This window comes from Sphingomonas sp. 1F27F7B (assembly GCF_005503355.1).
Classification (GTDB): domain Bacteria; phylum Pseudomonadota; class Alphaproteobacteria; order Sphingomonadales; family Sphingomonadaceae; genus Sphingomonas.
The window spans coordinates 114,806-172,476 of record NZ_SCMK01000008.1; the positions used below are offsets into that span (position 1 = coordinate 114,806).

A 57,671-nucleotide genomic window follows, 5' to 3' on the forward strand; every position below is an offset into this window, starting at 1 on the left:
GGGTTCAACCATCCCGGCCCACACCGCCAATCACAGCCGGCTTCCACCAGGATCGACTACATCCTCCGCAGCAGGATCGCCGGGTCCCGGCCCCGGGGCCGAGGATCGCAGGATCACCCACTATTGGCGCCGCGCTCCGCACCTGCGAGAAGGCGCCGACTGGATCGAAAGGGCGCAGCGATGGAATGCCGGCACGTGATGACCGTCAACCAGGTCACCCCCAGCGCCCACGGCTGCGAGGAGTGTCTGAAGATCGGCAGCCCCTGGGTGCATCTGCGCCTGTGCCGCGCCTGCGGCCATGTCGGCTGCTGCGACCAGAGCCCGCACCGCCACGCCACCGCCCATTTCCACGCGACTCGCCACCCGATCATCGAAGGCTATGACCCGCCGGAAGGCTGGGGCTGGTGCTATGTCGACGAGACCATGGTTGAACTGCCGGACCGGACACCCCAGCTGGGGCCCATTCCGCGCTACATCTGATTCCCCCGGAGCTTCCATGACCACCCCCCTGCCCCAGGCCGCCGGCACGGCACCGGACCGGCTCGGCCGCCCGCTGATCTTCGCAATGGCCGCCGCCACCGGGATCGCAGTCGCCAACATCTATTATTGCCAGCCGATGCTGGGGGTGATGCAGCGCGACCTGCCCGGCGAGCTGACCGTGCTGGTGCCCACCGCCACCCAGATCGGCTATGCGCTGGGCCTGTTCCTGCTCGTGCCGCTGGGCGACCTGGTCGAGCGCAAGCGGCTGATCGCGATCCAGTTCGTCGTGCTCGCCGGGGCGCTGATGCTCGCCGCGATCGCACCCAGCGCCGCGCTGGTGATCGCCGCCTCGGTCGCGGTGGGCTTCGCCGCCACCGTGGCGCAGCAGATCGTGCCGCTCGCCGCGCACCTGGCCGCGCCGGAGCGGCGGGGCGCGGTGGTGGGAACGGTGATGGCGGGGCTGCTCTGCGGCATCCTGCTCAGCCGCACCCTGGCCGGCTTCGTCGCGGCGCATGCCGGCTGGCGCGAGATGTTCTGGCTGGGCGTGCCGCTGGCGCTCGCCGCGGGCGGGACGATGGCGCTGATCCTGCCGCACAGCGCGCCGGATTCGGACCTGCGCTATCACCAGCTGCTCCGCTCGCTCGGCGGACTGTGGCGCGAATTTCCGGCGCTGCGCCGCGCCGCGATCACCCAGGGCCTGCTCTTCGCGGCGTTCAGCGGCTTCTGGACGATCCTGGCGCTGCGCCTGCAGCAGCCCGCCTTCGGACTGGGCGCCGAAGTGGCGGGCCTGTTCGGCGTGGTTGGGGCGGTAGGCGTGCTCGCCGCCCCGATCGCCGGGCGCATCGCCGACCGCAAGGGGCCGCGGCCGGTGATCCTGCTCGGCGCCGCCGCGGTGCTCGCCGGCTGGGCGTTTACCGGTCTGTGGCCGTCGATCGCCGGCATGGTGATCGGCGTGCTCCTGCTCGATTTCGGCGTGCAGGGCGCGCTCGTCTCGCACCAGCACATCGTCTATGCGCTGCGGCCCGAGGCGCGGGCGCGGCTCAACACCATCTTCATGGGATCGATGTTCGTCGGCGGCGCCACCGGATCGGGCCTGGCGACCTGGGCCTGGGCGCTGGGCGGCTGGGGCGCGGTGTCGCTGCTCGGCGCGGGGGTCGCGGCGATCGCGTTGGGGGTCCAGTTCATGGACAGGGGCCCGCGCGCCTAGGCCTCGCGCACCCGCAGCGTCGCCAGCGCCGCCAGCCCCATCACCGCGGCGGCGATCGCCATCGTCCAGATCGGCTCGCCCGGGAACAGGTGGCGCATCACCGTGCCGATCACCGTGGCGACGAGCAGCTGGGGGATGACGATGAAGACGTTGAACAGGCCCATGTACACGCCGAGCTTGGCCTGGGGCAGCGCCGAGGCGAGGATCGCATAGGGCATGGCGAGGATCGAGGCCCAGGCGATGCCGATCCCGATCTCGGCGGCGAGCAGCAGGTTCGCGTCGCGGATCACCAGGAAGCTCGCATAGCCGAGCCCGCCGAGCGCCAGCGCGATCGCATGGGTGCGCACCTTGCCGACCCGCGCGGCCAGCGGGCGGAGCAGGAATAGCGCTGCGACCGTGGCCACGGCATTGTAGGCGGCGAACAACATGCCCACCCAATTGCCTGCCGCATTATAGCCCGCGCTCGCCGGGTCGGGAGCGCGGAAGACATATTGCGCCACCACCGGCGTGGTATAGATCCACATGATGAACAGCGCCGACCAGCTGAAGAACTGGACGAGCGCCAGCCGCTTCATCACCGGCGGCATGCCCGAGAAATCGCCCATGAGATCGCCGAGGATGCCCGCCCTGGTCACCGCGGTAATCATCCGGGCGAGGCCATAGGCGGCGAGCAGCCCGGCCAGCAGATAGAGTTCCTTCTCCAGCTCCAGCGCAAAGACCAGCGCGCCGAGCGCCGCGCCGCCGACCAGCCAGGGCAGGCCCGCGCCGATCGTGGCGGGCGGGGCCGGATGCGCGGCGGGCGCCGCCTCGCCGTCGAACGCCGCGATCTCATCGGGCGAATATTCACGGGTGGTGAACACGGTCCACAGCACGGCGAGCAGCAGCGCCGCGCCGCCCAGATAGAAGCTCCAGCGCACTGTATCAGGCAGGCCGCCGCCCGCCGCGACATTGGACACGCCGAACCGGTCGAGCAGGAACGGCGTGGCCGATCCGATCACCGCGCCGGCGCCGATGAACGCCGTCTGGATCGCATAGCCGGCCGTGTGCTGGCTCTTGTCGAGCATGTCGCCCACGAATGCGCGGAACGGCTCCATCGAGACGTTGAGCGAGGCGTCGAGCACCCAGAGCAACAGCGCCGCGGCGAGCAGCACCGGCGCATTGGGCATGGCGAACAGCGCCAGCGTCGCCAGCACCGCGCCGGCCAGGAAATAGGGGCGGCGCCGGCCCAGACGGCCCCAGGTCCGGTCCGAATAATGGCCGATGACCGGCTGGACGAGCAGCCCGGTCAGCGGGGCGGCGATCCACAGCAGCGGGAGGTTGTCGATGCTCTCGCCCAGCGACTGGAAGACGCGACTCATGTTCGCGTTCTGCAGCGCGAAGCCGATCTGGATGCCGAGGAAGCCGAAGCTGATGTTCCACAGCCCGGCGAACCCCTGGCGCGGCCGCCCCCCGGCTGAAGTCACCGGCGGCGCGCCTTGGCGGCCGGCGCGACGAAGCGGATCGCCTCGCCGCCGCCCGGTGCCAGCGCGATCGTCAGCGTGTCGCCCTTCTGCACCGGCCTGCTCTCGATCGTGATCGAATGGCGGGCCGCGGTGCGATAGTCGGCGCCGGGGCCGTCGCGATAGATCTCGGCGACATAGGTCTTGCCCGCATCGAGGAAGTCGAGCGTCACCACCGAGCTGCGCGCCTGCTCGTCGCCCACCGCGCCGAGATACCAGTCGTCGCTGCCCCTCGCCTTGCGGGCGATCGTCGCATAATCGCCCACTTCGCCGTTCAGCACGCGAGTGTCGCTCCAGTCGGTCGGCACGTCGCGGATGAACTTCATCTCGCGCGGATATCTGGCATAGGTCTCGGGCGTGTCGGCGACCATCACCACCGGCGAATAGAGCACGACGTAGAGCGCCAGCTGCTTGGCGATGGTCGACTGGATGTCGGAATCGTTCGAACCCTTGAGGCTGAGCACGCCGGGGGTGAAGTCCATCGGCCCGCCCATCAGCTGGGTGAACACCAGATTGGCCTCATGCTCGGGCGGGTTCTTGCCGTCCCAGCTGTTATATTCCATCCCGCGTCCGCCCTCGCGCGCGACCCAGTTGGGCCAGGTGCGGCGCAGGCCGGTGTCCTTCACCGGCTCATGGCTGTCGATCGCGACATGATATTTGGCCGCGGTCTGCACGACGCGCAGATAGTGGTTCACCATCCACTGCCCCTCATGCCATTCGCGGTGCTGGGTGCCGTCGGCGTCGGTACGCTCGATCTCGCCGGCATCGGTCACATAGCCGGTCTTCACCACCGGGATGCCGTGATCGCGGGCATAGCCGAAGGCGCGGTCGAGCTGGCCGTCATAATGGCTGGCCGATCCGCCGGTCTCGTTATGGCCGATCAGATAGACGCCCTTCGACTTGGCGTAGCGCTGCAGCGCGACGGCGTCGAAATCCTCGGTCGGCTGGTCGAAGTTCATGTCCTTGCCGTTGCCGAACCAGTCGCCGTCCCAGCCGACGTTCCAGCCCTCGACCAGCACCCCGGGGATGCCGTTGGCCGAAGCGAAATCGATATAGCGCTTCACATTGGCGGTGGTGGCGCCGTGCCGGGGGCCGCGCGACCAGGTCCATTTGCCGGTGATCATGTTCCACCAGACGCCGGCGAACTTGCCCGGCTTGATCCAGGAAACGTCGCCCAGCTTGTTCGGCTCGTTGAGGTTGAGCGTCATCCGGCTGGCATAATAGAGACCGGCCGCATCGTCGGCGATCGCCAGGGTGCGCCAGGGCGTCGAGAAGCCCGCATCGCGCGACACCTTGGGCGCGGCCGAGCCAGGCGTGAGCGACGCAATGAAGACATTGCCCTGCTCGCGGCGCAGGTTCATCCCGGCATAGTCGATCAGCGCGGCCTCGTGCACCGCGACATGCGTGCCGCTGGCCAGCTTGATCGTCATCACCGTCTGCGCGGTGCCGACCGCGTCGAGCGGGGTCTTGTTGTAGAGATATTCCTCGCGGTTCCACAGATAGGCCGGCTTCCACCAGGCGGTGCCGGACTCGGCAAAGGCGAACTCGGTCAGCTCGTCGGCGATGTTGACGCGCTTCAGATTGGGCTGGGCGGGCAAGGTGTAGCGGAAGCCGACGCCGTCATCGAAGATGCGGAAGGTGACGTCCATCTCGCGCTGGAGATCCTTCTTTTCGCGCAACCGGACAGTCATCTCGTTATGGTTGTCGCGGATGGCGCTCCACTCGCCGAAGGGCTGGTTCCAGCTCGCGTCGGACGTGTCGCGCATCGTCTCCACCAGCGCCATGTTGCGGTCCATCTTGGGCGCGTCGGTGAAGAGGAAGCCGAGCCGGCTGTCGGTGAGCAGCGGCTTGCCGGCGCGCTGCACGGCATAGCTCGCCCGCCCCTCGCCATCGATGCTGACCGTCACGGTGATCCTGCCGTCGGGCGATGCGGCGCGGGCGACGACATTGCCCTCCAGCTTCTGCGACAGATCATCCTGCGCGAGCGCGGGCGGCGCGAAGGTGACGGCGGCGAGCGCGAGAGTGAGGGGGGCGAGCTTCATGGTTTCTCCTCAGGCTTCGTAGCGGGCGATCAGCCCGGAATGGGGTGCGAAAGTCCAGCCGCCGACGCTGCCGGTAGCGAGCAGGACGCGCCAGCGCCCCGCCTCCCCGGGCGTCCAATACTGCACGGCATCGCCCAGGTTGAACAGGCAGAGCAAGCGCTCGCCCTCCGCTTCGCGCTCGAAGGCGAGCAGTTCGCCCGGCGCATCGAGGAAGACGATGTCGCCGGTGCGCAGCGCGGGCGAGGCGCCGCGCAGCGCCAGCGCCCGGCGCGTCCAGGCGAGCAGCGACGCCGGATCGCCATCCTGCACGTCCACCGCCAGCGCGGCATGGTTGGGGCCGAGCGGCAGCCAGGGCTTGCCGCTGGTGAAGCCGAGCTCGGGTGCCGCCGCCGACCAGGGCATCGGCGTGCGGGCGCCGTCGCGCGACAGGGTGCGCGGCCAGTTGGCGATCGCCTCGGGATCCCGCAGCGCCTCGAACGGGATCTCGACCTGGTCGAGCCCCAGCTCCTCGCCATAATAGAGGAAGATGTTGCCGCGCAGCGCCGCGAGCAGCAGCATCTTCATCCGCGCGAATGCATCCGCGTCGCCGGGCCCGGCCCAGCGCGACACGGCGCGCGGCGCGTCGTGATTCTCGAACGCCCAGCTCGGCCAGCTGCCGCCGGCCGGCCAGTTACGCAACGCCTCGCGCACGCCCGCCGCCGTCAGGCGGGCGGCATAGAGGAAGTCGAAGCCATAGGCGGTGTTCAGCCGGTTGTTGCCCGCGGTGAACAGCTTCATCTCGCGATCCGCATCGGCGCCGCCCACTTCGGCGACAGTGAAGCGATCGGGATATTCGTCGAACACGCCGCGCAGCCGCTCGAGAAAGCCGGGGATATCGGCATGGCTCTGATTGTAGATGTGGCGCTGGAAATCGAACGGGCGCGTCCGCGGCGTGCCGTCGTCGGGCGCCGGCGGATTGTCGCGGAACCGGGGATCGTGCATCGAGAAGTTGATCGCATCGATGCGGAACCCGTCCACGCCGCGATCGAGCCAGAAGCGCGTGATCGCGAGCAGCTCCGCCTGCACCTCGGGATGGTGGCAGTTGAGCTGGGGCTGCTCCTTCAGGAAATTGTGCAGATAATATTGGCCGCGCCGCGCGTCCCAGGTCCAGGCCGGGCCGCCGAAGACCGATTGCCAGTTGGTGGGCGGCGAGCCCTCCGGCTTCGCATCGTGCCAGACATACCAGTCGGCCTTGGGATTGTCGCGGCTGGCGCGGCTCTCGACGAACCAGGCATGCTGATCCGACGTGTGCGCCCAGACCTGATCGATCAGCACGCGCAGCCCCAGCGCATGCGCGCGGGCGATCAGCGCGTCGAAATCGGCGAGCGTGCCGAAGATCGGATCGACGTCGCGGTAATCGGCCACGTCATAGCCGAAATCGGCCATCGGGCTCTTGAAGAAGGGCGAAAGCCAGATCGCATCTACGCCAAGGCTGGCGATGTGATCGAGCCGCGCAGTGATGCCCGGCAGGTCGCCGATACCGTCGCCGTTCGAATCGAAGAAGCTGCGGGGATAGATCTGATAGATGGCCGCGCCCCGCCACCAGGGCTGCGCATTCCGGGATTCCGCTTTCGCGGCAAGCTGGTTCACGGTTTCGTCTCCGCCGCGCACACCGCATATCCGAGCGGCGGCAGGGTGATGGTAAGGGAGCCAGGAGCACTGGCCGTGGCGGCGCAGCTTCCGGCAAGCGGATGGAAATGGGTGGAGCGCACCTCGACCTGGACCTGACGAGTCAGCGGCTCGGCCGCGGTATTGAAGGCGAGCAGCACTTCGGCCCCGGTAGCCGGATCGAAGCGCGAAAGGGCGAGCAGGCCTGGCTTGTCCTCGCGGGCGCGCAGCAGCTGGCGACCGCGGGTGAGCGCCGGGGTGGCGGTGCGGAGGCGCGCCAGCGCGGCGATCTCGCGGAAGATCGGATGGCTCTCGTCGAAGCGCGGCGTGGCGGTGGTGGCGTCGGTGCCCACCAGCTTGCGGGCGTTATAGGCCGCGACCTTGCTGCCGAACTGGTCCTCGCGCGCATCGACGTCGATCGCGCCGCCGGCGAAACCCTGTTCGTCGCCGGCATAGATGGTCGGCACCCCGCGCAGCATGAGCAGCAGCGCGTTGGAGAGCAGCACGCGCCGGAGCACTTCGTCCTCGCTCGCCTGGGGAAAGGCCTTGCGGACGAACCAGGCGAAGCGGCCATTGTCGTGGTTGCCGGTGAAGGTCGGCAGCATCGCGGCGGTCCCGGCGCCGCCCGCATAGAGCACATCCCCGTCGAACAGCTTCTCGAACACATCGGTGCCCTTGGTCCCGGCAACGCTGTCGAGCACTGCCTGGCGAAAGGCGAAATCGAGCACCGAGGGCAATCCGGCGGTGATCGAATAGCTCGCCTGGGTGGCCGGATCGGCGACTTCGCCGAAGATGTGGAAATTCGGGATGCCCTTCGCCCTGGCCCGCCCCAGCATCGCGGGAACGAAGCCCTGCCAGAATTCGGGGTTCACGTGGCGGGCGGTGTCGATGCGGAAACCGTCGACGCCGAACCGGTCGATCCAGCTGCCATAGATGTCGATCATGCCGGCGAGCACGCGCGGATTCTCGGTCATCAGGTCGTCGAGCCCGATGAAATCCCCCATGGTCGAATTCTCGCCGGCGAAGGTCGAGTCGCCGCGATTGTGATAGTAGATCGGATCGTTGAGCCAGGCGGGATGCTTGGCCGCCTTCTCCGCCTCGGGGACGAAAGGCGTATAGGCGTAGCCCGGATCGGTCAGCTTCGCGAAATTCTCAGCCGTCTGGACCGCATCGCCCGCGAAGCCCGGATTGATCGGCGCGCCGCTCACGCCGCCGCGGCGCTGATAGGGATAGTCCGCCCGGCCGCGATAGGGGCAGGCGCTCGCGCCCACGCACTCGCGATACTGGATCACATCGGCCGTGTGGTTGGCGACGATGTCCATATATACCTTCATGCCCCGGGCATGCGCGGCGTCGACCAGCGCCTTGAACGCCGCATCGGTGCCGAAATGCGGATCGACATGGGTGAAATCGGTGATCCAATAGCCGTGATAGCCCGCGCTCTGCTGGCCCGGCCCGCCCTGGACCGGCTTGTTCACGAAGATCGGCGCCACCCAGATCGCCGTGATGCCGAGCGCCTGGAGATAGGGCAGCTTCGCCGTCAGCCCCTGAAGGTCGCCGCCATGATAATAGCGCGCGTCGCCGGGATCGAAGCCGGTCCTGCCGCGATCGCCGGCCAGCCCGCCGCGATCGTTCGACGGATCGCCATTGGCGAAGCGATCGGGCAGGACGAAATAGATCACTTCGTCCTGCGGCAGGCGCGCGCGGAAATCCTGCGCGGCGGCGGGCGCCGCGGACAGGAGCGCAAGGGCGAGAGCGGTTCCCCGGCAAAGGCCGGGGCCCAGTTTCGGCGCAGCGGGAGAGGTAGCCTTCCCCATCGAACGACATGGCAACTGGGCCCCGGCCTTCGCCGGGGAGCAAATTTGCCGGATATTGCGCCAGCGGATTTTCATGCCGCCACCCCCGCGCAATGCTGCGCCACATAGGCGGCGTGATCGGACATCTGGCCGACTTCACGCGCGTTCAACAGTTCGATCAATTCGAGATACTCCGCGATCTGCTCGCGCGGCGGCGCATCGGCGAGCGGGTGGTGGCCGGCGGCTGCGATCCCCTGCCCGGCCAATAGCTGGAGCCAGGCGACTTCGCTGAACAGATCCGCTTCGCCGCGCACGATCCGCCCCGCGTCGCGCCACAGCGCGATCTTGTGGCTAAGCCCGTCCGGCAGCGCCGCGGCGCGCCGCGCGGCCCAGAAGGGCTCGTCCCGGTCGTTCGCCCAATAGTGCAGCACCAGGAAGTCGCGAATGCGATCATATTCCAGGTGCGTCTGGCGATCATATTCGTCGCGCTGCACCTGGGAGGCACGGCGCCCGGGAAGCAGCTTGAGGATCCGCTCGATCGCCGACTGGATCATGTGGATGCTGGTCGATTCGAGCGGCTCGAGGAAGCCGCTGGCGAGGCCCAGCGCGATCACGTTGCGCTTCCAGAAGCCACGGCGCTTGCCCGCGGTGAAACGGAGCGGCCGGGGATCGGCCAGCGCCGGCCCGTCCAGGCCGGCGAGCAGCCGTGCCGCCGCTTCGTCGTCCGAGAGACAGGCGCTGGCATAGACGATGCCGTTGCCGGTGCGGTGCTGGAGCGGGATACGCCACTGCCAGCCGGCGCCGTGCGCCGTGGCACGGGTATAGGGCGTGAACTCCCGGGCGCGCTCGGAAGGCACGGCCATGGCGCGGTCGCAGGGAAGCAGGTCGCTCCAGGCCGCGAAGCCGGTGCCCAGCGTCTCGCCGATCAGCAGCGCGCGAAAGCCGGTGCAGTCGAGGAACAGGTCGCCCGCCACTTCGCGCTCGCCGTCGAGCCGCAATGCCTTGACGTCCCCGCTTTCGCCGTCGCGCTCGACCGCGACGATCCTGCCTTCCACCCGGGTGACGCCGCCGCTCACCGCCAGGCCACGCAGGAAGCGGGCATAGAGGCCGGCGTCGAAGTGGAAGGCATAGGGCATTTCGGGCAGCAGCTTCGCTGTCCGCGCGGGGCCCCGCTGCATCCGGTTCGCCAGCGCCGCCGCATTGTTGAGCGAATAGGCGCCGAGCGGCCGGGCAACGCCTTCGGCCATCCCGCGCAGCCAGCTGTGCTGAAAGGCGAGCAGCCCGTTCTCGCGGCCGACATCGCCAAAGGCGTGCATGTAGCGCCCGCCCTTCGTCCAGCCGACGAACTCGATGGCGAGCTTGAAGCTCGCCTGGGTGGCGGCCATGAACGCGTCTTCGTCGATGCCGAGGCTGGCGTTGAACAGCCGGATCTGGGGGATGGTCGCCTCGCCCACCCCGACCGTGCCGATCTCTTCGGATTCGACCAGGGTGATCCGGAAGCGAGGGCCCAGGAAGCGGGCAAAGGCGGCCGCGGCCATCCAGCCCGCGGTGCCGCCGCCGGCGATCACGATCCGGATCGGCTGCTCACTCTGCACGTCTGCCCCTCGATAACCGGCGGCCCGGCGCCGGGGCCGGGCCGCATTTCCACGCGTCAGAACTTGTACGTGATGCCGATATAATAGTCGCGGCCGTAGCGCTGATATTCGCGCACCAGGCGCGGGTCGCTCGCTTCGGTCGTGACGAAGGGCTGGTCGGTCAGGTTCTTCGCCTGGGCGAGGATCGACAGGCCCGTCAGCGGGCCGCTGCGGAACTCATAGCCGATCTGCGCGTCGAGCACGCCTTCCGAGCGGCCCTGGCGATATTCGGGATTGGCCGAGAGGCCGGCCAGTTCGGCCAGGAAGCTGTCGCGCCAGCGATAGGTGGCACGCGCCTGGAAGCCGTTCTTCTCGAAATAGGCGGTGCCGGTGGCGACCCATTTCGACTGGCCCGGCAGCGTGATCGGCGTGACGTTGTTGGCGTAGCGGATCTTGCTGTCGACATAGGTGCCGCTGGCGAAGATGCCGAAGCCGTCGAGCGCCTGGCTGAACGTGGCGAAGGGCAGCGAGGCAGTGGCTTCCACGCCCAATATGTCGCCGCGGCCGGTGTTCTTGGGCGAGCTGACCAGGCCGAACTGCGCGTTCTGCGCCCGCACGATCGCCTGTTGCGCCGGGTTGAGCGCTGCGATCAGCGGCGAGAAGTCATAGAGCACCGAATTGTTCGGATCGACGAAGTCGGTCAGGTGCTTGAAGAAGCCCGTCAGCGCCAGATAGCCGCCGCCATTGCCGAGATACTTCTCGAACGAGATGTCGATGTTGGTCGATTTATAGGGGCGCAGGCGATAATTGCCGCCGTTCGAGCTGAACGGGCTGTTCTGCGGCTGGCTGCCCAGCCCGATCTTGGAGAGGTCGATCGACACCGCCTGGGTGATCCGCTCCTGGTCGAGGCGCGGACGCACCATCGTCTGGGCGGCGCCGAGCTTGATGTAGAAGCTGGGCTCCAGTTCGAGGCTGAACGAGGCCGAGGGCAGGACATTGGTGTAGTTCACCGTGCCGGTCACCGGCGAGATGGTGACGACGCCATTGTTCAGCGCGGCGATCTGGCCGGTCGATCCCTGCTTGGTGTGGATCACCTGCACGCCGAGCGAGCCCTTGAGCGGCTTGCCGCCCACCGTGCCGTCGACGGTCAGCTTGGCATAGCCGGTCCACACGTCCTCGCTGACGACATTGTCGCGCACCAGCGAATCCGGCCGGTTGTCATAGACCGAGTTGAGCAGGCCATAGACCTTCATCGGATCGACGGTCAGCATCCTCGGCACGCCGAGATAGGCAAGCCCGACGGTCTCGCCCAGCAGCACATCGTTCGGCACCGCGACGCTGGTCGGCGTGCCGCTGGCGACGGTGCAGTTGGTGCCGCCGCCCTTGGGGCAGAGGAAATAGCTGGTGTAGCGGCTCTGCTTCTCGCGGCGGCTGAAATTGCCGCCCACTTCCCAGGCGCTCAGCACGCTGCCGCCGATCTCGCCCTTCAGGCTGGCGCGCAGCGACTTGAGGTCGTCGACGAAATCGGGCCGGTTGAGAAAGCCCGCCTGCACCACCGCGGTGGTGCCGTTATAGCCCCAGCCGCGCGGATCGGTCAGGCGGATGACGCTGGTGTTCGAATAGTCGATCGTCGGGACGATGCTGTAGGTGCCGTCGCCATTCTGGTGGATCTTGATCGTGTCCTTGGGGCCGCTCGAATTATAGCCGGTGCCCGAATAGGTCTCGAGCAGGAAGTCGGTGCGGGTGGCGCGGCTCCAGCTGGCGTCGACGTTGAGGTGGATCGTGTCGCCGAGCTTCAGATCGTTGTTCCACCCCAGCGAAATGTTCTCGGCCTTGCGCTCGTTCAAGTCGTTGCGCTGGACGGCGACGAGGTTGCTGATCGTCGCGTCGGTGACCAGCCCGGCGCGCACCGTATAGCCCGGCGCGATCACCCCGTTCGAGCCCCAGGCCGGCGCCACGCCGAACTCGATGCCGCGCAGATGCTGGGTTTCCTTGAAGTTCGAATAGAGCGCGTCGAAGGTCGAGTGGAAATTCTCGCTCGGCGCCCATTCGATCGTGGCGACGCCGCCATAGCGCTTCAGCAGGTTCGACTGGACATAGGGCTTGGCGCCGCCGAGGAACAAATTGCCGCCCGCGGCCGGCTCGCTCGGGAAGCCCCAGGCCGCATAGCGCTCGATCTGGGTCGGCGTGTTCTGCGCCGACACGCCCAGCGCGATGCCCAGCGTGTCGCCGGCGAACTTGCCGACATAGGTGGCCGAGGCCTTGTAGCCATAGCGCGTGCCGTCGGGGTTGAGCTTGTCCTGCTCGTTCATCTGGCCGCGCAGCGAGACAACGAGCGTGTCCTTCTTCTGGTCGAGCGGGCGCAGCATGCGCAGGTCGACCGTGCCCGAGACGCCCGCCGCGATCAGCGAAGCGTCGGCCGACTTGTAGACGTTGACGTTCTTGAAGAATTCCGACGGATACTGGTCATATTCGACGCCGCGATTGTCGCCGACGGTGACTTGCTCGCGGCCGTTCAGCAGCGTGGTCGAGAAGTCCGGGCCCAGGCCGCGGATCGACAGGCGCTGGTCGCGCCCCTCCAGGCGCTGCGCAGTGACGCCGGGGATGCGGGCCAGCGAGTCGGCGATCGAGACGTCGGGCAGCTTGCCGATATCCTCCGAGGAAACCGAGTCGACGATCGTCACATTGTTGCGCTTGATGTTCGCCGACGAGGTCAGCGAGGCGCGGATGCCGGTGACGACCAGATTGCCCTCTTCCGCCTGGTCGGCGGGCGCCGGTGCGGGCGTCGCATCCTGCGCGAAGGCCGGAGCCGCGCCCAGCAGCAGCAGCGCGGCGCCGAGCGCGCGCGTGCTGGTTCCCAGCGAAAGCGCCGAACGGGCGCGCAGAATCTCGGCGTGATTGGACAAAGCCATCGTCTTCCTCCCCAAATGTCCTCGCCGCCTTCACGGGCGACGGTTTTTCTAAGCCTCCCCCAATTCGCCGCATGCGGCCGACAAGTGAAGGCAAACGCATACGTATTCAGCGCTGCTTCCGATTCCGGCCCAGTCGGGGTAGTTGCAACAAGCGCGCAACAATTTCGCGCCTGGGGAGCAGGGAGCGGCATGGCCTCGCCGGACAAGCCGACATCATTCGACATTGCGGCATTGGCGGGTGTCTCGCAGCCGACGGTGAGCCGTGCCCTGCGCGGCGATCCGACCGTAAACGAAGGCACGCGCAAGCGGATCGAGGCGATCGCCGCCCAGCTCGGCTACAAGGTCGACAAGAACGCATCGTCGCTGCGCCGCGGCCAGAGCAGCACGCTCGCCCTGCTCTTCTTCGAGGATCCACTGCCCGACGGCACCGCGATCAACCCCTTCTTCCTGGCGATGCTCGGCTCGATCCTGCGCACCTGCGCCAAGCGGGGCTATGACCTGCTCACCTCGTTCCAGCAGCTCTCGTCCAACTGGCACAAGGATTATGAGGACGCACGCAAGGCCGACGGGCTGATCCTGCTCGGCTATGGCGACTACGAGCTGTACCGCGCCCGCCTGCAGGACCTGGTCCGCCAGGGCACGCATTTCGTGCGCTGGGGATCGGTGGAGCTGGACGGGCTCGGTACCACGATCGGCTGCGACAACATGCTCGGCGGCCGGCTCGCCGCGGCGCATCTCCTCGCCCAGGGCCGCCGCCGGCTGGCGTTCATCGGCGAGGCGACCAGCCATTATCCCGAATTCCGCGACCGCTATCACGGCTTTTGCGACATCCAGCTCGAAGCCGGGATCGAACCCGATCCGCACCTGCAGACCGGCGCGCTGTCGATCGAGGAATCAGGGTTCGCGGCCACCCGACAGCTGCTCGCCAACCAGGTGCCGTTCGACGCGATCTTCGCCGCGTCGGACCTGATCGCGATGGGCGCGCTGCGGGCGCTGCAGGAAGCGGGCAAGTCGGTTCCGAGCGACATCTCGGTGGTCGGCTTCGACGACATCCCCGCCGCCAGCCTCACCAATCCCCCGCTCACCACCATCGCGCAGGACTATAACGCCGCGGGCGAGATGCTGGTCGACACGCTGATCGGCGAGATCGGCAACCATTCATCCGAGATGCGGCTGCTCCCGCCCCGGCTGGTGGTGCGGCGGACGAGCTGAGGACTATCAAAGGTGCAGCAGCGGCGCCCATGGATGTTCGTGCGCCGCCGCTCCAGTTCATCGCCGCCCTCACCTCGTTCGGCGATTATCCCCCTAGGCAAGCACCCCTCTTTCATCATCCCCGCGCAGGCGGGGATCCAGAGTCACGGGCGATGCAGCGCAGAAACCCTGGATCCCCGCCTGCGCGGGGATGACGGCCATGAGCCATCCCTCGCTCAAGGGGGATAATCGCCGACTTGTTTCAGGGCGCGGCGCGCCACGAGCCGCGTCGCTCGGGGAACGTTGGATGCCGATGCCGCTCCGCCCGCAACCTCGCGGTTTACTGCACCGCGATTGTGCGCCCATAAAGCGGGCGATGACGAAGAAGACCGCGAAGGAACGGCCCGGCAAGGCGGGCGCCCGACTCACGATGCAGGACATTGCGCGCCTGGCGCAGGTTTCGACGCCCACCGTGTCGCGCGTCCTCAACGGCAGCCCGCTGGTGACCGAGGAGACTCGCGAGCGGGTGATGGAAGTGGCCCGCCAGCACGGCTATGCCGTCAACCGCAACGCCGCCAAGCTGCGGCACACGCGCACCAACACCGTGGCGGTGATGCTCGATTTCGGCTCGCACCGGCACGGCGCCATCGGCGATCCGTTCATCTTCGAGCTGCTCGCCGGCGTCTCCGAGGCGCTGTCGATCCGCAACCAGGACCTGCTCCTCTCCCCGCCGGGGCTCGAGGACGTCCGCGCCTATCGCGATTTCTACCAGGCGCGCGGCGCCGACGGGTTCATCGTGCTTGGCCAGGGCACGCGCGACACGATGCTGCGTGAGCTCGGCCGCAGCGAAGTGCCGCTGGTGGTCTGGGGCGCGGTCGCGCCGGATGCCGGCTATTGCTCGGTCGGCAGCGACAATTTCCTGGGCGGCGAGCTGGCCGGGCGCCATTTCCTGCGCGCGGGACGCAAGCACTGGCTGTTCGTCGGCGACATCCGCCACGAGGAGCTGCGGCTGCGCTACGAGGGGCTGTGCGCGATCGCCAGGGACCATGCGGAAGTGACAGTGGATTTCCTGCCCATCGCCTCGATGGCGTTCCACGCCACTGCCGACACCGTCACTGCCTATCTCGCCGCCGGCCGCCAGCCCGATGCGGTATTCGCCTTTTCGGACACCGCCGCCATGGCCGTGACCGGCGCGTTCAAGGAGCGCGGCCTGGCCGCGCCGCGCGACTATTCGCTGGTCGGCTACAACAACATCCCGCCCGCCGCGCATTTCAGCCCGGCGATCACCACGATCAACCAGAAGACCGATGTGGCCGGCGCGCTGCTCGTCGAGAAGCTGATGCAGCAGGTCGATGGCGGCCGCGCGCGCTCCACCACGCTACCCACCGAGATCGTGGTGCGCGACACCTAGGTCGCGCCGATCTTCCTTCCATTGTCACCCCGGCCTCGATTTCAAACATGTCGCCCCGGCACGGGTGGGGACGCGCGGCGGACGCGAGGCTCCGGCGTTCGCTGGGACAACCAACCGAACCGACCCGGTCGCATCCGGCCGGCTATCCTTTGTTCTTGAAAACGATATCAAAGAGCCTGTAACGCAACTTTTCATAAGAGTTGGGGAGCGGGTGTTGGCTCGACTATTGAACGGCGCGGAAGATGGGGTGCTCTTCGCGGAGGACGGCTGGTCGCTGGACGTGATCGGCGACGACTCGGCCCGTGAGGGCTGGGCCGCGACGATTCTCGCGCTCTCCAACGGCGCGATCGGGGTGCGCGGGGCGATCGAGGAACGCGCCGAGGCCACCACTTTCCTGGCCCATGCCTATGAGCAGGCGCCGATCCACTACCACGAGAAGCTCAAGGGCTTCGCCACCCGTTCCGATTCGCGCGTGCCGGTTGCCGAGTCCCTGGGCATCGAAGTGCGGGTCGATGGTGAAGCAATCGATTTCACGGCACTCCGTTCAGCGACGCGGCGCACGCTCGACCTGCGCGCGGGCATGCTCCGCCGCGAGACGCGCTGGTCGCTTCCGGACGGCCGGCTGCTGCGCATCCGTGCCGAGCGGATCGTCCCGCTCGACGGCAGCACGCTGCTGGTCCGCCGGCTCCGGGCCGAGATCGAAGGCGCGGGCAGCGTCACGCTGCATCCCCGCCTGGCCCCCGCCCCCAGCGGCGCCGCCCAGTCGGACGATCCGCGGATCGGCGTGAACCTTGCCTCGCGCGGGTTCGGTACCGAGCAGGCCGCCGATGATGTGGTCGTCGAGCGCCTGCCCGGCAGCGGCGTCGGCGTCGCTGCCGTGCAGCGTACCCGCGAGAACGATGGCTGGCTGCTGGTGGCGACCGGCTTCGCGGTCGGCCGGGACGCTTCCGAGACGCTCGCCTCCGATGCCAGCGCACTCGCCGGCACCGCCCTGGCCGCCGGCTTCGAAGCCGCCGCGGCCGCGCAGCAGGCGCTGCTCGATCGCTTCTGGGCCGCTGCCGATCTCGCCATCGCCGGCGAGCCGCGCCTGGCCGCGACCCTGCGCGCCAACCTCTTCCATCTCTTCGCCTCGGCCGGGCGCGACGGCCGTTCGAGCGCCGCAGCCAAGGGCCTGACCGGCGAAGGCTATGAGGGCCATTATTTCTGGGACACCGAAGCGTTCATGCTGCCGGTGCTCTCGGTGCTGGCGCCCGAGATCGCCCGGGCGATGCTCGTCTATCGCGCCGGCACGCTCGACGCTGCCTTCGCCAATGCCCGCGCGCTCGATCATCGCAAGGGCGCGCTCTATGCCTGGCGCACGATCGAGGGTCGCGAATGCTCGGCCCATTATCCCAGCGGATCGGCCCAATATCACATCAATTCGGCCATCGCCTTCGCGATCGGCACCTATGTCGACGCGACCGGCGACGAGGGCTTTCTGGTCGAGCATGGCGCGCGCATGCTGGTCGAGACCGCGCGGATCTGGCTGGTGCTGGGCGATTGGGCGGACGGTCGCTTCCACCTGCGCGGCGTCACCGGCCCGGACGAATATACCGCGCTGGTCGACGATAATTGGTACACCAACCGGATGGCGCAGAAGCATCTGCGCCTCGCCGTCTCCGCCGCCGCGCGCGTCGCCGAACTGGCGCCCGAGGCCTGGGCCGGGCTGGCCGCCGAAATGGCGCTGGACGCCGACGAGCTCGCCGAATTCGGCCGCGTCGCCGACGCGATGCACCTGCCCTGGGATGCCGCGCGCGACCTGGATGCGCAGGATGCGAGCTTCCTCGACAAGCCGCGCTGGGACCTGGCCGGCACGCCGGCATCCGAATTCCCGCTGCTGCTCCATTATCATCCGATGACGCTCTATCGGCACCAGGTCTCCAAACAGGCGGACCTGGTGCTCGCGATGGTGCTGGGCGGCGAGGACGTCTCGCTGGAACGCAAGCGCCGCGTGTTCGATCATTACGAGCCGATCACCACGCATGATTCCACGCTCTCCGCCTCCACTTTCGCGATCCTGGCGAGCGAAGTCGGGCACGAGGCACAGGCGCTGCGCTTCTTCGCGGAGACCAGCCTGGTCGATATCGACGATCGCCACGGCAATACCGGGCACGGCGTCCACATGGCGGCGCTGGCGGGCTCCTGGCTGGCGCTGACCTGGGGATTCGCGGGCTTCCGCCCCCAGGGGCCGGTGCTGCGCTTCCGCCCCACGCGCCCGGCATCCTGGGCCGGCTATGCCTTCGGCCTCATTTGGCGCGGCACGCTGGTGCGCGTCGAGGTGGCGGGCGACACGATCACCTATCGCGCCGTATCGGGGCCCGGAATCACGATCGGCCACCATGACGACGAGATCCGCCTCGCCCCCGGCGAGAGCTGGAGCGGGGCGCTGCGCTGATGCCGCTCAAGGGCGTCGCCTTCGACCTGGACGGCGTGCTGACCGACACGGCGCGCGCGCATTATCGCGCCTGGAAGAAGCTCGCCGACATGCTCGGCATCCCGTTCGACGAGGAAGCGAACGAAGCGCTCAAGGGGGTCGACCGGATGGGGAGCCTGGCGCTGATCCTGGACGACCGGCCCGGCCACGACCAGGCCGAGCGCCTGCGCCTCGCAACGCTGAAGAACGACTGGTATCTCGACGAGATCGCCCATTTCGGGCCCGCGGACCTGTTCCCCGGCGCCCGCGACGCGCTCGCCCAGTGCCGTGCCGCGGGATTGGGCATCGCGCTCGCCTCGGCCAGCCGCAACGCGCCGCTGCTGATCGCGCGGATGGAAGTCGCGGACCTGTTCGACGCGATCATCGATCCCGCCACGCTCGCCGCCGGCAAGCCCGCGCCGGACATCTTCCTCGCGGCCGCGCATGCGCTGGGTGCCGCACCGGCCGAGATGCTGGGGGTCGAGGATGCCCCGGCCGGGGTCCAGGCGATCCACGCGGCGGGCATGAAGGCGCTCGGCGTGGGCGACCGCGCCGCCCTGCCCGATGCCGACTGGATCATTCCGGCGATCGCCGATTTCGACCTGGCCGCCTATTCGGCCTGACCGCTCCCTCCCGTCATCCTCCCCCCAATTCGGGATGACGGACCTGGTTCCCCGGCGCCGGCGTCCCACGGCCGCACCGGGGAATCATCTCCATCAGGCCCTGCGGGTCAGCCGCTCCAGCCGGATCAGCGCCAGCGCGATCAGCGCCAGCGGCACCAGCACCAGATAGAAGGCGGTCTGGCCCGAGAAGCGATCGAAGGTAAAGCCGGTGATGAACGACCCGATCGTGCCGCCCAGCGCCGAGAAGATCACCATCAGCCCGACCATCGCCGCATGCCGCTCGCGGGGCAGCGCGCTCAGCACCACCGAGGAAACGATCGGGTAGATCGGCGCCATGAACACGCCGATCAGCGGGAAGATATAGGCCGCGACCGGCGCGTCGAGCCATCCCATGTTCGCGCGCGGCCGCAGCCCCTGGGTGGTCGGCAGGGTGAGCAGCACCAGCACCGCGATCAACGCCAGGCAGCCGAGCAGCAGCCTGAGCCAGCCGAGCCGCGCCACCAGCCCGCTCGCGCTCAGCCGCCCCACCGCCAGCGCGGCGATGAAGATGCTCGATGCCTGCACGCTCATCGCGCCGGGCAGGTGCAGCACCTGGTTGTTGAAGGTCGGCAACCAGGTGCCGACGCCCTGTTCGATCAGCACATAGAGGAAGATCGCGGCGAGGAAGGCGATGGTCGAGGGCAGCACCAGCAGCGCCAGCGCGTCGCGATAGCCGGTGGCCGGTTGCCCCTCCACGGCCTTCGCGGCCCCCTCGTCGAGATCGGCGAACCACCAGAGCACCGCCGCCGCCAGCGCGAGCGCCGCGACCACCCGGTAGACGCCCAGCCAGTCATGGCCGGTGGCGTCCTGGCCGATGAACCAGCCGAACAGCCAGATGCCGGCGAGGATGCCGACCATGAACACGCCCTCGATCAGCGAGGTCAGGCTGGCGTGATGCGCCGGATCGGGGCGGACGAGGCCGATCGAGCTGTAGGTGGCCACCTTGGCGATGCCGAAGCACAGGCCGACGAGCACGAAGAACAGCTGCATCGCCCAGAAGCTGTTGGCGAAGGAAATGGCGAGCGCCCCCGCGGCGACGGCCAGCATCACGCCGATCTGCGCCCGCCGGAAGCCGAAGCGCGGCAAGTTGGTGGCGAAGAGGAAGGAGGCGACCACGACGGACAGGTCCTTGCAGGCTTCGAGCGTCGCTGCCTGCGGCTTGGTGACGCCATAGTGCGCGATCGACTGGAGGATCACCGTGCCGACGCTGTTCATCAGCAGCCCGAGCAGGGCGTAGCTGGTGATCAGGGCGGGTACCGCCCAGGCTGCGCGCTTCATCCGTGATCCTCTCCGTGTCTCTGTCGGCCGCAAGCGAAGCAGATCGTGCAATGCATTTCAACGCCTGCTTCAAACCGCGTCGAATTGGCTGTGGAGTTCCACGCCGCCGGCATCGACCCACAGGTCGAACGCACCCGGCTCGACCCGCCACTGACCGTCCGCGGCGACCAGGGCGAGTTCGGCATGGGGAATGGCGAGCGTCACCACCTTGCGCTCGCCCGGATCGAGGGTGACGCGGGCATGGGCCTTCATCTGGCGCGCGGGCCTTGTACGGCTGGCAACGCGGTCATGGATGTCGGCGCGCACGAACGCCTCGCCCCGGCGGAGCCCCGCATTGGTGACGGCGACGCGCAGCTGCACCGCCTCGTCCTTCGCTACCTTCGCCGGCACCTGGAGGTCGGCCAGGGCGAAACGCGTATAGCCCTGCCCGCTCCCGAACGGGAACAGCGCCCGATCGGGCGCGTCGCGCCAATGGCTGCGGCCGGGTGCCATCGGATCGGCATCGGGCGCCGGGCGGCCGGTGCCGCGCCGGTCGTACGACCAGGGCTGCTGCCCGGTCGCCAGCGGGAAGCTCACCGGCAGGCGGCCGGTCGGCTCGTGCACGCCGAACAATATATCGGCCACCGCAGGACCGGTCTGCTCACCCAGAAACCAGGTGCACAGCAGCGCCGGCGCATCGCGCACCGCACCCTCCAGCGCCAGCGCCCGGCCATGGCGGAGCAGCACCACTATCGGCGTGCCCGTCGCTGCCACCGCCTCGGCCAGCGCCTGCTGCGCCGGCGGCACCGTGATCTCGACGCGGCTGTTGCCCTCGCCCGACATGTCGCCCGCCTCACCGATCGCGAGCAGCACGACATCGGCCGCCCTTGCCGCCGCCACGGCGCGCGCGACACCGCCGGCGAGCGGCTCGTGGATGCCGCTCCCCGCCTCCACTGCCAGCGCGGCCGGATCGGCCAGCATCGCACGGATGCCGGTGGCAAGGTCGATCCCGTCCTTCGCATCGCCGGCAAAGGACCAGGGGCCGTTGAGGTTCGCCCGGTCGGCACCGAACGGGCCGATCAGCGCGATGCGCCTGCCCTTGCGCGGCAGCGGCAACGTATCGCCCCGGTTCCGGAGCAGCACGATCGAGCGGGTCGCCACTTCGCGGGCCAGCGCCTTGATCGCGGGCGTCGCGGTCCGCGCCTTCTCGGCCCGCGCATCGAGCGAGCGGAAAGGATCGTCGAACAGCCCCAGCGCCTCCTTCAGCGCCAGCACGCGCCGCACCGCTTCGTCCACCCGCGCCATCGGCACCTTGCCGCTATCGACCAGCGCCGGGAGATATTTGTTGTAGAGGCCGCTCTGCATCGAGACGTCGACCCCGGCCAGGATCGCCAGCCGGGCCGCGTCGGCCTCGTCCGCCGCCGCGCCGTGCGCGACGAGTTCGCGGTCCGCGTCATAGTCGGAGACGCAGACGCCGGCGAAGCCCAGCTCGCCGCGCAGCATGTCGGTGAGCAGCCAGCGATTGGCAGTAGCGGGCACGCCGTTGAAATCGGTGAACGACGCGATCGTCGCCCCCGCCCCGGCACCGAATCCCGCGGCGAAGGGCGGCAGATAGGTTTCGCGCAGCTCGGCCGCGCTCATGTCGACCGCGGCATATTCCATGCCGCCGCGCACCGCCGAATAGCCGGCGAAATGCTTGGGCGTGGCGAGCAGGCTGTCGGGCCGACGCAGGTCGCTCCCCTGGAGACCTCGAACCCGCGCCCTAGCCAGCTGGCGGTTGAGCAGCACATCCTCGCCCGCGCCCTCCGCCACGCGGCCCCAGCGCTGGTCGCGCGCCACGTCGACCATCGGCGCGAACGTCCAATGCAGCCCGCCCGCGCTCGCTTCCTCGGCCACGGCCCGGGCTGCGCGCTCGGACAGGTCGGGATCGAACGCCGCCGCCTCGGCCAGCGGAATCGGGAAGATCGTGCGGCAGCCGTGGATCACATCGGCGGCGAAGACCAGCGGGATGCCGAGCCGGCTCTTCAGCGCCGCCTGCTGCGCGCGCCGCGCGCCGGCCACGCCATAGCCGTTGAACAGCATGCCCACCCGGCCGGCGCGGATATCGGCGAGCATCGCATCGGCGCCGCGCGGATCGACCACCGGATTGAACACCGCTCCCACCGGCCGGATCTCGTCGTTGAAGCAGCTGAGCTGGCCCGCCTTCTCCTCGATCGTCATCCGCGCAACCAGCGCATCGATCCGCGGCGATGCCGCGCGCGCCGCGCCGGCAAGCATGCCGAGCATCGCCACCTGGGCCGAGCCCGCCAGCAGCGCCCGCCGGGCGATTCGCACGCCTGCCTCGCCCGCTGCCGCTTTCCGTGTCAAAATCTCTCTCCCGCGTAACGCAGCGTTGCGACGAAGCCCGCCGAAATCCGTTGGTTTCGGAACCTGTTGCACCAGCGCACCACTGGTTGGCAAATTCCACGTGACAGTTGCAGAAAACGATTTCATTATACCCCTGTCGGGACTAGTCGAGCGGGATCAACCCGCCGGATGGTCCGGCGATAACTTCGGTTGGGGAGGATATATGTTGTTTTCCGCTCGCGCTGGCGTTCGCGTCGCGCTTCTGGCCAGTGCTGCGCTGCTGCCGCTTGCCGCTCAGGCGCAGACCACGTCGCCGGACACGACGGCCACTGCCGCGCAGGACGACGCCGCCGATGAGGGCCAGATCATCGTCACCGGCCAGACCACGCCCAATCGTCCGCTCATCACTGCCTCGGCCGACATCACGCTCGCCAATCGCGAGCTGATCGACCAGAAGGCCCCGCGCTCGACCGCCGACCTGCTCGAGATGGTCCCGGGCATCTTCGTCGAGGCGACTGCCGGCCAGATCTCGAACAACTATTCCGTCCGCGGTCTCCAGGGCGGCGGCCAGCGCTTCGTCCAGCTCGAAGAGGACGGCATGCCGATCCTTTATGGCGGCGGCGGCGCCGACTTCTTCTTCGACCAGGATCTGACCATCGATCGCCTCGAAGCGGTCAAGGGCGGTTCGTCGGGCGTGCTCACCGTCAACGGCGCGGGCGCGACGATCAACTTCGTCTCGAAGAACCCGAACCACGAGAAGGCCGAGGGCATGGCCCGCTTCACCGGCTATAATTATGGCCTGAAGCGCGGCGATTTCTATTATTCGCAGCCGATCACCGACAAGCTCGCCTTCAACATCGGCGGCTATTTCCAGTCGAGCCCGGGCGTCCGCAAGAACCCGTTCGACTATCAGGGCTGGCGCCTGAAGGGCGCGCTCGAGTACAAGTTCGATGACGGCGGCTATATCCGCCTGTCGGGCAAGGGCGGCAATGTCGAGAACGCCTATTACGCCGATCAGCCCTATCGCTTCCAGAACGGCAAGCCGGCCGGCATCCCCAGCCTCGACACCCAGTTCGGCAATGTCGGCGGCGACGCCTTCGCGAACATCGCCGTGCCGGTCTCGACCTTCGCGCATTCGAGCGGCTATCGCGACTTCAAGTATCGCGACGGCGTGGTCGCCAAGACCTGGCAGGCCCGCCTCGACTTCGAGAAGCCCGTCAGCGACTCGTTCACGCTGTTCGGCCATGGCCGCTACCTGGACTATTCGTACGACTTCAACGGCCTGTTCCCGGGCTCGGGCACCGGCAATGCCGGCCTGACCAGCGCAGTCAACTATCTGACGCCGGGTAACAATTCGCCGATCAACTCGCTGCTGACCGCCGGCCAGGCCGCCTTCCCGACCACCGTGCGCTTCGGCATCAAGAACCTGCGCACCGGCCAGGTGATCGGCTCGAACCAGACGGCGCTGCTCAACGCGCTGAACGGCAACGGCTTCCTGCAGCGCACCACGCTCAACCACGACGCCATCGACGCCTATGACTTCGGCATGAACGTCGGCGGCCGCTGGAGCTTCGAGAGCGGCAGCTTCAAGAACTCGCTGACCGCGGGCGTGATGTACTACAACACCAAGCGCAACCAGGACCAGTCGGCGACCGCCAGCGTGGTCAACGACGTGCGCACCAACAGCGACATCTACGACATCGTCGCGCTCAACGCGAACAACCAGGTCATCGGCACGCTCTCCGACAACGGCCTGGTCTCCTATGGCGACTGGGGCGCGGGCATCCGCAGCCGCAAGGACTCGAGCCTCTCGCTCTATGTGAACGACGAGTTCTCGATCGGCGACCTGCACATCGACGCCGGCGTGCGCTGGGAGCATGACAGCGCGACTGCGTGGGACGGCAACCAGGCGGCGGTCAACCAGCCGGTTCCGGCCGGTACCGCGGGCGTGCTGACCAATGTCGGCTCGACCTGGGACGGCACCTATACGGTGCGCAAGGCGAACAAGAAGGCGGTGGCCTATACCGTCGGCGCGAACTATCTGATCACGCCGAACTTCTCGATCTATGCCCGCTACGCCAACGGCTTCCAGATGAACAACGTCGATCCCATCACCGGGATCGAGCTGTACGAAGCCGGCGTGCGCTACCAGCATGGCCGCCTGTTCTCGGGCTCGGCGACGGTGTTCCGCACCAACTTCCGCAACCAGAACTACAACTTCGCCGATCCGATCAACCCGTCGCAGCAGAGCAACATCAACGCCGATCTGCGCACCAACGGCATCGAGCTCAACCTGAACGTCCGTCCGGTCGACTATTTCTCGATCGACTTCCAGGGCGTGTTCCAGGATCCGAAGCTGGTGAACCTGGCGATCAACGGCGCGAACCAGCAGGGCTTCGAGGGCAATCGCCCCGAGCGCACCCCGGCCCGGCTGTTCACGGTCACGCCGACCTTCAAGCTGCCCAACGGCCTTGGCGAGGTCTATGGCCGCTACAAGTATATCGGCAAGATCTATGCCGACGCCGGCAACGGCGTGGCCCTGCCGAGCTATGGCGTGACCAGCGTGGGCGCCTCGTTCAACCTCAGCAAGCAGCTGCAGGTGAGCGTGAACGCCGACAACATCTTCAACGTCATCGGCCTGACCGAGGGCAATCCGCGCCAAGGCCAGACGCAGGCGATCACCAACGGCTATTTCTATGCCCGCGGCATCGTCGGCGCCACCTATGGCGGCACGGTCACGTTCAAGTTCTGATACCCCGCGAGGGTCGCAAAACGGGGGCGCGGCAACTGAGAGGTTCGCCGCGCCTTTCCGTATCTGGAAACAAGAGGAGGAAGCGGATGCGAGGTTCGATGCGGTTGATGCTGGCGGGCGGGCTGTTGCTCGCGGGCATCGGCATGGGCACGACGGCCATGGCGCAGCAGCGCGGAGCCAAGGCGCCCGAGCTGGCCTACAGCCTGACCGAGGGGCAGAATCTCAATGCCTTTGTCCGCGACGGCAAGGTCGCGGCACACCTGCTGCTGCGCAACGGCAGCGATCCGCGCATCCTGGTCGCCTTCCCGGCCGGCAACAGCGGCGTCGGCCTGTGGTTCGCGCCGCTCGCCCGCCCCGCCACCTGGCGGCTTGACCAGGCGCCGCGTCCGGTGACCTTCGCCGATGCCAAGGGCCGCCCACTCCACGGCATCGAAAGCATCGCGACGATCGACGCCCCCCGCCTCGCCCCCAAGCAGGCGGTGCTCTCCAATGTCCGCTTCCTGCGCGATTACCAGTCGGTCAGCCGCTTCCCCGCCGAAGTGGCCGCGCCGATGCGCGTCGAGGGCAATCGCATCCTCTATGCCCGCGACCGCGTCGACGGCGCGCCGGGCTACAGCCTGGAGATCCAGGTGCTGGGCGGGCGGATCGACAAGGGCGAGATCGTCGCCGGCGCCGATGGCCGCATCCGCCTGCGCATCGTCGCGGCGACGGGCGACACGCCGCTGACCGGCCTGAGCAAAGCCGAATTGCTCAATGCCGGGGCCGCGGCCGATCCCGCCGCGCGCAATGCCCTTGCCTTTCTCAGCTATCGCGAGAAGTTCCTCGCCGGCTCGTGGCGTTTCGATACCTATTTCGGCCGCGACACGCTGATGTCGGTCCGGCTGTTGATGCCGGCGCTCAGGGGCGCGGCGGTCGAGGCCGGGCTCGGCGCGGTGCTCGCCCGCCTCGATGACAAGGGCGACGTCGCGCACGAAGAGGGGCTGTCCGAATTCGCGCTGGTCGATCACCAGCAGCATGGCCAGGGCGGGGGCGACACGCCGACGCTCGATTATGCGATGATCGACGATGATTACATGCTCGCGCCCGTGGCCGCGGAATATCTGCTGGATCCGGCCAACCGCGCCGCCGCGCAGCGCTTCCTGGCGGGCGAGGTGCCGAGCGTGGCGCATCCGGGCACCGCCCAGCCCGCCGGTGCGCTGCTGGTGCGCAACCTGCGCTTCGTGCTCGAGCATGCCGCACCCTTTGCGGACGATCCGCGCTGGGACAAGCTGGTCGCGGTCAAGGCTGGGCGCCTGACCGGCGAATGGCGCGACAGCGAGGAAGGGCTCGGCCGCGGCCGCTATCCCTATGACGTCAATGCCATCCTCGTCCCCGCCGCACTGGAAGCCGCCGACAAGCTGCTGCGCGCCGGGCTGCTGGATCGCTATCTGATGCCGGCGGATCGCACGGCGCTTGCCCGTGCCCATGCCATGGCCGCGACCTGGCGCGGCAAGGCGCCCGGGCTGTTCGCCGTCGAGACTCCGGCCGCCCAGGCCGCCACGCAAGTGCGCGACTATGCCGCCCGCGTCGGCGTGCCCGCCGCGCCGGCGCTCGCCGCGCTCAAGGGCCAGGCGCTGCGCTATCACGCGATCGCGCTCGACGATCATGGCAAGCCGGTGCCGATCATCAATTCGGACGAAGGCTTCGCGCTGCTGTTCGGCCATCCCGATCCGGCTGACCTCCAGGCCTATGTCGGCGCGCTGGCGCGGCCCTTCCCGGCCGGGCTGATGACCGATATCGGCCTGCTCGTCGCCAATCCGGCGCTGGCCAGCACCGAAGTGCAGGACCGCTTCACCCCCGCCGCCTATCATGGCGCGGTGGTGTGGTCATGGCAGCAGGCGCTGTTCGCCGCCGGCCTGGAACGCCAGCTGACCCGCACCGACCTGCCCCCCGCCACCCGCGCGGTGCTGAAGGATGCGCAGGCCAAGCTCTGGCGGGCGATCCAGGCGACGCGGGCGACGCAGAGTTCGGAGCTCTGGTCCTGGGCCTTCGAAAATGGCCGCTACAAGGTCGTCGCCTTCGGCGCGGGCAAGGCGGACGTCGACGAGTCCAATGCCGCGCAGCTCTGGAGCACCGTCTATCTCGCGGTGCAGCCGCCCAAGGCTCCCGCGCGGAAGAAGCGCTGAGCTAATCCAACACCCCACCTCGGCCCGTCATCCCTCCCCGGGGTGGCGGGCGATTTTTTGGGTGCCGCCCGCCTTCCCCTTGGGCACTTGTTCCCTTCAGGCAAATATCCCGCTTCGTCATCCCCACGCAGGCGGGGATCCAGGGCCAAGCACGGAGCCGGCGTGGCAGGCCCCGTCCTCTCCGAACGATGTTCGCGCGGTGGTTCCGATATGCCGTGCTACCCTGGATCCCCGCCTGCGCGGGGATGACGGGGTTCGTTGAATGAATCCTGACCCTAGGCAGCCGACAGAAACGCCGTCACCGTCAGCCGTCCGGCCGCCGGATCGCTGTCCAGCGCTGCCCCCGACGGTATCGCGCCGCTGTGGAGCAGCGCGCTGCGATAGATCACCGCGCGATTGTACCGCGCCTCGACATGCGCGATCCGCTCGAACAGCTTCGTGTCGCCGAACGGATAGGCCGCGGCCGGGGGATCGGCGCGCAGCTCGGCGTTGAGCGTGGCGAGATAGCCGGCCGAACGCGCCGCATCGATCGTCTCGAAGCCGGTCGCGCGGTGACGGAAGAAGCCGGTGCCGTCGCCGCCGTCCGGCGCCAGATAGTGCACCAGCGCGATCCGGCCGGGCTCCACCGCGTCGACATGCGGCAGCCGCTGCTCGATCCCGAGCTCGTCCGGCGGCGTGGTCACGATCGAGAAGCTGGCATCGAGCAGCTCGACACCGGACGCCCCCAGCACTTCGCGCAGCACCGGCACCAGCGCCGGCCGCACCCTGGCGAAATAATCGGCCGGCAGGGCCGCGCGGATGCCCGGATAGTGATGCCGCCCCGGCTCGAATACGGCCATCGCCGCCGCGGCGCGCAGTCCGTCCGGATCCGGGTGGAAGCCATCGACGATCGCGATCGGCTGGCCCTCCCGGCCGATCCGCCGGGCGACGATGTCGGGCCGGCTCACCCGCCCATCGCCACCGCCAGTGCGGCATCGTGCAGCGGCAGCGTCGGCGCGGCGCGCTTGATCACTTCGGCGACCTGGCGGACCTGCGTGCTGTTGGCGGCGCTGTCGAGCACGTCGGCGAGCGGGTTATAGTCCTGCGCCACGATCTCCTGCCCGTTGAGCACCGCCAGCCAGCTCGCGTCGCGGAACAGCTCCTCGGGGCCCAGCATCAGCCGGCCCGAGCGGCGATACTGTTCTTCGCGCGCGACCAGCGTCTCGGGCAGCGCCATCTCGCGCCGCTCGACCCAGAAGGGATCGGTGCGGCCGGGATTGGCGTGGTAATGGAGGATCAGGAAGTCCTTGATATTGTCCATGTCGGCACCCAGCAGCGCATTGTAGCGATCGGCCAGCATCGGATCCATGTCGCGGCCCGGGAACAGCGTCAGCAGCTTGGCGATGCCGCTCTGGATCAGATGGATGCTGGTCGATTCCAGCGGTTCGAGAAAGCCCGAGGACAGGCCGATCGCCACCACATTGCCGATCCATGCCTTGCGCCGCGTGCCGGCGGTGAAGCGCAGCGCACGCGGCTCGGCCAGCGCCTCGCCGTCGAGATTGGCGAGCAGCATGCCCGTCGCCTCGTCCTCGCTCATGAAGCGGCTGGAAAAGACATGGCCGTTGCCGATCCGGTGCTGGAGCGGGATGCGCCATTGCCAGCCGGCCGGGCGCGCGGTTGAGCGGGTGAAGGGCGTGGTATGCTCGGTCCGTTCGCAGGGCACCGCCACGGCGCGGTCGCAGGGCAGCCAGTGCGACCAGTCCTCGAACCCGCCGCCCATGACCCCGTCGATCAGCAGCGCGCGGAAACCCGAGCAGTCGATGAACAACTCGCCCTCGAGCCGCTCGCCACACTGCGTGGTGAGTGCGGAGACCAGCCCGGTCTCGGCATCGCGCTCGACATCCTGCAGCCTGCCCTCGATGCGGGTGACCCCGGCCGCCTCGGCAATGCCGCGCAAGTGCCGGGCATAGAGGCTCGCATCGAAATGATAGGCGTAGCCGAGCGTCGAGAGGATCGAGCGCGGGTCATCCACCGGCATGGCGAAGCGCCCCTGCTTCGCCAGTTCCTCAGCCAGCGAGAAGGCGGAGAGCGGCAGATCGAGCCCCGAAGCCCGCGCCTTCATCCAGCGATGGTGGAACGCAACGCCGGGGAAGCGCACCCCATAGTCGCCGAACGGGTGGAAATAGCGATGGCCGGGCCGCACCCAGTCGACGAACTCGATGCCCAGCTTGAAGCTCGCCCTGGTCTCGCGCAGGAAGGCGGCCTCGTCGAGCCCGATCAGCTGGTTGAACCAATGAATGGTCGGGATCGTCGCCTCGCCCACGCCGACCGTGCCGATCTCCTCGGACTCGAGCAGTGTGATGTCGAGCGAGCTCCCGAACTGGCTGGCCAGCGCAGTGGCGGTCATCCAGCCCGCGGTGCCACCGCCCAGGATGACGACGGAGCGCACGCGCCGCGCGCCGGCCGCCTTGGGGGAAATCGCGTCGCTAGGTGCAGTCATCGGGGCTTCTCGCATGGTTCGAAGCCCGGATTAGCGCGGCCCGGCGCCGCTTGAAATGCATTTCTCCCGGATAGGGATCACCGGAGCGGCCGCGCCGCTCCGGTGAAATCCCCCTCTCCCCAGGGTCGATGCGTGCTTCAGAAGGCAGCGCTTACCGAGAAGATCACGGCTCCGTCCGCGATCGACGCCCCATCCTTCACCCGCGAGAAATTGGGCTGCAGATAGGCGGCGTCGGCCCGGCTGATATTGGTGTCGACATACGCCACGCCGAGCGTGAGCGGGCCGACTGCGGCATCGGCGCCGAGCGACCAGTCGAGATACCTGCCGGTGGGCGCCACGCTGGTGCCGTTAGGGCCCAGACCGGGATTGCCGCGCGATCCGCCCAGATGCGCCTTGAGCGTGATCGGCGTGCCGGGAATGCCGCTGCTGGCGTCCGCCCAGAGATAGAGATTGTCATGCTTGGCGCCGGGGCGGCTCCGGGGCGTGTTGCTCCAGTCGCCCAGCGCTTCCTGGCTCGGCGCATAGGCCACGCCGGCCAGCATCGAGACCGGCCCGATCGAGCTGCTGAGCTTCACATAGGGCTCGGCGAAGTCGGTCTTGTCCGCGCCCGAGGGGTACATGTACCAGGTGACGCCGACGTCGAGCGCCAGCCCGTCGCTCAGTTCCCGCTTGTAGCCGGCGATCAGATCGAGCTCCATGTTCGCGCCGCCGAACGTGCCCCAACCGGCAAGGTTCGAGCCCCAGGTGCCGACATAGAGGCCGCTTTCATGGGAGACGGTGATGCCGCCCTGGATGGCCATGCCCTTGTCGCTCTGCGACACGCCGCGAAAGCGATAGTCGGATACGAGCGCGACATTGCCGGAGACGGTGATCGGCTTGGGCGGCGCTTCTTCCTGCGCGAAAGCCGGTGCGGCCGTGCAGCAAAGCACGGCCGCGATAAGGTGCTTCTTCATGCGGGCATTCCCCTTAGTTCGAGAATGTTCCCGCCTGCGGTCGGAAAGTGCGGCCCTCTCATCCCGGGATGGGTAGTGGGACGGGGGACGCTGCTTTCCGACCTTCAACATGCCAGCCCAGTCAGGCCGGCGAGTTGCTCCTTCGTAAGGAAATGTTGCCGGACCTCAGGCCGGCTGAAGCTTGCGGAGCTGATCGGGATGGCCGCTCAGTTCCACCTTGAGCCCGCGCGCCCGGCGCCGCTGCACCCAGTCGCGCAGCGTTTCGGCGCTGGTATGGTCGATCGCCGGCACCTTCTCGAAGGCGAGATGGACCGGCTTGTCGCCCGGCACCGCGTCGAGAGCGCTGTTGAGCTTGGGCAGCGTGACGAAGGTCGCGGCACCGTCCAGATGGATCTTGGACGCGTCCTCGCCATGCTCGGCATCAACCTTGAGGCGCAGGCGGCGGAAGTGCGGCAGCAGTTCCAGCACCGAGAGGCCCAGGCCAACCAGCACGCCGGTCAGCAGGTCGGTCGCCACCACCAGCACGAAGGTGACCGCCCAGATCGCAGCGGGCAGCATGCCATAGTGATGGAACAGGTGACGGACATGGCTGACGCTCACCAGCTTCCAGCCGGTGACGACGAGCACACCACCCAGCGCCGCCATCGGGATCTCGCGCAGCAGCCAGGGCAGCAGCGCAGCGAAGCCGAGCAGCCAGGCGCCGTGCAGCACCGCCGACATGCGGGTGATCGCACCGGCCTGGACGTTGGCCGAGCTGCGGACGATCACGCCGGTCATCGGCAGCGCACCCGCGAGGCCGCAGAGAAGGTTGCCCACGCCCTGCGCGCGCAGTTCCTTGTTATAGTCGGTGCGCACCCCGTCGTGCATGCGATCGACCGCGGCGGCCGAGAGCAGCGTCTCGGCGCTGGCGATGAACGCAACCGCAACGGCGGCGATGATGATCGTCGGGCTCAGGAACGAGCCGAGGAAATCGCTGCCGGGCAGCGTCACCGCCGAGGCAAGCGAATCCGGCACCGCGACCCGGACCACTTCGAGGCCGAAGCCGAACGCGACCAAAGTCGCGCCGACCACGCCGACCAGCGCGCCCGGAATCAGGCGGAGCGCCTGGGGCTTGAGCTTGTCCCAGCCCAGCATCAGCACGATCGTCAGCACGCCGAGGCCCAGCGCCAGCTCGGTGCCGGCGATGTTGGTCGGATCGAGGCCGAACAGCCGGCCCGGCAACGCCGCGAGATTCTCCAGGCCGCTGGAGAGCGGCTTGGCGTCGAACAGCGTGTGGAACTGGCCGACCACGATCAGCGCGCCGATGCCGGCGAGCATGCCGTGGACCACGGCGGGCGAGATTGCGCGGAACCAGCCGCCGACCTTGACGACGCCGGCCAGCACCTGCAGCGCGCCGGCGAGGACGAGGATGGCGCCGAGCGCGGCAAGGCCATGCTCGCGCACCAGCTCGAACACGATGACCGCCAGGCCCGCGGCCGGGCCGCTCACCTGGAGCGGCGAACCCGCGATCAGGCCGACGACGACACCGCCGATGATGCCGGTCAGCAGGCCTTTTTCGGGCGGCATGCCCGACGCGACTGCGATGCCCATGCAAAGGGGCATCGCGACGAGGAAGACCACGATCGAAGCCGTGAAATCACGGACGATCCAGCCCTTGGGGAGGGTTGCGGAGGTCATTCGGCGGCTTCCACCAGATCGAAGTCGGCCGCGCGGCGCCGGGCCGGCTTCACGGCCACGGGCAGCGGCTGATCGTCACGGACGATCTGGAAGCGGCTGGTTTCGCCGTCGAGCGCCAGGATCTGGCCATGATGGATGTCGACGAACCAGCCGTGCAGCGCGATCTCGCCGCGCGCGATCCCCGATGCGACCGAGGGGTGGGTACGCAGGTGCGCGATCTGCGCCACCACATTCTCCAGGCTGATCGCGCGGACGCGGGCAGCCTCGTCGAGGCCCGGATAGGCATCGGCGACGACCTTCTGCGCCGCGTCGCTGTGGTTCAGCCACACTGCGACATTGGGCATGCCCGCCACCATCTCCGGATGCGCGACGGCCTTCATCGCGCCGCAGTCCGAATGGCCGCAGACGATGATGTCGCGCACGCCGAGCGCCATCACGGCATATTCGACGGTCGCCGAGACGCCGCCGATCTTCTGCGCGAACGGCGGGACGATGTTGCCGGCATTGCGGCACACGAACAGGTCGCCGGGATCCGCCTGCATGATATGCTCGGGGACCACCCGCGAATCGGCGCACGATATCATCAGCGCCTTGGGGCTCTGCCCCTGGGTAGCGAGCTTGCCATAGAGGTCGCTCTGGTTCGGGAAGACGGTCTTCTCGAAGCTGAAGACCCGACCAATCAACTCGTTCACGGTTACAACTCCTATTAACTCGGAGTGCAACCTAAGGACCCAGTTTTGCCGCAGCGCAGCGGAACTGTGAGAAAGTGTTGCCGTCAGCCGGGCAGGCGGATTTCCGCGATGAGCCCCGTGCGCGGCGGGGCGGCATTGGCGAGGACGAGCCTGCCCTTCTCCAGCGCCACGGCCTGCTGGACGATGGCAAGGCCAAGCCCCATCCCCTTGGTATTGCGGCCCCGCTCGACATCGAGCCGGACAAAGGGCTGCAACGCTTCCTCGATCTTGCCGGGCGGAATGCCGGGGCCGTCGTCCTCGACCCGGAAGACCAGTTCCCCCGCTTCCTCCGTCACCGTCACCCGCACGGATTTGCCGTAGTGCAGCGCGTTCTCGATCAGATTGCTCAGCGCCCGGCGGAGCATCGAGGGGCGCGCCACCCATTCCAGGTGCTGCGGCCCCGAATAGCGCGCATCGCGCCCGCGATCGGTGGCATCCTCCACCAGCGTCGTCGCCATCACCGCGACGTCGACCGCGACGGCAGGCTCGGGATCGTCTTCCCCCTTCAGGAAGGTGAGCAGCGAGGCGATCATGTCGTCCATCTCGCTCACATCGTCCTGCATCGCGCGGCGGCTCTCCTCGTCGCGCACCTCTTCGAGCCGCAGCTGGAGCCGGGCGAGCGGAGTGCGCAGATCATGCCCCACCGCCGCCAGTGCCTGGGTGCGATTGTCGATCAGCTCATGGATGCGGCGCTGCATGCCGTTGAAGGCATGGATCAGGCCGCGAATCTCCGCGGTGCCTTCTTCCTCCACCACCGTCACGCCGTCGCCCGAGCCGACCCTGCCGATCGCACGGACCAGCTTGCGCAGCGGCAGCAGCGTGCTTCGGATCAACAGCGCGCCGAGCGTGAGCAGGAGCAGCGCCGGCACCAGCGCGACCAGCGTGCGCTCGATCGCGAACTGCCAGACCTGGACCGCCTCGCGCGTCTTGAACACGACCCAGCTGCCGTCATCAAGGCGCATCTCGCCGGCGACGACCTGGCCATGGGCGCTCGGCGCCAGGCGCAACTGCAGATGCAATTCCTTGAGCCCCTTCTCCCAATTGGTCACCTGCGCTTCCATCCGCTTCTGGCGTGGCGGGAAAGCGGGACGTTCGGGAATGGTGGGCGACCAGCGGACAATGTATCGATCGGTCGTCAGCTCGAGCGCGGCAGCCGCTCGCTCGGCCACCGGGCGCTCGCTCAGCAGTTTCTCCGCGATCACCAGATGCTCGGCGAGCCGGTGCGCATCACTCTCCTCGATCGAATAGCGCGAGGCGCGTTCGTACAGGAAGGTGCTCGCCCCGAACTCGATCGCGACGGTGAGCAGCAGGATGAGCAGGATCCTGCCGAGCAGTCCCAGCGGATGGCGCGGGACGATGCTCAGGAGCGAGTTACCTCTGCACGGAAAATATAGCCGATCCCGCGCACCGTGCCGATCGGCGGCTCGTGGCCGGCGGCGGAGATCTTGCGACGCAAGCGGCTGACCAGCACGTCGACGCTGCGATCCGAACTGTCGCCAAGGCGCACGCGCGACAGCTCGACGAGACGCTCGCGCGCGATAACCCGCTGGGGCTGGCCGAGGAACGCCGCGAGCAGATCGAACTCGGCGCCCGTCAGCTCGACCACGGCGCCGCTCGGCGACTTCACTTCGCGGCGCGGGAAGTTGACCGTCCAGCCGTCGAAATGCGCCTGGGTCTCGCGGTCGCCGCCCGCCATCCGCTCCAGCCCGCCGCGGCGGAGCACGGCGCGGATCCGCGCCGTCAGCTCACGCGTGCTGAACGGCTTGGCGAGATAGTCGTCGGCCCCCAGCTCGAGCCCGAGCACACGATCATGCTCGCTGCCCTTGGCACTGACGAAGATGATCGGCACGTCGCTCTTGCGCCGCACCTCGCGGCACAGATCGATGCCGCTGGTGCCGGGCAACATGATGTCGAGCAGCACCAGGTCCACCGGCCCATTGTCGAACGCCAGCCACATCTCCGGCGCGGTGGCCGCCTGGCGGACCGAATAGCCATTTTCCTGAAGCGCCCGCGCCGTGAGGGTCCGCAGGGCCGGATCGTCTTCCACCAGCACGATGACAGGGGCGCTCATGCCATGGTCTCACAAAAACTCATTGCCGGCACTTAGGCGTCTCCCTGGGCACCCTCAAGGCCGCCCCGGGATTACAGCAATGCTTTGTCACGAACCAGCATCGCTTCGCAACCCTCGGGAAAATCTTCCTTACAGGCGGGCAAAGCACCGCTCAGCCGCCGCCGCTATCTCCGGTCCCTGCACAAAGGAGATTGCATGAAACTCGCCCTTGCCGCGATGGCGGCTCCCCTCCTGCTCCTCGTTCCGGCCGCGCAGGCCCAGTCGCTGCACGAAACGCACCAGCTCGTCTGGGCGCCATCGGGCAAGACCCCGGTCGCGCACTGGCGCATGCGCGGCAAGCCGGCTTGCCAGCCGGCGCAGAGCCATCACCAGGCGGGCAAGACCGCCCTCCCCGTGCGCGCCAAGTGCGGCGTGCAGGACGTGTCGGCCAAGGGCCGATAGGGACACATCCCCCTCCCCCGTGTCCCCAACCCGCGCAGCCCAGGCTGCGCGGGCCGTCCTAGGCCCGGCCCGCCCGCCTGATCTCGGCCAGGTCGATGCCGAACCGGGCGATCTTGTCGTACAGCGTCTTGCGCGGGACGCCGAGCTCGGCGAGCGTCAGCGATACCCGGCCGTCATGCCGCAGCAGCGCGTCGCGGATCAGATTCTCCTCGAACTTCGCCACCCGCGCCGGAAGATCCGCCTGGCCGTTCGGGCCCTGGGCGCCGGGAAAGCTCCGGCCCGCCGCCACTTCGAACGCGAAATTCCTGAGTTCGCGCACATTGCCCGGCCAGCCATGCCCGGCGAGATGGGCGTGCACCGCCGCATCCAGCGCCACATCGCTCACGCCCAGCTGCTGCTTCGCCTCTTCGATGAACGCGGCGAACAGCAGGAACACGTCGCCGGTGCATTCGCGCAGCGCCGGCACGCGCAGCCGCATCGTCGCCAGGCGATAATAGAGGTCGGCGCGGAACCGCCCCTCGGCGACGGCCTGGGCGACATCCCCCTTGGCGGTTGCGATCACGCGCAGGTCCACCGGCTCCGGGCGCTCCGCGCCGATCGGCTGCACCTCGCGCTCCTCGAGCACGCGCAGCAGGCGCGCCTGCATCGCCAGCGGCATCGAATCGATCTCGTCGAGCAGCAGGGTGCCGCCGCTCGACGATGCGATGCGCCCGGTGCGCGACAGCCGGGTATGCGGCACACTGTCGGCGGCGTGGCCGAACAGCTCGATCTCGGCGATCCCCTCGGGCAGGGCCGCACAATTGACCGCGATGAACGGCTTGCCCCGCCGGCGGCCGCTCCGATGCAGCATCCGCGCGACCAGCTCCTTGCCCGTGCCGGTCTCGCCTTCGAGCAGGATGTCGATATCGGTCTCGGCCAGCTGCCCGATCATCGCCCGCAGCCGGACCATCGCCGGGCTCTCGCCGATCAGCGGGCTCTCCTCCTGCGCGGCAATGGCGGCGGCGGCGCGCAGGCGGCGATTCTCGATGACCAGCGCACGGCGATCGAGCGCGCGGCGGACGGCCACGAGCAGCCGCTCGGCGGCGAAGGGCTTGGGAATGAAGTCGAACGCGCCGTCGTGCAGCGCCGCTACCGCCATCGGCACGTCGCCATGCCCGGTCACGAGCAGCACGGGGATGTCGCCGTCGATCGCACGGATGCGTGCGAGGAGTTCCAGCCCGTCCATGCCGGGCATGCGGATGTCGGAGACGACCACGCCGGGGAAGTCCGGCGTCAGCCGCGCCAGCGCCGCCGCCGCGCGATCGAACGACAGGACCTGGAGCCCGGCCAGCTCGAGCGTCTGGACCGTGGCGAGCCGAAGCTGCTCGTCATCCTCGACGAACATCACGATGGGATTGTCGGGCGCAAACATCAGGCGGCCTTCAGCTGGAGGTGGAATGCGGCGCCACCGCCCGGACCAGGCGTGTGCGCGATATCGCCGCCGAACTCACGCGCGATATCGCGGGCGATCGCCAGGCCGAGACCGAGGCCGCCCGGCTTGGCCGAAGTGAAGGGCGAGAAGAGCGTGTCCGCGATTTCGGGATCGACGCCGGGCCCGTTGTCGATCACCGACAGCCGCACCGCGTCTCCATCCCGCGCGCCCTCCACCAGCACGCGCGCCTCCTTCATGCCCTGCACTGCGTCGAGCGCGTTCTGGAGCAGGTTGATCAGGATCTGCTCGAGCCGGATCCGGTCTCCCCGAACGACAAGCTGGCGCAGCCCCCTGGGCATCTTGAGCGCCACCACGCCGCGCGCGCGCTCGCCGAGCAGCAGCAGCGTGCCGTCCAGGATCGAACCCAGCTCGGCATTCCCCTCCACCGGCGTCTTGCGCCGGGCAAAGGCGCGGAGCTCCGAAGTGATCGTGCCGATCCGCTCGGTCAGCGAGACGATCTGCTTCAGATTGGCGCGCGCATTGTCGGGCGCCGCGCGATCGAGAAAGGTCGAGGCGTTCTCGGCAAAGGTGCGGATCGCCGCCACCGGCTGGTTGATCTCATGCGCCACGCCCGCAGTGATCTGGCCGAGCGAACCCAGGCGGCTGGCCTGGGCCAGTTCCTCGCGCGCCGCACGATAGCGGCGATCGGCTTCGATGCGCTCCTCGGACTCGACGATCAGGCGGGCATTGGCATCACGCAGCTCGGCGGTGCGCCGTTCCACTTCCGCTTCCAGCCGCGCCTGGTGGTGGCGCTGCAGGCGGCGCTTCTCGGCCGAGCGCAGCGCGAAGCCGATCAGCATGCCCGCGGTCAGCAGGATCGCCAGCGCGATCAGCAGCGCCTGGGTGCGCGCCGCGGCCAGCGGCGGCTCGAGCGGCGCAAGATGGATCAGGTGTGCGCCCGCCAGCGGCGCCGGCTCGGCGGCGGCGCGATAGCGCTGCGCCTTGCCCCCCGCCGCGACGCTCGCCGCAGCCCCGTCGATCGTCAGCGGCGCGCGTCCGGGCGGCTGCGATCCGAACTGCAGCGTACGGCGGGCATCGGCGAGCGTCGCCGCGTCGAGCGCCCGCGTCGCCTGGAAGCGCCAGCCCCGGATCGAAGTGACCAGGATCACGCCATGCGCATCCGTGACGATGGTGATGCCCGGCGCCCGCGCCCAGGCCGTCTCGACATCGTCGAACTCGACCTTGACCACGACGACGCCGAGCGCCTGCCCGCCGCGATCGACCCGGCGCGCGAGATAGAGGCCGGGCCGGCCGCTGATCGTGCCGAGCGCGAACAGCTCCGAGGCGCCGCGCTCCATCGCGTCGCGGAAATAGGGCCGGAAGCCATAGACCTGGCCGACAAAGCTGGTCGGCAGCTGCCAGTTGCTCGCCGCGACTGTCTTGCCATGGCGATCGATGACATAGATCACCGCGGCATCGGTGCGCGCCGCGAGCAGCTCCAGCGTGGCGTTGAGGCGACGCTGCGCCACCGGATCGCCGCCGCGCAGCGCCGGCGCTATCTCCGGATTCTCGCTGAGGACCAGCGGCAGCAGCCGGAACTTCTGCAGCTCGGAATTGAGCAGCCCGACATGCGCGCGCGCCGTCTGCCGCGCCACCGCATCGGCGGAAGCGCGCGCCTGCCCCGTAGCCCAGCGGCTGCCTGCCCAGGCGAGCAGCAGGATCATGGCGATCATCGCACACGCAAGGAGCAGATGCCGGTAGCGAAGCGGCGCGGATACACTCATTTGTGCGGCTTATCGCACATTCCATGAAAATCCGCGCGGATTTTCACACGCATTTCCGCGACCCGGCGAGAGCCAATTCCATAATAATATATGTAATCCAAATACTTACTCCGAAATAGCCGAAGCTCTGGAGAGCCGTGGAGAGACGGATATGGTGCACGGCCAAGGCCCGAGCACAAGAGGCCGCGCGCGCCATGCCGGCGCGACGAGAGGAGAGTATGATCATCCAGTCGATCCCCGACGGGCAGCCCATCGCTGCCCGCAAGCCCTTCTATCGGCACCTCTATTTCCAGGTGCTCGTGGCGATCGCGCTGGGCGTGACGATCGGCCATTTCTGGCCGTCCGTCGGCGAATCGTTCAAGCCGCTCGGCGAGGGCTTCATCAAGCTGGTGAAGATGGTGATCGCACCGGTGATCTTCCTCACCGTGGTGAGCGGGATCGCCGGCATGCGCGAGCTGGGCTCGGTCGGCCGCGTCGCCGCCAAGGCATTCGGCTATTTCCTGTTCTTCTCCACGCTCGCGCTGATCATCGGCCTGATCGTCGCCAATGTCGTCCAGCCAGGCGCGGGCATGAACGTCGATCCGCGCACGCTCGACGCCGGCGCGGTCGCCGACTTTGCGCACAAGGCGCACGAGACGACGATCACCGGCTTCCTGATGTCGATCATCCCAACGACTCTCGTCTCAGCGCTCACCGAGGGCTCGATCCTGCAGACGCTGTTCGTCGCGGTGCTGTTCGGCGTCGCGATGGTGCTGGTCGGCAAGCCCGCCGAGCCGGTGCTCGATCTGGTCGAGCGCGTGGCCCTGATCGTCTTCCGCGTCGTCGGCATCCTGATGCGCGTCGCGCCGATCGGCGCGTTCGGCGCGATGGCCTTCACCATCGGCAAATACGGCGTCGAATCGCTCGGCAACCTCGTCTGGCTGGTCGGGACCTTCTACGCCACTTCGCTCTTCTTCGTGCTGGTGGTGCTGGGCATGGTTGCCCGGCTGCACGGCTTCTCGATCCTGCGCCTGCTCGCCTATCTGAAGGCGGAGCTGCTGCTCGTGCTGGGCACCTCCTCGTCCGAGGCCGCGCTGCCCAGCCTGATGGCCAAGCTGGAAGGCGCCGGCTGCGAGAAGGGCGTGGTCGGCCTGGTCGTGCCCACCGGCTATTCGTTCAACCTCGACGGCACCAACATCTACATGACGCTCGCCGCGCTGTTCATCGCCCAGGCGACCGGCGTGCACCTGAGCTGGGAAGAGCAGATCCTGCTCGTCCTCGTCTCGATGCTGAGCTCCAAGGGCGCGGCCGGCGTCACCGGCGCCGGGTTCATCACGCTGGCGGCGACGCTGTCGATCGTGCCGAGCGTGCCGGTGGCGGGCATGACGCTGATCCTCGGCGTCGATCGCTTCATGAGCGAGTGCCGCAGCCTGACCAACTTCGTCGGCAACGCCGTGGCCGCGATCGTCGTCGCGCGCTGGGAGAACAAGCTCGATCGCGCCGCGCTGGATGCGGCGCTCTCGGGTCGCACCCTTTCGAAATCAGAAGACCTAGAACAAATAAATCAGGGAGAGAGCACATGGGGAAGGGATATCGGCACATCGTCCTGACGGCGGGCAGCGCGCTCGGCGCGCTGATGATCGCGCAGGCGGCGCAGGCGCAGGAAGCGCGGGCGCCGGCGAGCCAGGGCGCGCAAGCGGAGCAGGAAGCCCCGGCGGCGACCGAGGAGATCGTCGTGGTCGGCACCCAGATCAAGGGCGCCAGCACCACCGCCGCCCTGCCCGTCTCGGTGATCGACGCCAACCAGATCGACGCCACCGGCGCGCTTTCGGGCGACGAGCTGTTCCGCTCGATCCCGCAGGCCGGCGACGTGACGTTCAACGAATCGAACAACCCGCAGACCAGCAACGCGGCGCGCGGCGACGTCAATTCGATCAATCTGCGCAACCTGGGCGTCGGCAACACGCTGGTGCTGCTCAACGGCCGCCGCCTGGTGAACCATCCCACCAGCCAGGCGGGCGACGGCAACGTCCCGGTGCTGGGCTACAACGCCAATTCGCTGCCGGTGGCGGGCATCCAGCGGCTCGAGATCCTGCGCGACGGCGCCGCCGCCATCTATGGCGCGGACGCAGTGGCGGGCGTGGTCAACACCGTCACCAGGACCAACATCCATGGCGGCTCGCTCGACTTTCGCTATGGCGGGGCCGAGGGCACGCATCGCCGCGAGTTCCAGGTGACCGGCACGGCGGGCAGCAACTTCGCCGGCGGACGCGGCAACGTCTCGCTGTACCTCGACTATACCCGCCGCACCGCGCAGCTCGCCGAGGACCAGCCCTATACGGCGACGGACAATCTCATGTCCTATTTCGCCGACGATCCCGCCTATGCCGGCAACCTCGCCGCCGACGGGCGCGCCACTCAGTCGCCCTGGGCGAACCTGGCGGTCGTCAACGGGCCCGGCACGATCCGCCGCAGCCCCGGCAACCAGGCGCTCACTTCGTCGGCCGGCGCCTTCCACACCCAGTCGGCCGCCAATCCGGGCTGCCTGGTGACGCTCAGCGCCGATACCTGCCTGGGCAGCGGCACCCGCGCGACGGCATCGACGCTGCGCTCGGAGCGTTTCGACACGCGTCCCGGCACGACGGTCTCGCCGCGCATCAACCGCTACAACAGCTTCGCCAGCGCGCATTACGACATCTCGGACAGCGTCACGCTCTATGGCGAGGCGGGCTTCTATTATGCCGAGACGCGCCGCATCCAGCCGCCGACGATCAATCTCAACGCGATCGTCATCCCGGCCTCCAACTATTGGAACCCGTTCGGTCCGACGACGATCAACGGCCAGCCCAACCCCAACCGCATCTCCGGCCTCACCAACGTGCCTGCCGCCGGCCTGGCGGTGCGCCTTTCCACCTATCGCTTCGTCGATGCCGGCAAGCAGGAAGTGAACGTCACCAACTGGCAGTCGCGCTTCCTGGGCGGCGTGAAGGGACAGATCGGCAGCTTCGATTTCGACAGCGCGATCCTCTATTCGGAAGCGCAGGCGGCCGACGTCTCCAACGCCATCAACATGACCAAGCTGCAGCAGAATCTCGCGCTGTCGACGCCCGATGCCTATAATCCGTTCAGCGGCGGCTGCGCGGCGACGCCGAGCGTGGGAGACTGCTCGCCGGCTTCGTCGACCACGATCGATTCCTTCCAGTTCGAGCTCCGGCGCCGCTCGAAGACGACGCTCGCGCTCGCCGATTTCAAGATGTCGAACGCGCGGCTGCTCGCCCTGCCGGGCGGCAATCTGGGCGTTGCCTTCGGCGTGGAGGGTCGCCGCGAGACGCAGCGCGACGATCGCGATCCCAATCTGAACGGCACGATCGGCTTCGTCGACATGGTGACCGGCGAGACCAACCTCTCGAACGTCGCCGCCGTCAGCCCGACGCCGAGTACCCGGGGCGCCCGCACCGTCTTCTCGGCCTTTGCCGAGCTCGCCGTGCCGGTGGTCTCGCCCGAGATGCACGTGCCGCTGGTCCATCGCCTCGATGTCCAGCTCGCCGGCCGCTACGAGCATTACAGCGACTTCGGCTCGGTGGCGAAGCCCAAGGTCGCCGCGGCCTGGGACCTGGTCGACGGCCTGCGCATCCGCGGCTCCTGGTCGCAGGGCTTCCGCGCGCCGAACCTCGAGCAGACCAACACCGTCGCCTATTCGCGCCTGAACTCGAACACCGACTATTATCGCTGCGAGGCGGACCTGCGCGCCGGGCGCATCGCCAATTACGGCGCCTGCTCGCGCGGCATCAGCTATTCGATCTTCGTCAGCGGCAATCCGAACCTCAAGCCCGAGAACAGCACCAGCTGGACGCTGGGCACCGTGCTCCAGCCCAAGTTCATCCCGGAAAGCGCCGGGCGGCTGACGCTGACCGCCGATTTCTGGTCGATCAAGCAGACCGGCATCGTCGGCCAGTTCGGCGCGCAGAATGCGCTGGTGCTCGACTATCTCCTGCGCCTGCAGGGATCGAGCAACCCGAACGTGATCCGCGCCGCGCCCACGGCGGACGACACGCCGGTCTTCACCGGCACCGGCCTGGCCCCGGCGGGCGTCGTCACGCGGATCAATGACCAGTTCGTCAACCTGCTGCCGCAGACGGTGCAGGGCGTCGACGTGGCACTGCTCTACAATGTCCGCACCGGCATCGGTAAGTTCGACCTGGCGCTCAACGGTGCGCGGCTGACCAAGTTCTCGCGCGATACCCCGCCGGCGGTGCAGGCCCTGTTCGACGCGCGCACTGCGGGCCAGATCAACGCCGCCACCCCGCTCACCGACGCGCGCGATCTGATCGAGGATCGCGGCAAGCCCAAGTGGCGCGTCACCGGCTCGCTCACCTGGTCGAAGAGCGGCTGGCAGATCGGCGCCTTCGCCAACTATATCGGTACGGTCTACGACACCAATTTCCTCGATGCGAACGGCAAGCCGTACAAGCTCGAGGGCCAGGTGACCTTCAACCTCTACACCCAGTATCGCTTCAAGGGCGGCGTGCTGGACGACACGCGCATCCGCATCGGCGCGCGCAACCTCTTCGACAAGCAGCCCCCGATTACCGCCGACGGCTATCTGGGCTCGCTCTACAGCCCCTATGGCCGCTATCTCTACATGACGATCGGCAAGAGGTTCTGATGCGGCTGTTCCTCCTCTCCCTCCTGGCCGCGGTTCTCGCCGCGGCCAGTCCCGCCCTTGCCCAGGACGGGCTGGGGGCGCCCGAAGTCCATGCAGTGTGGCCGGGCAAGGCGCCCGGCTTCGGCAAGCCCGCGGGCCCGGAGAAGGTCGGCAATGAGGGCGGGCAGACCGGCTCCTATTCGAACATCTCGGAGCCGCGCTACGAAGTCTATCGGCCGAAGCACCCCAATGGCGCGGCCGCGCTGCTGCTGGGCGGCGGCGGCTATTTCCGCATCCAGATCGGCTCGGCCAGGGACGTGGCGGCCAGGCTGGCGGCGGCGGGGATCACGCCGGTGATCCTCTATTACCGCCTGCCCGGCGACGGCTGGAACGCGGACGCGCCCTTCCAGGACGCGCAGCGCACGCTTCGCCTGCTCAAGGCCGGCGCCGCGCGCTGGGGCCTGGATCCCGCGCGGATCGGCGTGGTCGGCATGTCGGCCGGCGGGCATCTCGCCGGCATGATGGCGACGCGCGGCGGCCATGACTTCTATCCGCCGCAGGACGAAGCCGACAGGCTGAGCGCCGTCCCCGCCTTTGCCGGGATGATCTATCCGGTCGTGTCGATGCGCCCGCCGATCGACACGACGCAGACGCGCAAGAAGCTCTCGGTCCTGCCCGATTATCGCGACGCCTATTCGGTCGAGGCACAGGTGGGGCCGGATACGCCGCCCGTCTTCCTCGCGCACGCCACCGACGATCCGATCGCCAATGTCGAGCATTCGCTGCGCATGTTCGCGGCGATGCGCGCGGTCGGACGGCCGGTCGAGCTCCATGTCTTCGAGAAGGGCGGGCATAGCTGGGGCGCCGGCAAACCCGGCACCGAGGTTTCGCAATGGCCGGACCTGTTCCTCACCTGGCTGCGGCTCCACCGGGTCCTTCCCTGATCCGGGTGGCGCGCTAGTCGCGCCTTCGGACGCAATCGGCGCAGCGGCCCGGAAGCTCCGCGAAGATCCGATGCGTCCGGAAACCGACGCGTGCCGCCGCCGCCTGGATCGCAGCCCGCATATCCTCGCCCGGCGCCGTCAGGATCACCCCGCAACGCGTGCAATGCAGGTAGAGCGGCTGGTCGCCGTCGCGCAGCAGATAGCCCCGCGCCAATAGCAGCTTCTGCACCTTGCCGGCACCGACCAGCTGCCGCAGCGCCCGGAATACCAGGCTGGGGGCCGCCGGATCGCCGCTGTCCCGCAATCGCTCCACCAGTTCCAGGCCGCCGAGCGGACCGGGCGCCTGCGCGAGCAGCGCCACGATCCGCTCGGCCAGTTCGCCCGCGCGGCGCCTAGCCATGGCGATGGCCGCGATGGCGCAGCCGCCAGTTGCCGATATGCGCCGCCGCGAGGCAAAGGCTGCCGGCGATCGTCACCGGCGCTTCCGCGGCGCTCTCGGCGAAGAGGAGCACCGCCGCGGCCATCAGGGCCAACCCGGCCCCGCCCAGCGCCAGTATCTCCGGCTGGTCGTGGCGGCGATAGCCGGCGATCAGCGCCAGCGCCGAGCTGGGGATGGCGAAGGCGAGCAGCCAGAGGTGCAGCGCCTCCGGTATCGCCACCATCCGCGACAATGCCGGCAGCGCCGCGAGCAACAGGGGCAGCCCGGCGCAATGGACCAGGCAAAGCAGGGACGCGCCGACCGCCGCGCGCTCGACCAGGTCGATCGTACGGGTCCGGCTTGCGTGCGGATCGCAACGCATGCGGTGTCTCCAAGCCGAAGGGGCGGCCAGGCGGCGTCCGTTTCCGGCGCGCCGCCGGGCCCGTCAGAAGCCGAGCCGCAGCGTCGCCCGCAGATCCCGGCCGGCAAGCGGCGCGAAATCCTTCAGGAAGCTCGAATGGCGCCGCGCATCGACATCGAAGATGTTGTTGGCGCTCAGCGTCAGCGAGATCTTCCGGTTCTCCGCGAAGGGCCTGATGCTCAACGAGGCGTTGGTGAGCGTATAGTCGTTGGTCGGCGTCTCGAACGCGGCGATGCGGTCCTGGGCCCAGACATGCTCGACTTCGACGCGGGCCGTCAGCAGGCTCGACTGCGCCTCGAGGCCGCCCAGCACGCGCAGCGGCAGGATGCGGGGCACCGGATCGCCATTATTGCCCTGGCTGGCACGAACATAATCGCCCAGCACGTCGAAGTTGATCGCATAGTCGCCGATCCGGGCGAGCCGGGCGGACAAGTCGCCCTCGAGCCCGTAATAGCGGGCCTTGACCTGCTGGAACTGGAAGCAGGGCAGATCGACGTCGCGGCCGCTCGGCGCCGCTGCCGCCTGACAGACGCTCTGCGCGACCTGGTTCTCGGAGATATAGCCGTTGAACCAGTCATAATAGGCCGAGGCGTCGAAACTGAACCCGTCCTTGTGGATGTGCAGCGTGGTCTCGAGGCCCCAGGATTTCTCCAGCCCGAAATTCGGGTTGCCGAGCTCCCAGGCCTGGGTGCCCGCATGCCCGCCATTCGCGAACAACTCCTCGCCCGAAGGCGCACGCTCGGTCCGCGAGGCGTTGATGCCGATGCGGACATCGTCGGACAGGGCATAGGAAAGCCCGGCCGATCCCGAAATGGCATCGAAGCTGCGCTTCGCATTGGGGAAGCGCAGGTCGCCCGCCGCGGGGTTCGACTGGAGGCTGCTATGCTCGTAGCGGATCCCGCCCTCGGCGCGCAGCTTGCCGAAATCGAACTGCTGCAGCGTGAACAGGCCGATCTGGCTCGTATTGTTCTGCGGCAGGAAGGCCTCGTCGCCGACCACGTTGAAGTTGCGATGATAATATTGGACGCCCGACGCGCCCTGCCAGCCGCCGCGATTGGCCTGCACCAGTTCCAGCCGCCCCTCGAAACCCTTATTGTAGAAGGCGGTGCCGATCGCGCCATCCTCCTCGAGCTCGAAATGGCGATAATTCGCATAGCCGGCGCGGGCGCGGACCTTGCCGATGAAGCTGCCGCCCGTGTCGATGTCCGCACGGAAATCGAAGCGGTTCTGGAGCACGTCGAGGCGCGGTGCCTCCTGCCCTTCGCCCGAAGCCAGCGCATAGCGGATCGGCACGCCGTAGAGGCTGTCATAATGCGAATAGGACACGCCGATATTGGCGCTGTCGCTGACATAGGCCAGGCCGGCGCCCGCGGTCCAGGTCTCGGCCTGGGTGTTGGGCAGCTTGCCCTTCAGCCTCGCGGTCAGCGCGAAATCGGGATCGTCGGGCGTGGTCGGGCCCGCCGCGGCGGCGAGCGCCTGGGCCCGGGCCGTGGGGCTCAGCACATAGCCGCCGATCTTCAGATCGTCGCTCTTCGAATAGGAGCCGTCGGCGTGGAAGACGAAGTGCCCGCCCAGCGCGACATCGCCCGCGCCGGCGATCGAGCGCTCCTTCGCGGCCGAGCCATAGGTGGCGATGGCGTCCACGTCATAGCCGTTCTCGGGCAGCGCACGCGGGATGCGCTTGTCGATCACATTGACCACGCCGCCGATCGCCGAGGAGCCGTAGAGCAGCACCGACGGACCGCGCAGCACCTCGATGCGTTCGGCGAGCAGCGGATCGATGATCACGGCATGGTCGGCCGAGGTGTTCGAGACGTCGATCGAGCCGATCCCGTCGGTGAGCACGCGGACGCGCTCGCCCTGGAAGCCGCGCAGGATCGGCCGCGAGGCGCTGGGGCCGAAGGAAGTGGCCGATACGCCGGGCTGCTTGGACAGCGTCTCGCCGATGCTGGGGCGCAGATCGCGAGTGAGCTGTTCGCCCGAAATGACCGAAGTGCCGGCCAGCACATCCTTCTCGCTGGTCGGCAGGATGCCGGTGACGACGATCTCGTTGCCCTGATTGCTGGCCGTGCTCTGCCCGTCCGGGCCGGCATCGTTTGCTGCCGCCGGATTGGCGGGGGGAATGGGCGACTTGTTGCTGTCGGGACCGGCGGCATGGGCGGCGGCGGGGATGGCGAGCGCGAGCGTGGCTGCGCTCAGCAGGAACAGATGACGCATGGAAATAGACTCCGAGAACCTTGGTTTTTTTCGCAGGTGGAACCGGGACGCGGAGTGCGGCGCAAGACTGCGCCGCGCTGGACGGTCCGGATTCCCTAGGTCTGGAGCGGCAATGGTGGCGCCCGGCTTCGCGCGGTCCTCGGGGGCTTGAAAAAGGATAGAATGGGCAGGTGCGCCGGTGCGGTATGGAATGCGACCGGCGCCGGTGCGGCAAGCGAGACGGACGCGGGAAGCAGCACCGCCGCGACATTCGCCACTTCCCTGCAGATCGGACAGTTCGCCGGAGAATCCGCGGGCGCCTGGCGATCCGCTGCCTTGCCGATGCCAGTCCAGCCCGAATCCGCCGCGCCCAGCACGACGCCGCGATCGAAGTGATTGTGCGTCTGGACGACGGCGCCTTGCCAGACGAACGCGAGCAGCAGGACGCAGAGGAGCACCCACCGCGTCGCGGTTCGATACCCGCCACGCTGCATCCTCGTTTCGCGCAAGCGATTCGGGCGGCTGCCAGTCACGGCCGCCGCGATGCAACAAATATGTTATGTTGTAAAGTATCACACCTTAACCTGCCGCGCGAGGCTTGCCCCTGGCGCGAACATGGCATGCCTCGCCCGGTGCCAAGGGGCGCCCTCGAGCCGAAACCGCCCACCCACCGCGCCACGACCATCGCCCCGGCGCGAGTGGCGTAATTTTGCAACTGCCATGCGGGATGTTCGCGACACATGACGTCCGCATCCCTTTTGGAATTGAAATAGATTTTCACCTATGACAGCTTTACTGCAATCGGGCCCTGGCACCGGCGCCCCGGCACGGGAGGGTCGCGGCCGGACGGCCAAGTCATTGGGGTGATGTTCAGCGATGGAAACGTCTCGCCGCGGCGCAATGGCATTGGGAATGGCAGGCGTCGCCGCGCCTGCGCTCGCCCGCCCTACGCAACGCACGCTGATCCTGTCGACCTGGGATTTCGGCGCCCCCGCCAATGCCGCGGCCTACGCCCAGTGGCGTAAGAGCGGCAGCCTGCTCGACGCAGTCGAAGCCGGCGCCCGTGTTCCCGAAGCCGATCCCGAGAATCATTCGGTTGGCCATGCCGGCTATCCCGATCGCGACGGGCATGTGACGCTGGATGCAATCATCATGGACGATCGCGGCAATGTCGGCGCGGTCGCCGCGCTCGAGGATTTCGCGCATCCGATTTCGGTGGCGCGCCGAGTGATGGAAAAGACGCCGCACACCTTCCTGGTCGGCGAAGGCGCGCACCGCTTTGCCGAGGCCGAAGGCTTCGACAAAGTGGCGATGCCGACGCCCGAAGCCAGGAAGGCGTGGCATGACTGGCTTGAAACCGCCCGCTACAAGCCGGTCGCCAATATCGAGAACCAGCGCGGATCGGCGCTCGACCATGACACGATCGGCATGTTGTTCTGCGCACCCGGCGGCCGGCTCGCCGGCGCCTGCACCACTTCCGGCATGGCATTCAAGCTGCGCGGCCGCGTCGGCGATTCGCCTCAGGCCGGCTCGGGCCTGTTCGTCGAAGCCGGTGTCGGCGGCGCCACCGCCACCGGCGTGGGCGAGGAAGTTACCCGGATCGCCGGGTCCGCGCGCGTGGTCGCGTCGATGCGCGCCGGCATGTCGCCCCAGGCCGCCTGCCGCGAGGCCGTGCTTCACATCGCCAGGCTCCGCGGCGACGCGGTGCGCGACGCGCAGGTGGCCTTTCTCGCGATCGACCATCGCGGCCGGATCGGCGCCTTCGCGCTCGAGCCCGGCTTCACCTTTGCCGCGACCGACCTTGCGGGGCGAACGCGGATCCGAGCCGCCGAAAGCTTGAGGAAGCGCGCCGCGGCCAAATGACTCGAACCGATTTCCAAGGGGGGAAGTAATGAAGAAATCCAATGCATTGCTGCTGAGTTCGACCTGTTTCGCCGTGCTGCTCGCCACGCCCGCAATGGCACAGGACACGGTGCCGGAAACTGGCAGGGACTCCACTGCCAACGCCGGGGACGAGGGCTCCCTCGTCGTCACCGGCACCCGCATCGTTCGCCTGAACAATCGTTCGGCCGCGCCGATCATCACCACCACCGCCGCCGAGATCGCCGCACAGGGCGCGACCACGATCGAGGAAGTGGTCAACCGCCTGCCGCAGGTGCAGGTCAACTCCGAACAGAATTTCAGCGACTCCGAAGGCCGCCAGCGCATCAAGCTGCGCAGCCTGGGCTATGAGCGCACGCTGATGCTGATCGACGGGCTGCGCATCGGCCTGCCCAACACGGTCGACGTAGGCATCATCCCGAACGCGCTGGTCGAGCGGATCGACGTGCTGACCGGCGGCGCCTCCTCGGTCTATGGCTCGGACGCGGTCGCGGGCGTCGTCAACTTCATCCTGAAGAAGAATTTCAGCGGCATCCGCATCGACGGCAACTACAGCTTCTTCAACCACAGCAACCGTTCCAGCGCGGTGACCGACGCCGCGCAGCGGGCGGGGTTCAATCCAGCCAGCGGCTCGGCCAATGATGGCGGCCGTGCCGATGTCAGCCTCGCCGCCGGCACCAACTTGTTCGACAACCGCGTCAACATCTCGACCTTTGTCGATTATCGCCAATCGAGCCTGGTCCGCCTGCGCGACCGCGCCAACGCCGTGTGCGAAGTGGTGACGACGAGCAACACCTCGCCGCTCTCCTGCTCGCGGGCGACCTATACGCCGGCCGGCACGATCATCCCGCGCGCCGGCGCCAGCAGCGGGACGACGCTCGTCAACAACCCGAACGGCAACGGCACCTTCATTCCGATCAACAGCGGCCCGGCGGGCGCTTCGGCCAATCCCTATGACGATTGGGCGTTCCAGCGGCCGTTCAACCGCGTCAACGCGGGCGGCTTCCTGACCGCGCAGCTGAACGACCATATCGAGTTGTACAGCAACGTGCTGTGGTATCGGGACAAGTCGTACAACACGCAGCTCAACCGCACCTATTCGTACAGCGTCTATGGCAGCACGCCCTATCAGGTGAACTGCGACAACCCGTTCCTCTCGGCGTCGCAGGCGCAGACTCTGTGCGGCGCGAACGCCGGCATGGCGGGCCAGTACGCGCCACTGGACGTGCGCTATCGCTTCGATGGGATGCCGCTGGTTCGCCAGCAGTTCACCAACACGGGCTATCGCGTCGTCGCCGGCCTGCGCGGCCGCGTGCTGGACGATGTCTGGTCCTATGACGTGGCGGGCATGCTCTCGCGCGCCCAGCTCGACACCATCGACGTGCCGTTCGCGAAGTTCGACAACGTCAACCGCTCGCTCGACGTGGTGAACGTCAACGGCCGCCCGACCTGCCGCTCCGTGGTCAACGGCACCGACAAGAGCTGCGTGCCGTTCAACGCCTTTGCACCGTTCAACAACGATACGGCGCTCAACAACTATCTCTATGGTGGCGCCACCGGCGGCATCAGCACGCGCATTCCGCGCCTGCTGCAGTTCATCGGCACCATCAGCGGCGATCTCGGCAAGTACGGCATCACTTCGCCCCTCGCCGAACAGGGCATCGCGATCGCGCTGGGCGGCGAATATCGCGAGGAGATGGAACGCACCATCGTCAACGAGATCTACCAGCAGAACAACGGCGGCACGAACCAGCGCGTCACCCAGAGCATCCTGGAGGCCTTTGGCGAAATCCAGGCGCCGCTGGTCGAGAACCGGTCCTGGACCAAGCTGCTCCAGCTGAACGCCGGCTACCGCTTGTCCAAATACAACCGCCTGGACAACAAGTTCGGCACCTGGAAGATCGAGGGCATCTGGTCGCCGGTCGAAGACATCAGCTTCCGTGCTTCGTACAACAAGGCACAGGCAGCCCCAGGCGTCGGCACCGCTGCCAGCGCGTCCAACATCTTCTGGAACCAGGGCTTCTATGCGGACCCCTGCGCGCCCCGGATCGATCCGGCCAACCCCGGCGGACCGCGCATCGCCCCGGCTGCGACCCAGCAGCAATGCGCCAATACCGGCCTGCCGGCGAACCTCTATGGCAGCACCACGCTGATCTGCCCGGACGATCGCTGCACTGTCCGCGAAGGCGGCTTCAACCTGAAGCCAGAAACCGCATACACCAAGACGTTCGGCGTGGTGTTCCGCCCGCGCTTCGTGCCGGGGCTGACCGTCTCGGTCGATCGCTGGCTGATCGACCTGGAGGACCAGCTTGACTTCCTCCAGCCGCAGAACCTGATCAACGACTGCCTCAGCACCGGCAACGATTATTTCTGCCGCGCCATCGTCCGCAATGCGAACGGCACGCTGTACAGCTCGCCAGCGACGCGCCCGGCCACGGGCTGGGTCGCGCGCGGTTCGGCGAACGGCTATCGCTCGCAGTCGCATGGCTGGGACTTCCAGGGACAATATGATGTCGGCATGGGTTCGGTCGGCCGCCTCGAACTGAGCTTCAACGGCACGCTGATGACGCGGGTCGCCTCGCAGGCATCGCCCACCGCGGTGTCGCGCGATTGCGTCGGCTATTGGGGCAATTCGTGCGGCGAGAGCATGCCCAAATGGGCGCACCAGATGCGCACCACCTGGATCCTGCCCGAGCGCATCGCCAGCGTTTCCGTGAACTGGCGGCACCGCGCGGGCATGCCGCTCGACGTGTACGCGCCGGCCAGCACCGGCATTCCGACGGCGGACCCCAGCCAGCGGCGGGACCAGTTCCCGGGCATCAAGGCCTATGACTGGTTCGACCTGGCGCTCACCTTCGACGTCACCAAGCGGATGACGTTCCGGCTTGCCGCGAACAACATCTTCGATCGCGACCCGCCGATCGTGCCGGACAGCCGTTCGCGCATCGGCCTGCTGCGCGGCAACACGATCATGGGCTATGACCTGCTCGGCCGACAGATCGTCGCCGGTGTCTCGCTGCGCCTGTAACGATGGGGTTGCCCCTCCCCCGGAGACCGGGTCTCCGGGGGACCCGGCCGTGAAAGCCGTCGGATGATGGAAACCCATGCCGAGACAACGGCTCGGCTGCGCGCTTCAGCAGTAGCGAAATCTGAGGCGCGGAATGTCCGCCCATGAGAGGCGGACATTCGCGTAAGCATTCGCTTCATTGGCTGGGGCGGAAGGATTCGAACCTTCGGTACACGGTACCAAAAACCGTTGCCTTACCACTTGGCTACGCCCCAGCGGGAAGCGCGCTTATAGGGACTTAGGACAGCCGTTCAACCCAGCCGTGCGGGTCCGGCGCGGTTCCGCGCTGAATGCCGCCCAGATCCCCCCTGAGCTTCTCGGTGAGGATGCCCGGCCCGCCATTTCCGATCACGAATTCATAGCCGCGCCCACGCACCTTGCCGATCGGCGTGAGCACCGCGGCAGTGCCGCAGGCAAAGGCCTCGCGCAGCTTGCCGCTCTGGGCGTCGGCCTTCCACTGGTCGATCGAATAGCGTTCCTCGCGCACTTCGATTCCCTGCGAGCGCGCCAGGGTGATCAGCGAATCGCGCGTGATGCCGGGCAGGATCGTGCCGCCCAGCGGCGGCGTGACGATCGAGCCATCGTCCATCACGAACATCACGTTCATGCCGCCCAGCTCCTCGACATAGCGGTTCTCGACCGCGTCGAGGAACACCACCTGGTCGCAGCCCTGGTCGATGGCTTCCTTCTGCGCGACCAGGCTGGCCGCGTAGTTGCCGCCGCATTTCGCCGCGCCCGTACCGCCGGGAGCAGCGCGCGTGTAATGCTCGGAGACCCACAGGGTCACCGACGGCGCACCGCCCTTGAAATAGGCACCCGCCGGCGAGGCGATCACCATGTAGAGATATTCGCTGGCCGGTTTCACGCCCAGGAACACCTCGCTCGCGAACATGAAGGGACGCAGATAGAGCGAGCCGCCCTCGATCTCGGGGATCCACTTCTGGTCGATGCGGACCAGCTGGCGGATCGAATCCAGGAACAGCGCGTCCGGCAGCGGCGCCATCGCCATCCGCTCGGCGGATTCGCGGAAGCGGCGGGCATTCTCGTCGGCGCGGAACAGCGACACGCCGCCATCCGGCAAGCGATAGGCCTTCAGCCCCTCGAAGATCTCCTGTGCATAATGGAGCACCGCGGTCGCCGGATCGACCTGGATCGGGCCGCGCGGCAGGATCTTCGCATCGTGCCAGCCCTTGTCGGCGCTGTACTTGATCACCGCCATGTGATCGGTGAACACCTTGCCGAAACCCGGATTGGCGAGCACCGCCGCACGGTCGCCGTCGCTGACCGGGTTGGGATGCGCCTCGAACTCGAAATCCAGGATGGTGGTGTCTTCCATAGCACTCGCCTTCGACTCTGCCGGACCGGCTTGCAGCGGGTTAGGCGCGGTGGCAGAAAGCGTCAACATGGCTGCCCCAATTCCTGCCTCCCCGCTGTTCCTGCGCGAGCCCGAGATCCGGCGCGGCGTGGAGCTGCTCTACTTCGGCTACGCCCATCTGACTCGATCGATCGACGCGGGGCTGGCGGCGCAGGGCCTGGGCCGCGCGCACCACCGCGCGCTCTATTTCATTGCCCGCAAGCCGGACCTGACGGTGAGCGAGCTGCTCGCGATCCTGGCGATCACCAAGCAATCGCTCGGCCGGGTGCTGACCGAGCTGGCCGATCGCGGCTTCGTCGAGACCCGCACCGGCGACCGCGACCGGCGCCAGCGCCTGTTGCGGCTCACCCCCGCAGGGGCGAAGCTGGAAGGCGAGCTGTTCGACGCACTGCGCGAGAAGATGGCCAATGCCTATTCGAGTGCCGGACAGGGGGCGGTGGGCGGTTTCTGGGCCGTGCTCGAAGGGCTGGTGCCCGAGGAAGAGCGCAAGCGAGTGGCGGCGCTGGGGCGCTGAACCGCTCGAGCTGCAAGCCGGCCGCGGCCACTTCCTCACCGCCGCCCCGGACCTGCTCGGGGCGCATCCCGCTTGGACAATATCAGTCCTCCATCCAGGCCGGCTGAGGCGTGCTTGCAGCCGCCTCATCAATATAGCATGATATATATCTTGCTATATTGATGAGGCCCGAACGATGGCGGACGTGCTCGAAGATCTCGGCGACCTGTTTCTCGGAAGCCGCCTGAAGCGCCTCGCGGAACGCCTGCAGGCGGGCGCGGGGCGCGTCCTGCGCGACGTGGGACTGCCGATCCAGCCGGCGCAGTTCCCGATGCTCGCGGCGATCGATCGCTATGGCCCGCTCACGGTCGGACAAGCAGTGGAGGCGATGGGCGTCAGCCAACCCGTCGTCACGCGCACGCTTGCGGGACTGGTCGCGATGGGACTGGTGGAGACGACCCGCGACGAAACCGATCTTCGCCAGAAGACGATCCGCCTGTCGAGCGCCGGCGAAGCGATGATGGCACGGGCCAAGCCGATGATATGGCCGCGCGTGGATGCGGCCGTGAAACAACTCTGCGCAGACCTGAACGGGTCGTTCCTCGACCAGGTGGGCCAGATCGAGACGGCGCTCGACCGGCAGTCTCTGGATGCCCGCGTGCGGAACATCCCGCAGGCGCTGAATATCCGGTCCTATTCGGACGATCTCGCCGAGGCTTTCCACCGCATCAATGCCGAATGGGTGCAGGCGATGTTCACCCTGGAGGAGAATGACGTCCAGATCCTCACCCGCCCGCGCGAGTTGATCATCGATCGCGGCGGCGAGATCCTGTTCGTCGAGACGCCCGATTCCGGAGTGGTCGGCACCTGTGCGCTCATCAAGATCGAAGAGGGCATCTTCGAACTGACCAAGATGGGCGTCAGCGAGGCTGCGCGCGGCCGCAAGGCCGGCGAATTCCTCCTTGCCGCGACGCTCGATCGCGCCCGCGAGATCGGCATGGAGCGCCTCTATCTGCTGACCAACCGCAAATGCGCGGCTGCCATCCATCTCTACGAGAAGCTGGGCTTCGAGCATTCTGGGGAGATCATGCGGCTATATGGCGGCCGGTATGCCCGTTGCGACGTCGCTATGGAATATCGCTGGTAGCGCGGAGCGGCGCCGCCCGTATCGCCACAGTTGCGGAGCTTCCCCGCGCCCGCTACCCTGCTGGCTCATCGACTTGGATTTGCCTCTGTCCGTCACTGCCTAAGGTCCGGGAGCATCTGCTCCCGTCCGAACCCGGATCAGCTTCGCCGCGAACGCGGCGGGCACCTTTGGCATGTGAGATCAAGAAATGTCGGACGACAAATTCGAGCTCGTCGCCTGCGCGCGTGATGGAAGCATCGCGTCGTCGTGCGAGCGGACGCGCGAAATCGACCAGGCCTGTACGGCCACCGCAGCACTGTACGATCAACTGGGCTTCGATCCTCCCTGGATCGGATACATTGCCGTGCTGTCCGGCACGGCTGTCGGCGGAGGCGCATTTGTCGGCCCTCCTGCCGGCAACCGAGTCGAGATCGCCTATTTCACGCGATCCGACCATCAGCGCAGGGGCGTGGCCACGCGAACCGCCAGGCAGCTGGTGGAAATCGCGCGGCGCCACGCGCCGGGCATCGAACTCTACGCAAAGACGATGCCGGAGGAGAACGCATCGACGCGCATTCTCGCCGGGCTCGGCTTTCGGAGGATCGGGACCGATATCGATCACGAAATCGGCGAAGCCTGGGCCTGGTTGCTGCGATGACCCGGCGGCCGGGGCGCCTCCAGGCGCTCCGGCCCTCGTTCGGGAACCTGACGGGGTGCCATACGGACATCGGATCGGCGCCCTTCACCCGCCCCGCCAAGCGAGGGGCGCACCGCCGCCCTCATGCCACCTTGAACCCTTCCCGGTTCATCGCCAGCGTCAGCGCCCGGTTCTTCTCGTCGCTCAACTGGGCGCGCAGCATCGGGAAGAGACGCAGTTCCTCTTCCTCCATATGCGCCTCGATCTCGCCGCGGAACCGGTGGAGCCTGGCGATCCAGTCGGGCGACGCCGTGGGCATGTTCTCCAGCTCGTAGAGATACTGCTTCACATAGCCATGCTCCTTGGTGAGCTGATCGGCGGCATCCCGCTGGCCGGCCTCGCGCAGCGCCGGATAGATGACATTCTCCTCCTCCACCGCATGCTTCGTCAGCGCATGCTTCAGATGCGCGAGCAGCAAGTTGCGCTTGGTGGAGGAATGCTCGTCGGTGGCCTCGATCTGGTCGAAGACCTTGCGCACCGCTTCGTGCTCGGTGGCGAGCGCCTCGTCCCAATTGCCGGCGAGTGCAGTCGGTGCCTGCACCACTGCCTTGCGGCCGAGCAGCGCGAGCACGCCCAGCGCCATGCCGCCCGCGGCGGCACCGGCGATCACGCCGAGATTGCTGGTCGGGCGCGTCCGCTTCGAGCCGGTGAAGCGGCCCTTGCTGTCACGGGTCGCGGTGGTGGTCGTCATGCTACGCCTCCGATGTCACGCTATCCACGCAACAACGGCGGAGGCGGGCGGGCGTTCCGGTCTAGCGCCGGGCGGCCGCAGCCATTTCGGCGCTGCGCTTCGCGGCGGCATCGAGCGTGGCGCGCAGCAACGCCTTGATCGCACCATCGGCGTCGAGCACGTCGAGCCCCTTGCGCGTCGATCCGCCCGGGCTGGCAACCCGATCCGCGAGCACCGCGGGCGGTGCGTCGGCCTGGGCGGCGAGCAGCCCCGCTCCCTCCACCGTGGCGATGGCGAGACGCAGCGCCTGCTCCTCGCCAAACCCGATCGAAGTGCCGGCGGCAGCGAGCGCGTCGATGAAGCGATAGACGAAGGCCGGCCCGCACCCGGCGAGCACGCCGAGCCGGTCCAGGCTCGCCTCGTCGCCCCATTCGACCAGCCCGAGCGGCCGCATCAGCGCGTCAAGGGCCTCGCTGCGGCCGCCCGCCAGTCCGACCACGCCCTTGCCGATCGCCACCGGCAGATTGGGCATGGCGCGCACGATCGCCCCGGCCCGGAACCGGTCCGCGAGCGAAGCCAGCTCGACGCCGGCGAGAATGGAAATGAGCAGCGGCACCCCGGCGATGCGGGCGCCGTGCGCCGCCGCGATCTCGTCGATCTGCTGCGGCTTCATGCCGAGCATCACGGCATCGGGCAGCGGACCTTCGGGGAATGCCCGGCCCTGGCGCACCCCTTCGGGCAGCGCGCGGTCCTGGCGATTGACGACGAAGACCCGCGCGGGGTCCACCGTGCCTGCATCGATCCAGCGGCGGAGCATCG

Annotated in this window: 41 protein-coding genes and 1 tRNA gene (1 of these 42 cut by a window edge); 17 read left to right on the forward strand and 25 right to left on the reverse strand. The window is 68.0% G+C overall.

From position 1 onward, the window contains the following. Nucleotides 1-180 precede the first annotated feature (180 nt). Together FFS08_RS09670 and FFS08_RS09675 are read left to right on the forward strand one after the other, a co-directional pair. Complete coding sequence (locus FFS08_RS09670) at nt 181-480, forward strand: UBP-type zinc finger domain-containing protein (protein WP_137864133.1); 300 nt, start codon at nt 181-183, stop codon at nt 478-480. 16 nt (nt 481-496) lie between these two features. Then, a complete protein-coding gene (locus tag FFS08_RS09675) occupies nt 497-1,687 on the forward strand; it encodes an MFS transporter (protein WP_137864132.1) in 1,191 nt (396 codons plus the stop codon). Here FFS08_RS09675 and FFS08_RS09680 read toward each other — a convergent pair. The 6 genes from FFS08_RS09680 to FFS08_RS09705 all read right to left on the reverse strand — a co-directional run bounded on the left by FFS08_RS09680 (nt 1,684) and on the right by FFS08_RS09705 (nt 13,157). Next, nucleotides 1,684-3,150, reverse strand: a complete 1,467-nt coding sequence (locus FFS08_RS09680; RefSeq protein ID WP_137864131.1) for an MFS transporter — start codon at nt 3,148-3,150, stop codon at nt 1,684-1,686. The two genes, FFS08_RS09675 and FFS08_RS09680, sit on opposite strands and share 4 nt — an antisense overlap. Continuing rightward, nucleotides 3,147-5,228, reverse strand: a complete 2,082-nt coding sequence (locus FFS08_RS09685; protein ID WP_137864130.1) for a glycoside hydrolase family 97 protein — start codon at nt 5,226-5,228, stop codon at nt 3,147-3,149. The genes FFS08_RS09680 and FFS08_RS09685 overlap by 4 nt, the downstream gene beginning before the upstream one ends. Nucleotides 5,229-5,237: 9 nt before the next feature. Continuing rightward, nucleotides 5,238-6,857 (reverse strand): alpha-amylase family glycosyl hydrolase, encoded by a 1,620-nt coding sequence (locus FFS08_RS09690; protein WP_137864129.1) that lies wholly within the window; start codon nt 6,855-6,857, stop codon nt 5,238-5,240. Further along, entirely contained in the window at nt 6,854-8,692 is a 1,839-nt protein-coding gene (locus FFS08_RS09695) for an alpha-amylase family glycosyl hydrolase (RefSeq protein WP_137864128.1), read from the reverse strand. The genes FFS08_RS09690 and FFS08_RS09695 overlap by 4 nt, the downstream gene beginning before the upstream one ends. A 71-nt stretch (nt 8,693-8,763) precedes the next feature. Continuing rightward, on the reverse strand, nt 8,764-10,266 hold the full coding sequence (locus tag FFS08_RS09700) for a tryptophan halogenase family protein (protein ID WP_137864127.1): 1,503 nt from the start codon (nt 10,264-10,266) through the stop codon (nt 8,764-8,766). Nucleotides 10,267-10,322: 56 nt separating this feature from the next. Beyond that, on the reverse strand, nt 10,323-13,157 hold the full coding sequence (locus tag FFS08_RS09705) for a TonB-dependent receptor (protein ID WP_137864126.1): 2,835 nt from the start codon (nt 13,155-13,157) through the stop codon (nt 10,323-10,325). A gap of 189 nt (nt 13,158-13,346) precedes the next feature. Here FFS08_RS09705 and FFS08_RS09710 point away from each other — a divergent pair, with 189 nt between their 5' ends. From FFS08_RS09710 to pgmB, 4 genes are all read left to right on the forward strand, one after another. After that, a complete protein-coding gene (locus tag FFS08_RS09710; protein ID WP_137864125.1) occupies nt 13,347-14,369 on the forward strand; it encodes a LacI family DNA-binding transcriptional regulator in 1,023 nt (340 codons plus the stop codon). Nucleotides 14,370-14,724: 355 nt separating this feature from the next. Further along, on the forward strand, nt 14,725-15,759 hold the full coding sequence (locus FFS08_RS09715; RefSeq protein WP_137864124.1) for a LacI family DNA-binding transcriptional regulator: 1,035 nt from the start codon (nt 14,725-14,727) through the stop codon (nt 15,757-15,759). A gap of 214 nt (nt 15,760-15,973) precedes the next feature. Next, nucleotides 15,974-18,193 carry a glycoside hydrolase family 65 protein gene (locus tag FFS08_RS09720; RefSeq protein WP_171012549.1) on the forward strand — a complete coding sequence of 740 codons (2,220 nt, stop codon included), beginning with the start codon at nt 15,974-15,976 and terminating at the stop codon, nt 18,191-18,193. After that, nucleotides 18,193-18,834, forward strand: coding sequence for a beta-phosphoglucomutase (gene pgmB / locus FFS08_RS09725; RefSeq protein ID WP_212741984.1), 642 nt, complete (start codon nt 18,193-18,195; stop codon nt 18,832-18,834). The genes FFS08_RS09720 and pgmB overlap by 1 nt, the downstream gene beginning before the upstream one ends. A gap of 93 nt (nt 18,835-18,927) precedes the next feature. On the opposite strand, the gene FFS08_RS09730 is transcribed toward pgmB, so the two are convergent. Further along, nucleotides 18,928-20,151: an MFS transporter gene (locus FFS08_RS09730; protein WP_137864121.1), complete on the reverse strand. Its 1,224-nt coding sequence runs from the start codon at nt 20,149-20,151 to the stop codon at nt 18,928-18,930. 69 nt (nt 20,152-20,220) lie between these two features. After that, nucleotides 20,221-22,416: a glycoside hydrolase family 3 N-terminal domain-containing protein gene (locus FFS08_RS09735; protein WP_249341224.1), complete on the reverse strand. Its 2,196-nt coding sequence runs from the start codon at nt 22,414-22,416 to the stop codon at nt 20,221-20,223. Nucleotides 22,417-22,699: 283 nt separating this feature from the next. On the opposite strand from FFS08_RS09735, the gene FFS08_RS09740 reads away from it, so the two are divergent. Together FFS08_RS09740 and FFS08_RS09745 are read left to right on the forward strand one after the other, a co-directional pair. Next, entirely contained in the window at nt 22,700-25,228 is a 2,529-nt protein-coding gene (locus FFS08_RS09740) for a TonB-dependent receptor domain-containing protein (RefSeq protein ID WP_137864119.1), read from the forward strand. Nucleotides 25,229-25,314: 86 nt separating this feature from the next. After that, nucleotides 25,315-27,393: a hypothetical protein gene (locus FFS08_RS09745; protein WP_137864118.1), complete on the forward strand. Its 2,079-nt coding sequence runs from the start codon at nt 25,315-25,317 to the stop codon at nt 27,391-27,393. Nucleotides 27,394-27,668: 275 nt separating this feature from the next. Here FFS08_RS09745 and FFS08_RS09750 read toward each other — a convergent pair whose 3' ends face one another. From FFS08_RS09750 to FFS08_RS09780, 7 genes are all read right to left on the reverse strand, one after another. Further along, on the reverse strand, nt 27,669-28,340 hold the full coding sequence (locus FFS08_RS09750) for a DUF6445 family protein (protein WP_137864117.1): 672 nt from the start codon (nt 28,338-28,340) through the stop codon (nt 27,669-27,671). Further along, complete coding sequence (locus tag FFS08_RS09755) at nt 28,337-29,872, reverse strand: tryptophan halogenase family protein (protein WP_137864116.1); 1,536 nt, start codon at nt 29,870-29,872, stop codon at nt 28,337-28,339. The genes FFS08_RS09750 and FFS08_RS09755 overlap by 4 nt, the downstream gene beginning before the upstream one ends. A 137-nt stretch (nt 29,873-30,009) precedes the next feature. Further along, nucleotides 30,010-30,825: a TorF family putative porin gene (locus FFS08_RS09760; protein ID WP_137864115.1), complete on the reverse strand. Its 816-nt coding sequence runs from the start codon at nt 30,823-30,825 to the stop codon at nt 30,010-30,012. A gap of 165 nt (nt 30,826-30,990) precedes the next feature. After that, a complete protein-coding gene (locus FFS08_RS09765) occupies nt 30,991-32,502 on the reverse strand; it encodes a SulP family inorganic anion transporter (protein ID WP_137864114.1) in 1,512 nt (503 codons plus the stop codon). After that, nucleotides 32,499-33,194, reverse strand: a complete 696-nt coding sequence (locus FFS08_RS09770) for a carbonic anhydrase (protein ID WP_137864113.1) — start codon at nt 33,192-33,194, stop codon at nt 32,499-32,501. Before FFS08_RS09770 ends, FFS08_RS09765 begins: the two co-directional genes overlap by 4 nt. 83 nt (nt 33,195-33,277) lie before the next feature. Beyond that, a complete protein-coding gene (locus FFS08_RS09775) occupies nt 33,278-34,591 on the reverse strand; it encodes an ATP-binding protein (RefSeq protein ID WP_137864112.1) in 1,314 nt (437 codons plus the stop codon). Between the two features lie 2 nt (nt 34,592-34,593). Then, nucleotides 34,594-35,304, reverse strand: a complete 711-nt coding sequence (locus FFS08_RS09780) for a response regulator transcription factor (protein ID WP_137864111.1) — start codon at nt 35,302-35,304, stop codon at nt 34,594-34,596. 195 nt (nt 35,305-35,499) lie between these two features. Between FFS08_RS09780 and FFS08_RS09785 the strand changes: the two genes are divergently transcribed. Beyond that, nucleotides 35,500-35,745, forward strand: a complete 246-nt coding sequence (locus tag FFS08_RS09785; RefSeq protein ID WP_137864110.1) for a hypothetical protein — start codon at nt 35,500-35,502, stop codon at nt 35,743-35,745. Between the two features lie 58 nt (nt 35,746-35,803). On the opposite strand, the gene FFS08_RS09790 is transcribed toward FFS08_RS09785, so the two are convergent. Both FFS08_RS09790 and FFS08_RS09795 read right to left on the reverse strand, forming a co-directional pair. After that, complete coding sequence (locus tag FFS08_RS09790; protein WP_137864572.1) at nt 35,804-37,156, reverse strand: sigma-54-dependent transcriptional regulator; 1,353 nt, start codon at nt 37,154-37,156, stop codon at nt 35,804-35,806. Then, a complete protein-coding gene (locus tag FFS08_RS09795) occupies nt 37,156-38,889 on the reverse strand; it encodes a sensor histidine kinase (RefSeq protein ID WP_171012550.1) in 1,734 nt (577 codons plus the stop codon). The genes FFS08_RS09790 and FFS08_RS09795 overlap by 1 nt, the downstream gene beginning before the upstream one ends. 269 nt (nt 38,890-39,158) lie before the next feature. On the opposite strand from FFS08_RS09795, the gene FFS08_RS09800 reads away from it, so the two are divergent. Genes FFS08_RS09800 through FFS08_RS09810 form a run of 3 tightly spaced genes read left to right on the forward strand, consistent with a single transcriptional unit; the run spans nt 39,159 to nt 44,508 of the window. After that, a complete protein-coding gene (locus FFS08_RS09800; protein WP_137864570.1) occupies nt 39,159-40,529 on the forward strand; it encodes a dicarboxylate/amino acid:cation symporter in 1,371 nt (456 codons plus the stop codon). Then, nucleotides 40,499-43,585, forward strand: a complete 3,087-nt coding sequence (locus FFS08_RS09805; protein WP_137864569.1) for a TonB-dependent receptor domain-containing protein — start codon at nt 40,499-40,501, stop codon at nt 43,583-43,585. Before FFS08_RS09800 ends, FFS08_RS09805 begins: the two co-directional genes overlap by 31 nt. Continuing rightward, a complete protein-coding gene (locus FFS08_RS09810) occupies nt 43,585-44,508 on the forward strand; it encodes an alpha/beta hydrolase (protein ID WP_137864568.1) in 924 nt (307 codons plus the stop codon). The genes FFS08_RS09805 and FFS08_RS09810 overlap by 1 nt, the downstream gene beginning before the upstream one ends. Nucleotides 44,509-44,521: 13 nt before the next feature. On the opposite strand, the gene FFS08_RS09815 is transcribed toward FFS08_RS09810, so the two are convergent. The 4 genes from FFS08_RS09815 to FFS08_RS09830 form a co-directional block, all read right to left on the reverse strand. Continuing rightward, nucleotides 44,522-44,908, reverse strand: coding sequence for a hypothetical protein (locus FFS08_RS09815; RefSeq protein WP_137864567.1), 387 nt, complete (start codon nt 44,906-44,908; stop codon nt 44,522-44,524). After that, nucleotides 44,901-45,308, reverse strand: a complete 408-nt coding sequence (locus FFS08_RS09820) for a MerC domain-containing protein (RefSeq protein ID WP_137864566.1) — start codon at nt 45,306-45,308, stop codon at nt 44,901-44,903. Before FFS08_RS09820 ends, FFS08_RS09815 begins: the two co-directional genes overlap by 8 nt. Nucleotides 45,309-45,371: 63 nt before the next feature. Beyond that, on the reverse strand, nt 45,372-47,564 hold the full coding sequence (locus tag FFS08_RS09825; protein ID WP_137864565.1) for a TonB-dependent receptor: 2,193 nt from the start codon (nt 47,562-47,564) through the stop codon (nt 45,372-45,374). A 95-nt stretch (nt 47,565-47,659) separates the two neighbouring features. After that, nucleotides 47,660-48,001: a DUF2946 family protein gene (locus tag FFS08_RS09830; protein WP_171015339.1), complete on the reverse strand. Its 342-nt coding sequence runs from the start codon at nt 47,999-48,001 to the stop codon at nt 47,660-47,662. A 454-nt stretch (nt 48,002-48,455) separates the two neighbouring features. Here FFS08_RS09830 and FFS08_RS09835 point away from each other — a divergent pair, with 454 nt between their 5' ends. Both FFS08_RS09835 and FFS08_RS09840 read left to right on the forward strand, forming a co-directional pair. After that, the gene (locus tag FFS08_RS09835) at nt 48,456-49,406 is read left to right on the forward strand and encodes a glycosylasparaginase (RefSeq protein ID WP_249341254.1); all 951 of its coding nucleotides are present in this window, start codon (nt 48,456-48,458) and stop codon (nt 49,404-49,406) included. 28 nt (nt 49,407-49,434) lie between these two features. Continuing rightward, complete coding sequence (locus FFS08_RS09840; RefSeq protein ID WP_249341253.1) at nt 49,435-52,452, forward strand: TonB-dependent receptor domain-containing protein; 3,018 nt, start codon at nt 49,435-49,437, stop codon at nt 52,450-52,452. Nucleotides 52,453-52,631: 179 nt separating this feature from the next. Here FFS08_RS09840 and FFS08_RS09845 read toward each other — a convergent pair. Both FFS08_RS09845 and FFS08_RS09850 read right to left on the reverse strand, forming a co-directional pair. Continuing rightward, nucleotides 52,632-52,706: transfer RNA gene (locus FFS08_RS09845), tRNA-Gln, on the reverse strand. Between the two features lie 23 nt (nt 52,707-52,729). Continuing rightward, nucleotides 52,730-53,827, reverse strand: a complete 1,098-nt coding sequence (locus FFS08_RS09850) for a branched-chain amino acid aminotransferase (protein WP_137864562.1) — start codon at nt 53,825-53,827, stop codon at nt 52,730-52,732. Nucleotides 53,828-53,894: 67 nt separating this feature from the next. Here FFS08_RS09850 and FFS08_RS09855 point away from each other — a divergent pair, with 67 nt between their 5' ends. From FFS08_RS09855 to FFS08_RS09865, 3 genes are all read left to right on the forward strand, one after another. Continuing rightward, nucleotides 53,895-54,380, forward strand: coding sequence for a MarR family transcriptional regulator (locus tag FFS08_RS09855; RefSeq protein ID WP_137864561.1), 486 nt, complete (start codon nt 53,895-53,897; stop codon nt 54,378-54,380). Between the two features lie 175 nt (nt 54,381-54,555). Then, nucleotides 54,556-55,506, forward strand: a complete 951-nt coding sequence (locus FFS08_RS09860; RefSeq protein ID WP_137864560.1) for a bifunctional helix-turn-helix transcriptional regulator/GNAT family N-acetyltransferase — start codon at nt 54,556-54,558, stop codon at nt 55,504-55,506. A 187-nt stretch (nt 55,507-55,693) separates the two neighbouring features. After that, the gene (locus tag FFS08_RS09865; protein ID WP_137864559.1) at nt 55,694-56,143 is read left to right on the forward strand and encodes a GNAT family N-acetyltransferase; all 450 of its coding nucleotides are present in this window, start codon (nt 55,694-55,696) and stop codon (nt 56,141-56,143) included. Nucleotides 56,144-56,264: 121 nt separating this feature from the next. Here the strand turns inward: FFS08_RS09865 and FFS08_RS09870 are convergent, their stop codons facing one another. Both FFS08_RS09870 and FFS08_RS09875 read right to left on the reverse strand, forming a co-directional pair. Continuing rightward, entirely contained in the window at nt 56,265-56,873 is a 609-nt protein-coding gene (locus FFS08_RS09870) for a hemerythrin domain-containing protein (RefSeq protein WP_137864558.1), read from the reverse strand. Nucleotides 56,874-56,934: 61 nt separating this feature from the next. After that, nucleotides 56,935-57,671 carry the 3' portion of a pyrroline-5-carboxylate reductase family protein gene (locus FFS08_RS09875; RefSeq protein WP_502702019.1) on the reverse strand. 58 nt of this gene lie beyond the right edge of the window, so the window shows 737 of its 795 coding nt (coding positions 59-795); its start codon lies off the right edge, out of view; the stop codon is at nt 56,935-56,937.

What these genes read in the sequence shown, in the direction of transcription:
- FFS08_RS09810 (WP_137864568.1), top strand. Translation starts at nt 43,585, where the DNA reads ATGCGGCTGTTCCTCCTCTCCCTCCTGGCCGCGGTTCTCGCCGCGGCC.
- FFS08_RS09790 (WP_137864572.1), bottom strand. Translation starts at nt 37,156, where the DNA reads ATGTTTGCGCCCGACAATCCCATCGTGATGTTCGTCGAGGATGACGAG.
- FFS08_RS09685 (WP_137864130.1), bottom strand. Translation starts at nt 5,228, where the DNA reads ATGAAGCTCGCCCCCCTCACTCTCGCGCTCGCCGCCGTCACCTTCGCG.
- FFS08_RS09670 (WP_137864133.1), top strand. Translation starts at nt 181, where the DNA reads ATGGAATGCCGGCACGTGATGACCGTCAACCAGGTCACCCCCAGCGCC.
- FFS08_RS09820 (WP_137864566.1), bottom strand. Translation starts at nt 45,308, where the DNA reads ATGCGTTGCGATCCGCACGCAAGCCGGACCCGTACGATCGACCTGGTC.
- FFS08_RS09675 (WP_137864132.1), top strand. Translation starts at nt 497, where the DNA reads ATGACCACCCCCCTGCCCCAGGCCGCCGGCACGGCACCGGACCGGCTC.
- FFS08_RS09745 (WP_137864118.1), top strand. Translation starts at nt 25,315, where the DNA reads ATGCGAGGTTCGATGCGGTTGATGCTGGCGGGCGGGCTGTTGCTCGCG.
- FFS08_RS09835 (WP_249341254.1), top strand. Translation starts at nt 48,456, where the DNA reads ATGGCAGGCGTCGCCGCGCCTGCGCTCGCCCGCCCTACGCAACGCACG.
- FFS08_RS09765 (WP_137864114.1), bottom strand. Translation starts at nt 32,502, where the DNA reads ATGACCTCCGCAACCCTCCCCAAGGGCTGGATCGTCCGTGATTTCACG.
- FFS08_RS09740 (WP_137864119.1), top strand. Translation starts at nt 22,700, where the DNA reads ATGTTGTTTTCCGCTCGCGCTGGCGTTCGCGTCGCGCTTCTGGCCAGT.
- FFS08_RS09815 (WP_137864567.1), bottom strand. Translation starts at nt 44,908, where the DNA reads ATGGCTAGGCGCCGCGCGGGCGAACTGGCCGAGCGGATCGTGGCGCTG.
- FFS08_RS09780 (WP_137864111.1), bottom strand. Translation starts at nt 35,304, where the DNA reads ATGAGCGCCCCTGTCATCGTGCTGGTGGAAGACGATCCGGCCCTGCGG.
- FFS08_RS09710 (WP_137864125.1), top strand. Translation starts at nt 13,347, where the DNA reads ATGGCCTCGCCGGACAAGCCGACATCATTCGACATTGCGGCATTGGCG.
- FFS08_RS09825 (WP_137864565.1), bottom strand. Translation starts at nt 47,564, where the DNA reads ATGCGTCATCTGTTCCTGCTGAGCGCAGCCACGCTCGCGCTCGCCATC.
- FFS08_RS09730 (WP_137864121.1), bottom strand. Translation starts at nt 20,151, where the DNA reads ATGAAGCGCGCAGCCTGGGCGGTACCCGCCCTGATCACCAGCTACGCC.
- FFS08_RS09805 (WP_137864569.1), top strand. Translation starts at nt 40,499, where the DNA reads ATGGGGAAGGGATATCGGCACATCGTCCTGACGGCGGGCAGCGCGCTC.
- FFS08_RS09860 (WP_137864560.1), top strand. Translation starts at nt 54,556, where the DNA reads ATGGCGGACGTGCTCGAAGATCTCGGCGACCTGTTTCTCGGAAGCCGC.
- FFS08_RS09850 (WP_137864562.1), bottom strand. Translation starts at nt 53,827, where the DNA reads ATGGAAGACACCACCATCCTGGATTTCGAGTTCGAGGCGCATCCCAAC.
- FFS08_RS09795 (WP_171012550.1), bottom strand. Translation starts at nt 38,889, where the DNA reads ATGATCGCCATGATCCTGCTGCTCGCCTGGGCAGGCAGCCGCTGGGCT.
- FFS08_RS09855 (WP_137864561.1), top strand. Translation starts at nt 53,895, where the DNA reads ATGGCTGCCCCAATTCCTGCCTCCCCGCTGTTCCTGCGCGAGCCCGAG.
- FFS08_RS09865 (WP_137864559.1), top strand. Translation starts at nt 55,694, where the DNA reads ATGTCGGACGACAAATTCGAGCTCGTCGCCTGCGCGCGTGATGGAAGC.
- FFS08_RS09840 (WP_249341253.1), top strand. Translation starts at nt 49,435, where the DNA reads ATGAAGAAATCCAATGCATTGCTGCTGAGTTCGACCTGTTTCGCCGTG.
- FFS08_RS09870 (WP_137864558.1), bottom strand. Translation starts at nt 56,873, where the DNA reads ATGACGACCACCACCGCGACCCGTGACAGCAAGGGCCGCTTCACCGGC.
- FFS08_RS09705 (WP_137864126.1), bottom strand. Translation starts at nt 13,157, where the DNA reads ATGGCTTTGTCCAATCACGCCGAGATTCTGCGCGCCCGTTCGGCGCTT.
- FFS08_RS09755 (WP_137864116.1), bottom strand. Translation starts at nt 29,872, where the DNA reads ATGACTGCACCTAGCGACGCGATTTCCCCCAAGGCGGCCGGCGCGCGG.
- pgmB (WP_212741984.1), top strand. Translation starts at nt 18,193, where the DNA reads ATGCCGCTCAAGGGCGTCGCCTTCGACCTGGACGGCGTGCTGACCGAC.
- FFS08_RS09785 (WP_137864110.1), top strand. Translation starts at nt 35,500, where the DNA reads ATGAAACTCGCCCTTGCCGCGATGGCGGCTCCCCTCCTGCTCCTCGTT.
- FFS08_RS09735 (WP_249341224.1), bottom strand. Translation starts at nt 22,416, where the DNA reads ATGCTCGGCATGCTTGCCGGCGCGGCGCGCGCGGCATCGCCGCGGATC.
- FFS08_RS09800 (WP_137864570.1), top strand. Translation starts at nt 39,159, where the DNA reads ATGATCATCCAGTCGATCCCCGACGGGCAGCCCATCGCTGCCCGCAAG.
- FFS08_RS09760 (WP_137864115.1), bottom strand. Translation starts at nt 30,825, where the DNA reads ATGAAGAAGCACCTTATCGCGGCCGTGCTTTGCTGCACGGCCGCACCG.
- FFS08_RS09695 (WP_137864128.1), bottom strand. Translation starts at nt 8,692, where the DNA reads ATGGGGAAGGCTACCTCTCCCGCTGCGCCGAAACTGGGCCCCGGCCTT.
- FFS08_RS09715 (WP_137864124.1), top strand. Translation starts at nt 14,725, where the DNA reads ATGACGAAGAAGACCGCGAAGGAACGGCCCGGCAAGGCGGGCGCCCGA.